Below are 55,511 nucleotides of genomic sequence, written 5' to 3' on the forward strand. Positions count from 1 at the left end.
ATGATCGACAGCGAACCGCCCTCCTCGATATTGCGCGCGGCGCCGAAGAAACGCTTCGGACGCTGCAGCGCGTTCGCGTCGACACCACCGGTCAGGACCTTGCCCGACGACGGCACGACGGTGTTGTAGGCACGACCCAGACGCGTGATCGAGTCGAGCAGGATCACGACGTCCTTCTTGTGCTCGACCAGACGCTTGGCCTTTTCGATCACCATTTCAGCGACTTGCACGTGGCGCTGCGCGGGTTCGTCGAAGGTCGAGCTGACCACCTCGCCCTTCACGCTGCGCTGCATGTCGGTGACTTCCTCGGGGCGCTCGTCGATCAGCAGGACGATCAGGAACACCTCGGGGTGGTTGTCGGTGATCGCCTTGGCCATGTTCTGCAACATGACGGTCTTGCCGACGCGCGGTGGCGCGACGATCAGCGTGCGCTGGCCCTTGCCCTGCGGCGAGACGATGTCGATCACGCGTGCCGACTTGTCCTTGACGGTCGGGTCGGCGGGATCGAGCGTCAGCTTGCTCTCGGGATAGAGCGGCGTGAGGTTGTCGAAATTGACGCGGTGGCGGACGACGTCGGGGTCGTCGAAATTGACCGCGGTGAGCTTCACCAGCGAGAAATAGCGTTCGCCATCCTTCGGCCCGCGGATCTCGCCCTCGACCGTGTCGCCGGTGCGCAGACCGAACTTCCGGACCTGGTTCGGCGAGATGTAGATGTCGTCCGGCCCCGCCAGATAGTTCGACTCCGGCGAGCGCAGGAAGCCGAAGCCGTCGGGCAGCACTTCGATCGTGCCGAGCCCCATGATCTGGTCGCCATTGTCCGCCTGGACCTTCAGGATCGCGAACAGCAGGTCCTGCTTGCGCAGCGTCGAGGCGCTCTCGACCCCCAGTTCCTCGGCCAGCTGGACCAGCTCGGCGGGTTTCTTTTTCTTCAGGTCTTTGAGATGCATGGGGATTTCCGGATAGCAATCAACGGGAGAACGCTCGGTCGGCGGTGCGCTTGGGAAGCGGAACTGGGCGAGACGAGTCTGGCAAGACACGACCGGGCAGGACGCCAGGAAGCCGTGTTGGGAGAAGGGGTTAGAATTGGGGCGCGGGTTAGTCAAGCGGAGACGGGAACTCCAATCCTCCCCCGCCAGGGGGAGGTGGCTGGCACTTGCCAGACGGAGGGGGAGGTAAGGGGTAACCTCTGCTCCGTGTCCTCCCCCTCCGTCACCTTCGGCGCCACCTCCCCCTGGCGGGGGAGGATCAGGAAGATCAGAACGGCTTAACGATCACCAGCACGACGATCAGCGTCACCGCCAGCGCAGGCACCTCGTTCAGCATCCGCAACTGCTTCCCCGCCAGCGTCGGCTTCCCCGCGGCGAGCTTCTTTGCATAGCCGACCGCCCAGCCGTGATATCCCGTCAGCAGGAACACCAGAGCGAGCTTCAGGTGCAGCCACCCCAGCCCCGGCGCACCATCCGCCAGCCCCAGGTTGAGCGCCAGCGCGATCCCCAGCACCCAGACGACGATCATCGCCGGCGTCAGGATGATGTGGCGGATCTTGCTCTCGCGCTCGACCCAGTTCGCCGCCTCGCTCGTGTTGCCCGCCGCCAGCGCCTCCTGATGATACACGAGGTAGCGCGGCAGCATGAACAACCCCGCCATCCAGAAGATCACGAAGATCAGATGCGCCGCCTTCACCCAGTCATACGCAGCGCCGAGAAATCCGCTCATGTCGTGCTCCTTACGCGGGCGATCAGCTGCTCGACATGCGCGATCGGCGTGTCGGGGAGGATGCCATGGCCGAGGTTGAAGACGTGCGGACGCTCGACGAACGCCGCGAGGATCCGGTCGATCGCCGCATCGAGATCCGCCCCGCCTGCGATTAACGCCAGCGGATCGAGATTGCCCTGCACCGGCATGTCCGCGGGCAACGACGCGTGCGCCCAAACCGGATCGACCGTCTCGTCCAGCCCGATCGCATCGACGCCGGTCTCACGCGCATAGGCGGGGAGCTTGCCCCCTGCCCCCTTCGGAAAGCCGATGATCGGCACGCCGGGGCAGCGCGCGTGGAGGCGCTCGACGATCGACGCGGTCGGCGTGATCACCCAGCGCTCGAATTGCGCGGGCGAGAGTGAGCCCGACCAGCTGTCGAACAGCTGCACCACGTCGACGCCCGCCTTGACCTGCCGCGCGAGATACTCGACGGTGTTGTCCGCGATCGCATCGATGATCGCACCGAACGCCTCGGGGTCGCGATACGCAAAGCGCCGCGTCTCGGACTGATCCTTCGAGCCCTTCCCCGCCACCATATAGGTCGCGACCGTCCAGGGAGACCCCGCAAAGCCCAGGAACGTCGTCTCGGGAGGCAAGGCAGCGGCGACCTTCGCGACGGTGCCGTAGACCGGCTCCAGCCGCCCCATCACCGGCTGCAACCGATCGAGCGCATGGTCGACCAGCGCCGGCTCGAGCCGAGGCCCCTCGCCGACCCCGAAGCTCAGATCCTGCCCGAGTGCCCACGGGATCATCAGGATGTCCGAGAACAGGATCGATCCGTCGAACCCGAACCGGCGGATCGGCTGAAGCGTGACTTCGGCCGCCGCGTCGGGATCGGTGGCGAGCGCGAGGAACCCGCCCTTCTCGGCGCGGAGTTCGCGGTATTCGGGGAGATACCGCCCCGCCTGCCGCATGAGCCACAGCGGCGGCACGGCCTGACGCTCCCCGCGAAGGGTCGCCAGGAGGGGCTTGAAGGCAGGCGTATTGGGGGTCGGATCGGTCAGCGGAGCACCCTTCTTCTACTATAAGAAGATTCAAGAAATAGGTTGTTGCAGTGGTTGGGCGGTTGAACCCGGGACTTATGCGGTGATCCCGGAATTGCCAACAGCTTGACCCCTCGGCACGCCCACAAACGCGCTGATTCGATTCAAGGCTCCCCGTTACCCACAGCCTGTGGATAAAATCTGGCCCTGTGTGCGGCGATGTGGATAGAATTGGTGTTATCCACGGCGAACCCGTCGCTTGGCGAGGCGGACGAGTTACGCTAGCCGTTCTCCCCATGTTATCCACAGATTCACGCCCACAGGTCCGCCCGCTGGGGATAAAACGCCGATGATGCGGCTCCACCTACATTTGTTGTCGGATTCGACCGGCGAGACGCTGGAGAACATCGCGAAGGCGGCGCTAGCGCAATATGACGACGTCGAGACGGTCCGCCATTTCTGGCCGATGGTCCGCACCGAAGCGCATCTCGAGCGCATCCTCCAGGAGATCGCGCAGAACCCGGGGCTGGTAGTTTTCACGCTGGTGAACCCCGCGACCCGGCGGATTCTTGAGCAGAGGTGCCTGGCGCTAGGACTGCCCGCGGTAGCCCCGCTCGACCCCGTGAACGACGCACTTTCCGGGTTGCTCGGGCAGCAGGCGAAGGCACGGCCGGGGCGCCAGCACGTCCTCGACGCGGCGTATTTCGCGCGCGTCGATGCGATCCAGTGGACGATCGCCCACGACGACGGGATCGCATCGGAAGAATGGGAGGAGGCCGATATTGTCCTGGCGGGCGTGTCGCGTTCGTCGAAGACGCCGACCTCGATCTACCTCGCCAATCGTGGCTACAAGACCGCCAACATTCCGATCGTCGTGGAAAGCCCACCACCGCTGAACCTCTACAAGCTTACCAACCCGCTGATCGTCGGTCTGACGACCAGTGCGGATCGGCTGATCCAGGTCCGCCGCAACCGCCTGCTGTCGCTCAATCAGCAGCCCGACACGTCCTATGTCGAGGAGGAAGCGGTGATGCGCGAGCTCGCCTTTGCGCGCCGCATGTTCGCCGACAATGGCTGGCCGGTGATCGACGTGACGCGCCGCTCGATCGAAGAAACCGCGGCGGCGATCATCGCCTTGTGCAACCAGCGCCGCGCCGACGCCGCTCCGAAGGTCGAGTCATGAGCCTGATCCTCGCCTCGCAAAGCGCCTCGCGTCGCGCGATGCTGACCGCTGCGGGCGTACCGTTCGAGGCGACCTTTGCCGGCGTCGACGAGGATGCGGCGAAGGCGGCGCTGCGCGACCTGTCCCCGCGCGATCTTGCGGACGCGTTGGCCGAACTGAAGGCCCTCAAGGTTTCGGCGAGAATGCCCGGCTATCTCGTCCTCGGCAGTGACTCGCTGGTTGCACTGGAAGACGGCAGTATCCTCGACAAGCCCGTCGACCGCGCCGACGCAGCGGCTCATCTGCGGCTGATGTCGGGCAAGCGCCACGACCTGTGGAGCGCCGCGGTCATCGCCGAAAACGGCCAAGCGATCTGGCGCCACGTCGAGCGCGCGAAGATGCACGTCCGCCCGCTGTCCGACGCGTTTATCGAGACGTACCTCGATGCGGAATGGCCGGCGATCGCGGGCTGCGTCGGCTGCTACCGCATCGAGGGCCCCGGCGCGCAGCTGTTCGCGAAAATTGAGGGGAGCCAGTTCACGGTACTCGGCATGCCGCTGCTGAACGTCCTCGATTTCCTCCGCGTGCGTGGCGAGCTGCCGGCCTGACCCGAAACTTCTGATCCTCCCCCGCCAGGGGGAGGTGGCTGGCCCTTGCCAGACGGAGGGGGAGGCAGGCGAAACTTCGATTCCGCCTGCCTCCCCCTCCGTCACCTTCGGCGACACCTCCCCCTTGCGGGGGAGGATTAAGTAGGTGCTGCACATGGCAGTTCACCCACGCTAGACTAAATCTCGTTCACCCGCGAAGGCGGGTGCCCAGACTGGATCCCCGCCTCCGCGGGGAAACACGGAGCCTTTAATGACCCGTTCCTATGCAGAAGTGATCGGCGATCCGATCGCACAGTCGAAATCGCCGCTAATCCACGGCTTCTGGCTCGACGCGCTCGGGATCGATGCGGAGTACCGCCACAAGCTCGTCACCCCGGACGCCCTCCCCGCCTACTTCGTCGAACGCAAAGCCGACCCCGCATGGCGCGGGTGCAACATCACGATGCCGCACAAGCTCGCCGCGCTCGACCACGTCTCCGACCCCGGGAATGTCCGCGGGACGATCGGCGCTATCAACACCGTGTTCCGCAACCAGGCGGGCGACTGCATTGGCACCAACACCGATGCCGCCGGTTTCTGGGCCCCGATCGACGACCTCGACATCGCCGGCCAACCCGTCACAGTAATCGGTGCCGGTGGTGCAGCCCGCGCGATCCTGTTCGCCCTGTCGCGAATGGGTGTCGGCCCCGTCACCATCCTCAACCGCAATCCGCTCAAGGGTGCGGCTCTGCTATCCACGTTCAAGCTCAAGGGCCAGGCGCTCCCGATCGGCCCCGCCGCCCCGCCCTCGCGACTGCTCGTCAACGCCAGCGTACTCGGCATGGCCGGCCAGCCACCGCTCGATATCGATCTCGGTGCGCTCGATCCGGACTCGCTGGTCTACGACATCGTCTATTCCCCACTCGAAACCGGTCTCCTGAAAGCGGCGCGCGCGCGCGATCTGGAAACCGTTGACGGCCTGGAGATGCTGATCGGCCAAGCCGCCGTCGCGTTCGAGATATTGTTCCACGTGGAACCACCGCGCGATCGCGACGACGAACTCCGCGCGTTGTTGATCAAATGATCATCGGCCTCACTGGCTCGATTGGCATGGGCAAATCCGCCGTTGCCGCGATGTTTGCCGACGAGGCCGTCCCCGTGTTCGACGCTGACGCCACCGTCCACCGAATGCAAGGCGTCGGCGGGCGACTGGTCCCCGCGATCGAAACCGCGTTCCCCGGCACCACCGCCAACGGCGCGGTCGACCGCGCGAAACTCGGCGCGGCGGTGTTCGGCGAGGACGCCGCGATCAAGCGGCTCGAAGCGATCGTCCACCCCGCCGTCGGCGAAGAACGCGCCGCCTTCCTCGCCCACCACGCCGGCCAGCGAGTCGTCTTCGACGTCCCCCTGCTGTTCGAGACCGGCGGCGACCGAAACGTCGACCTGATCGTCGTCGTCTCCGCCGCCCCCGACGTCCAACGCGCCCGCGTCCTCGCCCGCCCCGGCATGACCGCGGAGAAGTTCGCCGCGATCCTCGCCCGCCAGACCCCCGACGCCGAAAAACGCGCCCGCGCGGATCACGTCATCCATACCGACACCAGCTTTGACGCAACACGCGCGCAAGTCCGGGCGGTGCTTGCATCCTTGGAAATCTGAGCCGATACCATCGGGATGCGTGAGATCGTCTTCGATACCGAAACCACCGGGCTCAGTTTTTCCGGCGGCGACCGCATGGTCGAAATCGGCTGCGTCGAGATGCTCAACCGGGTCGAGACCGGCCGCACCTTCCACGCCTATTACCAGCCCGAGCGCGACATGCCGGTCGAGGCGTTCAACGTCCACGGGCTGAGCGCGCAGTTCCTTTCCGACAAGCCGAAGTTCGCCGACGCGGTCGAGGACCTGCTCGAATTCGTCGGCGACGCACCGATGATCGCGCACAATGCCGGCTTCGACTTCTCGTTCCTCAACGGCGAACTGACCAAGTGCGGCCGCCAGATCGTCCACATGAAGCGGATGGTCGACACGCTGCAGATCGCGCGCAGCCGTCACCCCGGCGCCAAGCATTCGCTCGACGCGCTCTGTTCGCGCTTCGGCATCGATCGCAGCCACCGCGTGCTGCACGGCGCGCTGCTCGACGCGCAGTTGCTCGCGCAGGTCTATGTCGAGCTGATGGGCGGCCGCCAGATCGGCCTCGGCCTGCTCGGCGATACGGGCAGCACCGCGTCGACTCCGATCGTCGCACAGGCGCCTCGGGTCGTTCGCCCTGCCCGCGTTTTCGCGGTCAGCGAGGGAGACCTTGCGGCCCATGCTGCGTTTATGAAGGGGATCAAGGATCCGATCTGGGGGGCCGTGGCGTCCGGATGACGCTGGCAGGGTGGAGCCAATAGGACCGCCCGAAGACTGTAACGCCGACAAGGAGACGACAATGGATATCCGGATTTCTGGTCATCAGGTTGACACTGGCGAAGCACTTAACAGCCACGTGGAAGACCGACTCCAGGGTATCGCCGACAAGTATTTCTCGCGCGCCATCTCGGCCGAGGTCACGTTCGGCAAGGGCCCGCACGACGCCGGCTTCAAATGCGACATCGTCTCGCACGTGATGAAGGGCCTCGTGATCAAGGGGCACGGCGACGCCTATGACGCGCGCGCCGCGTTCGATGCCGCCGCCGCCAAGATCGAGACCCAGCTCCGCCGCTACATGCGCCGCCTGAAGGATCGCCATGCCGGCGAAGCGGTCGCGATCGCTGAGAGCAACGGCTACGACAATGCCGGCTACACGCTGTTCCAGGAAAGCATCGAAGAAGACGATGTCGCGGACGCACCGCTGATCATCGCCGAAACGCGTGTCGATATCCCGGAGGCCAGCGTATCCGACGCCGTGATGATGCTCGATCTGCGCAACACGGCCGCGTTGCTGTTCATGAATGCGGGCACGGGCGCGCACAACATGGTCTATCGTCGCGGCGATGGCACGATCGGTTGGGTCGAGCCACAGCGAGCAGCGGCCACCCCGGCCCAATAAAGAAGGGTCCATAAAGGCGCGGGTCTCAAGGCCGCGCCTTTACGCCCCCGCGCAACCCGCTAAGGCGGACGCGCGCGGGGGCGCTTGAGACATTGAACACAATGACCGATTTTAGTGATATGCTGCGTCCCGACGCAGTGCAGACGGGCGTGATCGCCAAAAACAAGAAGGCAGTGTTCCAGCATCTCGCCACGGTTGCGTCTGAGATACTCGATGCAGACCCCAAGATGATCGCCGATCGGCTGGCTGCGCGCGAGAAACTCGGCTCGACCGGGTTCGGCGGCGGCGTCGCGATTCCGCACGCCAAGCTCGAAGGGCTCGCGCAGGTAACGGGCGTGTTCGCGCGGCTGGCAGAGCCGGTCGACTTCCAGGCGGTCGACGATCTTCCCGTCGATCTCGTCTTCATGCTGCTCTCCCCCACCGATGCCGGCGCGGTCCACCTGAAGGCCCTCGCCCGTGTCTCGCGACGCCTGCGCGACAAGGCATTCCTCGAGAAACTGCGCGGCGGCGGTTCGCCCGACGCGGTCTACGCGCTGTTCACCGCCGACGAGGTTCGCGATGCCGCGTGAGGCCCACCCCGTGTCCGTCCCAGCCCCCGTCATCCTGACGAAAGTCAGGATCCAGAGTACCCAATCGATGCCATTCTTGGCTCTGGATCCTGACTTTCGTCAGGATGACGGAGCGCATTTGGTCGGGCTACGTCTGCATGTCTGACACCCCGAACACAGCAGGCGCAGATGCGCATTTCCGCGCGCTGGAGTCCCTCTACGCGCAAGCGCCGATCAATCGCTTCTTCGACTCCTCGCTGGAAATCCCCGAAGCCGGCGTCGCCCGCATCCATTTCACGATCGACGAGCGTCACTACCACGCCGGCGGCGCCGCGCACGGCACGAGCTATTTCAAGATGCTCGACGATGCCGCCTTTTACGCCTGCAACAGCCTGGTCACCGATCGTTTCCTGCTCACCACCGCGTTCAACCTGCTGCTCACACGCCCGCTGAAGATCGGCCCGGTGATCGCCGAGGGACGATGGATCAGCGGTAAGCGGCGCGTGTTCGTCGCGGACGCGCGGCTGATCGACGCCGACGGTGAAGAAGCGGCAAGAGGCACCGGCACGTTCATGCGCTCCCGGATCGCGCTCGCCGGCCTCCCAGGATACCGCAGCGCAGCATGAGCGGGCGTCTCCCCAGCGGAGTTCTCGTCAGCGCCCTGCTGCGGCGCGTCAACGACGCCGGCGGCTTCGGTGCGGTAATGGCGAAAGGCGACCCCCAAGGCGGGGCGATCCTGGTCATCGCGGTCGACAAGGGCGCCCCTCCCCGCCTGCTCGAACGCGGCATCGGACCCGACGGACGGACCGCGCTAATCGACTCCACCCCACTCGAAGACCTCGACGGATATTGGCGTCGCCGCCGCGCAAGCGACCCGGATCTCTGGGTAATCGAGGTGGACATCGCAGCGGCGGAACGGTTCGCCGCTGAAACGATCCTCGACGATTGACTCGAAAGCCCCCCCAATAGAGGGGAATTGCAACATTGATTGGCGTTGTGCTGGGACGGGTGCGATCCGGATCAGTTACGCAGTCGGGGGGATGCCTGGACGATCGGCTCGTACGATTGCTTCCGCGGTCCAACCGCATCTGAATAAGTTTGAATGACGATTCTTCAGCGGGCCGCAACGATCGCGGTCATGACCTTCTCTCTCGCCGGCTTGCTCGGCAACAGCGCTCCCGGTCAGGCAACCGGTATCGATCGCTCGACCACCAATCTCACTGCTCTCGCCAATCTAAACGCGCTCTCGCCGCAGAATGTTCCGCAGATCGCTCCAGTTGCCACTACCGTCGCACCTGTCGAGACGAACGCCGAGAACACTGCAGTCAGCCCTGCCGTCGCAGAAGCCGAAGAATTCGACACGCTCGCCCAAGCCGTTGCCGCGCAGGATAGCGCCGCCGCCGACGAAGCGCTCCAGTGCCTTGCCGGCGCGATCTACTTCGAATCCAAGGGTGAGCCGCTGACCGGCCAGCTCGCCGTCGCCGAAGTCATTATCAATCGTGCCAAGTCGGGTCGTTTCCCCGCCAACGTCTGTGCCGTCGTCAAGCAGCGCGGCCAGTTCAGCTTCGTCCGGGGTGGCCAGATCCCTAACATCAACGCCGGCACCGCCTACCGCACCGCGATCGCAGTCGCCAAGGTCGCCCTCGCCGACGCGTGGAACAGCCCCGCCGACAAGGCGCTCTACTTCAACACCCCCGATCGCCGCCCCAGCGTCCGCGCGATCAAGGTCGCCTCGATCGGCAACCACATCTTCTATCGCTGATATCTCCCGGATATCGCTGAAGTCCGACCCCGTCCCGCACCCAGCGGGGCGGGGTTTTTCATATCCGCCGACGCCCTAGTCTGACGTCTCGGCTATCGCAGCACTCGCGCCGCCAATCCCGCGCAATCCGCGTCGCTGGCCGTCGGGCCCTGCTTGCCGGTGATCGCACGCCCGATCGCCTTGAAGATATTCCCCACCGATTTCACCTCCGGCGGGATCGTCACGTGCGGCTGCTGGATCGTCCCGGTCATGTACGCCGATCCCGGCAACTGCAGCAGCGCATGTTGCTTCGGCGCGCCGCTCAGACGAATGTCGACCGCCTCGGCGGGAAACACCACGCTCCCCTGCCCGTGCAGCTGGCTGGCGGTGGTATCGACGATCATCGGATCGACCCGCCCTCGCCCCTGCGTCACGGCGAGTTTCACCACCACACAGCGCAGCCCCGCGCGCTCGCCATCTTTCGCCAGCAACGCCCGCGCCGCATCGAACCCCAGAGCCGCGGCGATCCCCTGCGGCAACTCCCCGTCCCGCGCGACGAACCCGATGCTGCCATCTGCGTTCCCGACCGCAGCCCGGATCGTCTCGCCCGGCCCCTTCAGCCGCACCCGCGCGCTCACGTTACCGCTGAAATTGCCGCGCCCGCCTGCCAGCGCCTGTACGCTGCTACCCCGCAACCGCAGGTCGATCGCGACGGTCGGCGTCTTGCGATCGCCTCGCTGGTCGACCGTGACCTTGCCGGTAACGGTCCCCTGCGGCAGCCTCGCGACGAGCTGGTCCAGCGTCAGCAGCTGGTGATCGATCGCGATCGTACCCTTGGCGGACACGATCGGCGACTTCCCCTTCGCGGCGACGATATGCTGGATGCGGAACCCGAACTCGGCATCGGTGCTGTCGATCTTGCCGATGTCGATCCGCGTATTCGGCACCAGTCTCGGCCCGATCGCCCGCTCCAGCGCCGCGCCCTTCGCCTGCGCCTCGTCCGACGACAGGTCCGCAAAGTCGAACTGGCGCGACACGATATCGCCGTTCACCTTGCTCCGTCCGTCCCGCTTGTCGACCGTGACATGACCCGCAAAGTCCGACCGCCCGACCACGCCCTTCAGCTGCGTGATCGCCCATTTCGGCGCATCGTGGCGGACGTGCGCGCTGAACGACACCGGCTGCGTCCGGAACAGCCCCGCCTCGATCACCGCGTCGATCAGCTTCAGGTCGGTCGCACGCGCCGTCACGTCGAGCGTCATCGCATCGGTATCGAGCGGCCGGTCCATCACGCCCTTCGCCGAGATCGACAGCTTGTCCCCGTCGATCGACGCGGTGAACGGCCACGGCTTGCCCTGCGATTGCTCGATCGACGGCCCCGAGACCGCGATCCGCACCGCCGCACCACGCACGGTGCCGGTGCCGTTCGCACGGATGCCCGTAACCGGATCGGAGGAGAATTGCGCGGTGACCTGCCGCCCCTGCTTGGCGTCGCGGTACGAGATCACGCTGTCGCGAATGACCAGCCCCTGCAGGTCGTTCGAACTGCCGCCGCTCTTGGCCTTGCCCGGCCGATCCCAATTGGTCCGCCCCTGCTTGTCACGGACCAGCGCCAGGTACAGCCCGGACGCCTTCACGTCGCGCGGCCCGAACCCGCCCTTCAACAGCGACAGCGCGGAGAAGGTCGCCTCCGCCTCGCGCAACCGGACGAAATCGCCGCTCCCGGCCCAGGCTGCCTGCGGAATACGTACCTGCGTGATGCGGATCGTCGGCGAGAAACCGAACCCGTCGACGCGCTCGATCCCGCCGATCGTTACCGGCCGCCCGAAGCGCGCGGTCAGCTGCCGCTCGATCACGCCTTTCAGCGATCCCCAGGGGAACACGGCGAGCCCGATTATGACCGTGGCCATCACGGCCACGACGACGATGCCGGTGACTTTCACCCAGCGCTTGGCGACCCATCTTCTCATCTACTGCGGCGACGCGTCGAAACGGGAAACGTTCCGCAAGCGTCAGGACCGCTGCCGCAGAATGACCGCGGCGCGTCTGGCTCGCTAGACCCGCACGCTCTTCGGCGCCAACCGGCGGATATCGAGGACATCGACCTGCGCGAGCATCACCGCGCCCAGCGCCTTGTCCCCGGTCTCGACCAATATCCCCTCATGCGTCGCGCGCACCGTCCGCCACGATACCTCGCGCACCGTCAGCGTCTTGCCGATCCGCTTTACCGCAGCGACACGCCCGTCATCCGCGATCGCCAGCGCGCCCTGCCCGTCCGCTCCAACCACGGCACCCGCTACCGCAAACCCGCGAAGCTGTGCCTGCGCCGCGTCCGCCGCCTCTTCCGGAGTCTCGATCTTCACGACCCGCCGCATCCGCATGACCACCCAGGCCAGGCCCGCGAGCAACAGCACAACGACGGCCACGATGCCGCCGACGATGGCAGGCGTCATCGCGGCCCTGCGAGCGCGTCCAGCATCGGTCGGATTCCGCGCAGGTCGTACCCGGCGTCCTCGGCCTGCGCGAGCAGCAGGTTCGGGTTCCGCCCCGCCTTCGCCGCCGCCAACGCCCACAAATTGCAGCTCCGCGTCCCCGATCGGCAATAGGCCAGCACAGGCCCGTCCGAGTCCGTCAGCGCCTGCGTCATCGCGTCGATCTGCGGATGCGAGAACCCCGCATGCGTCACCGGGATCGAGACGTATTCCAGCCCGGCCGCTTCCGCCGCCGCGCGGATCGCGTCACCCGAAGGCTGCCCCGCATCCTCGTCGTCCGGTCGGTTGTTGACGATCGTCTTGAACCCCGCCGCAGCGATTTCCGCGACTTGCTCGACCGCGATCTGTGGCGCGACCGAAATACTTTCGTTTATTTGCCGTATCATGCGGACTCGCGGATGACCTGGAGGAAGGCATCCCCATAGGCGTCGAGCTTGCGCGCGCCAATGCCTGATAACAGGCTCAACTCGGCACGCGACGCCGGCCGCTGCCGCGCAATGTCACGCAACACCGAATCGTGGAAGATCACATACGGTGGAACGCCCGCTTCCTTCGCCAGATCGCGCCGCCGCACGCGCAACGCCTCGAACAGCGGATCGTCGACCGGGTTCGGCACAGCGCCCACCGCACCCTTGCGCCGCCGCTCCCGCTTCGGCGGCACGACGATCGACACCGCCGCCTCGCCCTTGAGGATAGCCTTCGCCGCCGGCCCGAACTCGAGGCCCCCATGAGGATTGGTGCGCAACGCATCCTTCAGCATCAGCGCCCGCGACACAGGCTTCAGCAACGCCACCTCGTCGCCCTCGACGATCCCGTACACCGACAACGCCTCGTGCCCGTTCATCAGGCTCCGCTCCGACGAAACCCCCGTCAAAATGCCCTCGATGTACCCCACACCGTACATCTGCCCGGTCCGGAACACCGCCGACAGGAATTTACGCGCCGTCTCCGTCGCATCCACCGCATCGACGTTACCGAGGCAATTGTCGCAGTTGCCGCAATCCTCCAGCCGCTCCTCGCCGAAATGCTTGAGCAGAATCCGCCGCCGACACCCGGCCGTCTCGACCAGTCCACCCATCGCGGTCAGCCGCTGCCGCTCGCCTGCCTGCCGCTCGGGCTCGACCTCGCCGATCCGCTGCCGAGCGCGCGCGAAATCCTCCGCGCCCCAGAACAGATGCGCGATCGCCGGATCGCCATCACGCCCCGCGCGACCGGTTTCCTGATAGTAAGCCTCGATCGACTTCGGCAGCCCGGCATGCGCCACGAAACGCACGTCGGGCTTGTCGATCCCCATCCCGAACGCGACCGTCGCGCAGATCACCATGTCCTCGCTCGCGACGAAATCCGCCTGGTTCTTCGCGCGCACCTGCGGATCGAGCCCCGCATGATACGCCCGCGTCGGTCGCCCGCTCCGCCCGAGAGCCTCCGCCAGCTTCTCGGTCGCGGCCCGCGTCTGCGCGTATACGATCCCCGGCCCCGGGATCTTCTCCAGGATATCCGCGATCTGCCGGTTGACGTTGTCACGCCCTGAAATCGCATAGCGGATGTTCGGCCGGTCGAACCCCGACACGATCAGCCCCTCCTGCGAGATTCCCAACTGCTCGAGAATATCCGCCCGCGTATGCGCGTCGGCAGTCGCCGTCAGCGCCAGCCGAGGCACATCCGGAAAACTGTCGAGCAAAGGCCGCAACAATCGGTAATCCGGCCGAAAATCATGCCCCCACTCACTGACGCAATGTGCCTCGTCGATCGCAAAGAGCGACAGCTTGGCCTGGCTGAGCAGGTTGCGAAAACTCTCGTTCGAAGCCCGTTCCGGCGCCACGTATAGCAGGTCCAGATCGCCCGCCCGAAACCGCGCGATCGTCTCCTCACGGTTCGTATCGACGCTCGTCAAAGTCGCCGCCTTGATCCCGACAGCAGTCGCCGCCCGCAACTGGTCATGCATCAGCGCGATCAGCGGCGACACGACCACGCACGTCCCCTCCAGCATCGTCGCCGGCAACTGGTAGCAGAGCGACTTCCCCGCACCCGTCGGCATGACCGCCAGCGTCCGCTGCCCCGCGAGCACCCGGTCGACGACATCGCGCTGCACGCCACGAAAATCAGGAAAGCCGAAGACGCGCTGGAGATCGGGAAGGGGGTCGAGTGCCATTGCCATGCGATCTAGGCGTCGCGCAGTCGCCCGTCGAGGGGCCAGCCCGCATTGGTTATCCAATCATTACCGATTATAAATTCGTTGCGAATACGATATGACGCGGCAAGATCGCGGCGCCTGACGCCGGAGACCTCACGATGATCGCCGATATCCTGAAAACCAGCGTGGCGGCATCGGTGCTCGTGAGCAGCGTCGCGCTAGCCGGCGACACGGCCCCGGCCACCCGCGACGTACCGGTCGGCGGGATGATCGCCGCAACGATCGACGGCAAGCCCGTCATCCTGCGTGTCGATCCCGCCGCGCCCGGCCTGATCTTCGTCACGACCGCGGTCGCCGAGCGACTTGCGCTGAGGGGCGGTGCGCTAGGCCTGGGCTATTCGGTCGGTGGACAAGGCGCGATGCAGGCGACGACGGTCCGCCCGATGACGTTCGGGACCAATGCGGTGAAGCGGCGGATCGGCTTTCCGGGCCGCAAGCACGAGACCAAAGGGAAGGCTGCCGACCCCCGCTGGGTCGGGCGGCCCTATGCCGATGTCGGCGACGGCAGCATCGGCCCGGCGTCGCTGCCCGAACCCGTCGTGCGCATCTTCCTGAACGCGCCGCGGGCTGGCGAGCGGACCGTCGCGTTGCCGATGGTCGACGGCGGCGGCCTGCTGGGCAAGCTCTCCGGGACCTTCGCGCAGATCACGATCGGCAGCCAGCCGATCCGGGTCCGCTTCGATCCCTATCATCCACGCACGACCGTCACCGCCAACGCCGCCACGCTGATCGCGCAGGCGCAGCGCGGCACGCTGGCCGGCCTCACCGCACCGGTCGAGATCGCCTTCGGTATCGCCCGACCCGTCCGCACGATGACGCTCGCCACCCCGCTCCTCGTCGGGCCGCTCGCGCTATCGTCGCTCGGCGTCCGCACCACCGACGTCGGCAGCGCCGCCGCGATCCCCGATGCCGACGCGCCACCACCCGACCCCGACGAGATCGTCGTCGTCGCCAAGGGCAAGCGCGACGCCAACCGTGACCGCCTGACGATCGGCGCCGACCTGCTCGACCGCTGCTCCAGCATCGTCTTCGACAAACCCGCCAAGCAGATCCGCCTCACCTGCGGGTAGACTCGGTCGATATCCGGCCAGTCTGTCGCGGCCCTGTCGTAGACCGCGACCCTCCGTGCCTGCATTCTCGCCCGTTCAATCCGGGGGGAGGCGCGCATGGAACTGAACATCAGGCTGGCCGAGCTGCAGAAGCGCACGATCGAACATCGCGAGGTGTTGCTGACCGAGGAGGCGGCGAAGACCGCGCTCGTCATGCCGTTCCTCCAGTCGCTCGGCTACGACGTCTTCAACCCGTCCGAGGTCGTTCCCGAATTCACCGCGGACGTCGGCACCAAGAAGGGCGAGAAGGTCGACTATGCGATCTGCGCCGACGGGAAGGTGTCGATCCTGATCGAGTGCAAGCCCTCGTCGGTCCAGCTCAACGTCAACCATGCCGGCCAGCTGTTCCGCTATTTCAGCGTCACCGACGCACGGCTAGCGGTGCTCACCAACGGCGTCGTCTACCAATTCTATTCGGACATCGAGCGTCCGAACAAGATGGACGACAAGCCGTTCTTCACCTTCACGATGGACGCGATCAAGCCCGCCGACATCCGCACGCTCGAGAAATTCACCAAGGCCGCGTTCGACATCGACAAGATCGTCCAGGAGGCCGGCAACCTCAAGACGCAGTCGCTGATCCGCCTCGAACTCGAAAAGGAGTTCGCCGAGCCGTCCGACGAGTTCGTCCGGATGATGGCGCAGCGCGTCCACGGCGGGCGCCTGACGCCCGCGATCAAGGACGGGTTCGCGAAATTGCTCGCCCCAGCGATCGCCGCGCTGATCCGCGATTTCGTCAACGAACGCCTGTCGTCCGCGCTGAAGGCGTCGAGCCCGGTCGAGGACCTGCCGCTAGGCGCCGACGACGACCCCTCCGACGGCGACGGCATCGTCACTACGCAGGAGGAGATTTCTGGCTTCCACATCATCCAGGCGATCGCCTCGCGCTTGGTCGACCCGAAACGCGTGATCGTCCGCGATGCGAAGTCGTATTGCGCGATCCTGCTCGACGACAACAATCGGAAAACGGTCGCGCGGATGCACTTCAACGGCATCACGACTAAGTATCTCGGGATGTTCGCCGGCAAGGACGAGACGCGGCATCTGCTGTCCGACCTGACGCACATCTACCAATATTCGGACGTGATCGAGGCGAGGTTGCGCGAGTTGGATCTCTCGATTCCGGCGTAGCGAGCGCTCCCGATCGTTCCCCCGCATCTAAAGACCTACCACCCCGGCGAAGGCCGGGGCCCAATTGGAAAGGTAGGAGTAACGGAGCGCAGTCGCCGTCAGTAACGTCCCCCAATTGGGCCCCGGCCTCCGCCGGGGTGGTGGATTGGGTGGACTCACACTCTTCACTTCCGTGTTTCCCCGCGAAGGCGGGGACCCAGACTGGGCTTCCGCCTTCGCGGGAGAACAAGGAAGAGAGGCTGCCGTTCGAATGCGGCCGCCGTATTTGCTTTACGGGATGAGAGCGGTCCCGACGCAGCGGGAGCGGGAGCGGCGGCGTGGGCGCGCTTATAACCGACGGCTACCCATGGCTACCCGCATCCCTACTCCGCCGCCAGCGCCCCATCGTCATCGCCAGCCCGCTCCTGCGCCTGCCGGTTCCACATCTCCGCATACACGCCGCCCTGCCGCAGCAGGTCAGCATGCGTCCCCTTCTCGACGATCCGCCCCGCCTCCAGCACGACGATCTGGTCCGCATGCACCACCGTGGACAGCCGGTGCGCGATCACGATCGTCGTCCGCCCACGCTCGATCGCCTCCAGCGTATCGAGGATTTCCGCCTCGGTCCGGCTGTCCAGCGCCGACGTCGCCTCGTCCAGAATCAAGATCGGCGGGTTCTTCAGCAACGTCCGCGCAATCGCCACACGCTGCTTCTCGCCGCCCGACAGCTTCAACCCACGCTCGCCCACGCGCGTCTCATACCCGAGAGGCTGGCGCTCGATGAACCCGGCGATCGCCGCGCCCTTCGCCGCCATCTCGACCTCAGGCATCTCGGCCCCCTCGCGGCCATACGCGATATTGTACCCGATCGTGTCGTTGAACAGCACCGTATCCTGCGGCACGATCCCGATCGCGGCGCGCAAAGACGCCTGCCGCACCCCAGAAATATCCTGCCCATCGACGGTAATCCGCCCGCCGGTCAGGTCATAAAACCGGTACAGCAACCGCGCGAGCGTCGATTTCCCCGCCCCCGACGGCCCAACGACAGCCAAAGTGGACCCGGCAGGCACGTCCAGCTCCAGGTCGCGAAGAATCGGCCGCCCGGCATCATAGCCGAACGACACCCCCTCGAACCGGACATGCCCCGCGCTCACCGCCAGCGCAGGCGCACCCGGCGCATCCACCACGGTCGCCGGCGTATCGATCAGGTCGAACATCGCCGCCATGTCGAGCGCCCCCTGCCGGATCGTGCGATACACCATCCCCAGCAGGTCGAGCGGCCGGAACAGCTGCGCCAGCAGCGTCGATACGAACACCACGTCGCCCGCCGACGCCTCGCCGCGGCTCCACCGCCACACGACGAAGCCCATGCCGCCCGCCAGCATCACGTTGGTGATCAGCGCCTGGCCCAGGTTCAGCCACGCGAGCGAATTCTCGCTCTTCACCGCCGCCTCGGAATACGCCGTGATCGCACTGTCGTAGCGCCGCGCCTCGCGCTCCTCCGCGCCGAAATACTTCACCGTCTCGAAGTTCAGCAGCGAATCCACCGCATGCGCGACCGCACCGGTATCGAGGTCGTTCATCCGCGCGCGCAAGGCATTGCGCCAGTCGGTCACCATCCGCGTGAAGAGGATATAGCCGACCACCATCACCACCGTCGCGACCACCAGCGGCCAGCCGAACTTGGTCCAGAACAGCCCGAGCACCAAGACGAGCTCGAACACCGTCGGCGCGATGTTGAACAGCAGGAAATACAGCATCGTGTCGATGCTCTTCGTCCCGCGCTCGACAACCTTGGTCACCGCGCCCGTCCGCCGCGACAGGTGAAAATCGAGGCTCAGCGCATGCAGGTGGCGAAACACCTGCGCCGCCAGCCGCCGCGACGCATCCTGCCCGACGCGCTCGAACACCGCGTTGCGCAGATTGTCGAACAGCGTCGTCCCGAACCGCGACGCCGCGTACCCGACCACCAGCAGCACGACCAAAGTCAGCGCCCCGCGATCGTTCCCCGCCATCCGGTCGACCGCGTATTTCAGCGTGAACGCCGCGCCGAACACCTGGATCAGCTTCGACGCGATCACGAGCAGCATCGCGACGACGATCCGCGCCTTCAGCCTGGGCTGCCCCGCCGGCCACAGGAACGGCAGGAAGCGGCGGAGCGTCGGCAGCAACGGCTGGCCCGCGCGGGTGGAGGTGTACGTATCGGGTGGCATGGATCGATGCGATGTAGGCGCAGTCAAGCCCCGGCGAAAGCAGTTGGGGGAACAATCCTGCCACTTCGTCGCTTTTGTTATCGTGTCCGATGTCGGCCACGTCGCCTGCCACCGCGATCCACTGGAGAATGAAATGGAACCGCTGTTCTACGTCATGGCCATCATGGGCTGCGGTGACGGCAATGTGAACTGCACCGAGGCGCGGGTCATCCCGGCGCGTTACGAAACCATGGCGCAGTGCCGTGCGGCGTTGCCCGATCAGCTGGCGCAGAACACCGACGTTCCGTATCCGATGATTGGTGCCAATTGCCGTGCACACGGCCAGTTGATGGCGAAGACCGGCAAGGCGAAGCCACAGGGCTAGAGTGTTTCCCCGCAAAGGCGGGGACCCAGACTGGACTCCCGCCTTCGCGGGAGAACAAGCTAGACGCCGGTAGTCAGCGAGGCCGCGTCCACAACCGAGTATCGCGCACTGTCCGCGGATACAGCGTATCCCGCCGAGCCGCCTCCCGAGCCGCCGTCACGATAAACCCCAGCTTCTGCATCCCCGACGTCGTTACCCGGTGATCCCATGCATGCTCACCCCGAGCCGCCACGGTCCGCCCGATCGCCCCATAGATCCCCGCCGCCGACAGCACCGCCCAAGCCGAACGGAACGACAGTGCTGGCGTCCCCTCCCGCGCGCTAGCCTCGAACGCCGCCGCCCGATCCGCCATCCGCTTCGTCAACACCGCGAGGCGAGATCGGAACGGCGGCTTCATGTGCTGCCCCGGCGGAAAGTCCATCTCGACCAGCCACTCCTCGGGCAGATAACACCGCCCGACCCGATCATCCTCCTCGACGTCGCGCGCGATATTGGCGAGCTGGAACGCCATTCCCAGGTCGCACGCGCGATCGAGCGTATTCTCGTCGTCGGGATCGACGCCCATGGCCACGGCCATCATGCACCCGACGACGCCCGCGACATGGTAGCAATATTTGTAGAGGTCGTTCTCCGACCGCGGCCGCCACTCCCGCGCATCGAGCGCGAATCCCTCGATCAGGTCGCGCGCGAACCGCTTCGGCAGCCGGGTTTCAGCCGCAAAGATCCGCAGCGCATCGAACGCCGGCTCGCCAACCACGTCGCCCGCCAACGCCTGCTCGGTCATCGCCGACAGCGCCACAAGCCGCGCCGGCGCGTCGTCGACCACGGTCATCCCGTGCCCATGATCCTGCCCATCGGCGATATCGTCGCACCGCCGGCACCACGCGTACAGCAGCCAAGCCCGCTCGCGCGTAGGTTTGTCGAACAGCAAGCTCGCCGCCGCAAAACTCTTCGACCCCCGCGAGATAGACTCATGCGCGGTAGCAACGATCGCTTCGCGCGAGGGGAGGGGGTGGTTCACGTCATCACCTCGCACGGCACCACCGTTACATGCACCACCCCGGCGAAGGCCGGGGCCCAGTTGGGGGACATCAATTGGCTGGCGCTGCGCGTCGTTACTGCAACCTTCCCAGCTGGGCCCCGGCCTTCGCCGGGGTGGCGGCGAACGTTGGGATGGCGGCAGGTGATGGAGTGAGCCGTCAACCTCACAAATCCGACGCGTTCATCCGCACGATCGGCTGCGTCGGCACGTGGCGCCCCATCCGGTCGAGCAGCACCTCCAGCGTATCCGCCACGATCAGCAGATCCCGGTGCTGCGGCCGCAAAAACCCAACCTCGCCCATCTTCGCCCAGAACGCGATCAGGTGATCGTAATAGCCCGCCGTATTCAGCAACCCAACCGGATCCGCATGATAGCCAAGCTGCGCCCAGCTCAGCGCCTCCCACAGCTCGTCCATCGTCCCCGTCCCACCCGGGATCGTCACGAACCCGTCGGAGAGATCGGTGAACATCTGCTTGCGCTGATGCATGCCGCTGACGACGTGCAACTCGGTCAGCCCCCGATGCGCAACCTCCGCATCGACCAGCGCCTGAGGAATAACCCCGATAACCTCGCCACCACCCTCAAGCGCCCCATCCGCGATCGCCCCCATCAGCCCGGTCCGTCCGCCGCCATAAACGAGCCCAATCCCCCGCTCGGCAAAGGCGCGCCCAAGCGCCCGAGCGCCCTCGATATAGACAGGATCAGCCGGCGTAGCCGACCCGCAATACACAGCAAGTCTCTTCATCCCGCCTCGCTAGGGGAAGCGCGCGGGGTGCTGCAAGGGGAGAATGGGTTCACGCGAAGGCGCAAAGGCGCGAAGATGTCTTTCCCGCCGCAAAGCGACTTACACATCATAAGCTGCGAAAACGGCCAGTGCAGCATGGCGTCACGCCCTTCACGAAAATCTTAGCGCCTTCGCGCCTTCGCGTGAACAAAACCCCTTACTTCTCGCCTTCCAACATCAACCGAGCCGTAGCCTTCGCACTCCCGACGACCCCAGGAATCCCAGCACCCGGATGCGTTCCAGCCCCCACGAAGTACATATTCGGAATATGCTCGTCGCGGTTGTGCACCCGGAAATACGCGCTTTGCGTCAACACCGGCTCCAGCGAGAACGCGCTACCCAGATGCGCATTCAGATCCTCCGCGAAATCCTTCGGCGCGTACGAGAACTTCGTCACGATCCGCTCATGGATATCCGGGATCAACCGCCGCCCGATCTCGTCGAGGATGCGCTTCTCCAGGATCGGCGCGATCTCGTCCCAGTCGACCGGGAATTTCCCCAGATGCGGCACCGGCGCCAACGCGTAGAACGTCGAATGCCCCTGCGGCGCGAGCGAAGGATCGGTCACGGTCGGATGATGCAAATACAGCGAGAAGTCCTCGCTCAGCACGCCGTGGTCGTAGATGTCCTCGAGCAGGCCCTTATAGCGCGGCCCGAACAGGATCATGTGGTGCGGAATGCCAGGCCACGTGCCCTTGATCCCGAAATGCACCACGAACAGCGACGGCGAATATTTCTTCCGTTCGAGCGAGCCCGTCTTCCGCTTGGCACTCCGCGACGTCGCCAGCAGGTCGCGGTACGTGTGCATGATGTCGCTGTTCGCCGCGATCGCATCCGCCTGCGCGGACCAGCCGCTCGCCGTCGTCACACCGGTCGCGCGGTCGCCCAGCGTCTCGATCGACGTCACCGGATCGTCGAGCCGCAGCACGCCGCCCAGCCGCTCGAACTGCGTCACCAAAGCCGCGACCAGCCGATTGGTCCCGCCGCGCGCGAACCACACCCCGCCATCACGCTCCAGCTTGTGGATCAGCGCATAGATCGCGCTCGTCGTCATCGGATTGCCGCCGACCAGCAACGTGTGGAACGACAACGCCTCGCGCAGCTTCTCCGACTTCACGAAGCTCGACACGATCGAGTAGACCGAGCGCCACGCCTGGTATTTCGCCAGCGCCGGCGCCGCCTTGATCATCGACCCGAAGTCGAGGAACGCGACATGGCCGAGCTTCTCATAACCCTCGTGGAACACCCCCGCCGAATATTGCAGGAACTTCTCATACCCCGCCCAGTCGCCCGGATGCAGCTTCTCGATCTCGGCGCGCATCTGCACGTCGTCGTTGGTGTAGTCGAAATTCGTCCCGTCGGGCCAGTTGAGGCGATAGAACGGCAGCACCGGATCGAGCGTCACGTCCTCGCTCATGTCGCGCCCGGTCAGCGCCCACAATTCGCGCAGGCAATCCGGATCGGTGATGACGGTCGGCCCCGCATCGAACGTGAATCCGTCGCGTTCCCAGAAATACCCACGCCCACCCGGCTTGTCGCGGCTTTCGACGATCGTCGTCTGCACGCCCGCGGATTGCAGCCGGATCGCGAGCGCCAGCCCGCCGAAACCTGCGCCGATGACTATTGCGGTCTTCATGATGACATACTGCCTGCGATGGCGCGGACGGCGCGCACGATGGGGACGGGGGGCTTGCCGGTCAGAACGCGCGCCTTGTCGGAAAGCGTCGAGCGTCCGGCGTAGAAACGGCCGATGAGCGATGGGGAGAGGCGGTAGAAGCGCTCGAGGATGCGGTAGCGTTCCTCCGGCTCGGCGGCGCGGAACAACATCGTGTCGAGCATCCGGTAGAACCCGCGCGACTTCCACGTCGCCCGCGCCATCGCATGCGTCGCATCGTGGAGTTTCGCGCCCGAAAAATCGCCGAGGCCCGCGAGCATAGAAGCGATCCGCACCGCGTCGGGCAGCGAGTACCCCGTGGTCGGGTGGAACATCCCCGCGCGCATGCCGGCCTTGGCCACCCGAGCACCGCCCGACCGCCAATACGCCTCGAAATCGCCCCCCATCGCGACCGGCAACACGCCCGACTCCTCGCGAACGACGCTCTCTACGTCCCAGCCGCGCCCGGCGACATACTCGTCGATCCGCGCGCCCAGCACCGGAATATCGAGATCGGGCGTGTCGCTGTAATAGGTGTCCTCGACGAACATCCGCTTGGCCGAGAACGGCAAACAATAGACGAACCGATACCCGTCGATCTGCGGAATGGTCGCGTCCATCACCATCGGCCGCGGGCTTTCGTGCGGCACGCTCAACGCCAGTTCGCGCCCGAGAAACTTCTGCCAAGCGAGGTCAAGCAGCGACAGATCGCCCGCCCCCCGCGCGTCGATCACGCCGGTCGCCTCGATCCGGTCGCCATCGGCCAGCACCACCGCGGTCGCACTAGCCCCCGACACTTTCCGCCCGAGCATCAGCGCATGCGGCGGCAGTACGCGGCGAACCTCGCGGTCGAGCCGCGTGCTCTCGATCGAATAATAGGTCGCGTCGATCGTCCGTTCATGCGCCGGAAACCGCACGTCGTACCCCCGCCACGCATGCACCACGAGCGGCGCGACGATCCAGCGATTGCCTTGCGCCACGTCGCTGCCGAAGAACGACCAGAGATGATTGCCGCCGACGACTGGCGCAGCATCGATCAGGCGCACGTCGAGCGCCGGATGCTTTGCTTTCAGCGCCAGCGCGATCATTCCGCCGGCCAAACCCGCGCCAACGATCGCAACGTCGCAGGAGATCGTCGATGCCATGCCTCCGACTAGCGCAAAGCGGGGGACACGAAAACAACCTTTCCGAACCAATCGCCCGCGAAGACAACCTGCGTTGCCGGGGGTGGGGCAGGGCTCACGTCCAATCCTCCCCCGCCAGGGGGAGGTGGCTGGCCCTAGCCAGACGGAGGGGGAGGAAAGGGAAACCTCCGTTCCGCATCCTCCCCCTCCGTCACCTTCGGCGACACCTCCCCCTGGCGGGGGAGGATCGAGCATCGCGACGCGCGAACCGTGCAAATCGTACGAAGAGGAAAAGCCCAACCTGCTCCCCTCCCTGGAAGGGAGGGGCTGGGGGTGGGTGGGCCTCAGCAAGTTCGAACGCTTGCGACTAAGGGGGGTAGGGGGACTGGCCTCCGCAAACCGGAACGTCAGTGGCTCAAGCGGGCCAACCCACCCCCAACCCCTCCCTTCCAGGGAGGGGAGAGTGCGCGGCAACGGATATCCCTCTATCCAAATCCGCCTTAGTCAGTACGAATGCCCACATCCGCCCCCAAACTCACCACCGCTCGCCTCACCCTAACCGCCCACGCCGCCACCGACCTCGAAGACTGCGCCGCGATGTGGACCGACCCGCGCGTCTACACGATGATCGGCGGCCAGCCGCGCACCCGAGAGGACGTCTGGATCCGCCTCCTCCGCTCGATCGGCCAATGGACGCTGTTCGGCTACGGCAGCTGGATCGCCAGAGAAACTGCCACAGGCAACCTCATCGGCGAACTCGGCCTGATCGAAGCCCGCAGAGCCATCGACCCCTCGATCGACGCAACTCCAGAAACAGGCTGGACGCTGACCGGCGATGCGCAAGGAAAAGGCTACGCCTCCGAAGCGCTCGCGGCGATCCTCGCTTGGACCGACGCGCGCATCCCCGCGACGACCTGCATCATAGACTCCGCCAACGCCCCCTCGATCCGTCTCGCGGAACGGCTAGGCTACCGCCTGCGCACCACGGGGACCTACCGAGACGCCCCGATCCTGATCCTCGACCGAGCCGCGGCGTCGTAGAGCCCAGCGCTATTTCTGCGCAGTAACCACCGGAGTCTGCACCGACGCGATCGGCATGGGATCGCCCGCCCGATCGTAGAACGCCATCAACACCAGCCCCAACGCCAATATACTCCCCGCGATCACATAGATCAGGCTCTTATGATCCCTGCCGGAATTGGCGCTGGTATTCGTGCCGGTATCCCCGCGCGCGGCGTTTTGATGTGCCATGCATCTCTCTCCGTATTGGCAGGTCGTCCTGCTCTGGAGAGGGAGGCTATCAGGTTTCGCCGCACTGCATAGAGGCTAATGCAAGCGCATCGGACGTGCGGAAATACACCGCCCGACCTACGCCAATCCCGGCGCGATCGGCCAGTAGGTCGCATACCGTTCATGTGCGACGCGGAAATACGGCACCATCCGCACCGGCTGCCGGTCCGCCGCGAGGATCGTGAACTCCAGCGGCTGGTCCCCCGCGCGCATCTTCTCCGCAATCGTATCGGGATCGCCCGCCAGCGTCGGCGGCGTGAACGGCGCGGCATTATATTCGCCATATTTGCGCTCGTTGACGATGATGTCCGATCCCGGCGCCAGCCCCTCGCGCCCGAAGCTCCCCGCCATCACCAGCGGCCCATAGGTGAACGCGACGATATCCGGCGCCGCCGGCGATCGCTCGACTCCGGCGCGCATATCCAGCCGCATCTCCACCGTATCGCCGTCGCGCCACCCCCGCGCCAATTCCAGATACCGCCCAGGACTGGTCGACCGCACCGCCTCGACCCCGTTCACCAGCACCACCGCGGTCCGGCTCCACCCCGGATGGCGCAGCTTCAGCGTCAGCTCGGCCGGACGCTTCAACGTCCAGCGCAGCGTCGCCGCCGCGGTGTCGGGGAACGCCGTCACCTGCGTCAGCACCGCGTCCTTGTCCTTCCACCGCACCGCGGAGGGCACGAACAAATTCACGTACAGCGCGCGGTCATCATGGAAATAGATCGAGTCGCGGTATTTGACGTGGTTTTCCATCCCCGTGCCGGTGCAGCACCAGAACGAGTTCTCGGGCGTGTGATACAGCTTCATGTAGCCCGGCCGCGCACCCTGGAAGTACGTCGCCATGCCGCTGTCCGGGTCCTGCGACGCGAGAATCCCGTTATACAGCGTCCGCTCGTAATAATCGGCATAGCCCGCCTGCGGATCGTGCAGGAACAGCGCCCGCGTCAGCTTCAGCATGTTGTGCTGGCAACACGTCTCCGATCCCTTCGCCGACAGGACATGCTCGGCGAAATCGGCGACCGGAAAGAAATGCTCGTTGTCGCCGTGCCCGCCGGTCGCGAACGACCGCGTCAGCGCCACCGTCTTCCAGAAGAATTCGGACGCATCGCGGTACTCGGGCTTCCCCGTCACCTCCCACACCCGCTGGAAGCCGATGATCTTCGGCACCTGCGTATTGGCATGCAGCCCGTCGAGATGGTCGCGGCTCTTGGCCAGCGGCGCGAGGATCGCCTTGTGCGAGAACCGCTCCGCCATCGTCCGATACTCGGCGGTCCCGGTCATCGTGTAGAGATCGGCGAACACCTCGTTCATGCCGCCATGCTCGGTATCCAGCATGGTCTCGAACTGCGCATCGCTCAGCGGCCGGCTCGCGACCACCGCCCAGTCGGCCAGCCGCAGCAGCACCGCGCGCGCCGTGTCGCTGTCCGCCAGCAATGTCGCATCGCGCAGGCCTGCATACACCTTGTGCAGCGTGTACCAGGGTACGCCGGTGATCGGATCGCCGCGCAGATGCGCCGCCACCAGCGCCGGCCCGTCCGGGAACGCGCAGACAAGCCCGGTCCCCGACGCCGCCTGGCACGCTGCCAGTTCGCGCGCGATGTGATCGATCCGCGCCTTGAACCGCCGGTCGCCGGTCGATCGATAGGCCAGCGCACACGCGGACAGATAATGTCCCAGCGTATGCCCGTGGCAGTTGATGTCCGCCCACAGCGGATCCGATTCCCAGCCGCCATAGACCGGTGCCTTCGGTGCCAGCCCGGCATTGACCCGGAAATTGTGGAGCATCCGGTCGGGTTGCAGCGCGAGCAGATACGCCTCGGTCTTGCGCTGCGCATGCAGGAACGGCCCCTCGCCAAGCGTGACGTCGGCCAAATCGAACGCCTGCAACTTTGCGGTCGGCACCGTCGCCGGCACCGCACTCTCCGGCACGAACGCAAACGCCTGAGGACCGATCGACAGGGAACCCACGGTCAGCGCCCCGGTCGCGACACCCGTCAGGAATTTCCGGCGGGATTGGCCCCCGCGGCACAGTTCGACCATAACGACACCCTCTCGTGCTCTCATTATTTGTCTGAGTAGCAGGCGTGTCGTGCTGGCGAAAGAGGCTGGGGACGCTCACCGCCTTCACGGCACACAATGCGCGCCGGCGAACCGGGGCAAGACCATTGGCGACGTCTCGCGGCCCCTCTGGCCCCTGGTCGAGGCGACCCGATCGAGCCGATCACCGGCGCTGTGGTAATTCCGCTACGGGTGCGGTTGATTCCGATCAACATCGGCGCGCCGGGTCTGGTACTGACGATCACGACGGTTATGGGGTAACCATCGCATGAGGTGGGGAGGTTTTCCCCCGGTTCATGTGGCGGGGCGCATGGGGCGGCTGGCTGATCACGGCGAGCCATCATCGGCGACATCACGAACGACACGGGTGCAACTATGGCCTCTATTTCCGCTTTTGGGATCGGCTCTGCGGCACCGACAAGCAACGCGGCGATCTTGCCGGCGCGCATGCGAAAGCGGCTGTTCGTCGTGGCGGCAGCAACGACGTGGGCGATGCTGTCGGCGGCGGCGCCCGTCACGCGGCTCGACGTCCAGGTCGACAATCTCCGCTCGTCGAAGGGGATGATCCGGATCTGCCTCACCGCGGACCCCGATAATTTTCCGGCTTGCGTCGACGATGCCAAGGCACTGACGCGGACGCTGCCCGCCAGCATCCACGCCACCAGCTTTTCGGGCCTGCCGCAGCGAGGCTATGCGCTCGCGATCATCCATGACGAGAACAGCAATGCGAAGCTCGATACGATCGCGGGCATCCCGCGCGAGGGCTATGGGTTCTCGCGCAATGCCGCCGTCCGCTTCGGCCCGCCGCGTTTCGATGCCGCCCGGTTCATGCTTGCCGGTGATGCCGAAATGCAACAGGTAAAAATGCGTTACATCTTCTGACCGATCGCAGCGGACCGAAAACGGTTTTACCGCGTTGCGACGTGGAACCTTTTTCTCCGGAGCATTTCCTTGCGCGCATTCACCCTTCTCATGTCTGCCGCAATCGCGGTGCTGGCAACCGCCACCCCGGCGCTCGCCCAGACCGATCCGAACCCGTCGCCAACGATCACCGACCCTCGCGACAACAACCGTATCACCATAGCGGTCGGTGCGGTGTCGATGCCCGATTACGAGGGTGCGGACAGCAATTCCTTCACCCCCGCCGGCGCCATCGTCGGCACGGTGCGCGGGCATGACTTCTTCCTCCGCGGCACGCAGCTCTATTTCAACCTGATCCCGAACACGGGCGAAGTCGGCATCAACTACGAAGTCGGCGTCATCGGCGGCATCCGCCGCGATCGCACCGGCGACATCGACAACCGCCAGGTCCGCGCACTAGGCAAGATCGATACCGCGTATGAGCTGGGCGGCTATGTCGGCATCGGCAAGACCGGCGTCATCACCAGCGACTACGACACGATCACCGCGCGCGTCGCGTATGTCCACGACGTCTCGGGCACCTATGACAGCTACGTCATCACCCCGCAGGTGAACTACACCACGCCGCTGTCGGTTCGTACGCTCGTCTCGCTCGGCGTGTCGGCGGATTATGCCGGCAAGGGCTTCGGCCGCACCTACGCGGCCGTGACGCCGATCGGCTCGCTGAACAGCGGCCTGCGTACCTACGACATCAACGACAGTGGCTTCCGTCGCGCGAACGCCTCGCTGTTCGTCGTGCAGAGCCTCTCGGGCGATCTGCGCCACGGCTTCGGCGTCGGCGCGGGCGTCCTCTACGGTCGCATGCTCGGCAAGTATAAGAACACGCCGATCGTCGCCGACGTCGGCGATGCGGACCAGTGGCTCTACGCCCTCGGCCTGACCTACACGTTCTAAGCTATCGATTTCGGCGGATCCGGCTCGGCCCGATCCGCCGAACGCGTTACCTCTGCTCCCTTTACCGTAGGGAGAGAGAAGGGGCCTGCCGGGCGTTTTCCGGAGGACCAGGGAAAGGTGAAGCCGGCATCCAGCCGCCACCAAAACCCCAATCATCGCAAGCAGGTAAGCCTCTCTGCCGGGTCGTGAAATTTATTTCATCGCACCCCCTTGAAGCGTGCATCCATTCTTCATCCGCGTACGTTCCTCGCCACGGACGGCTTTTTTTATGTCCGTAATTGAGCGCGTTACGAGCGGGATTCGAGCAATCGGCCTGATCGGGGCATGCCCCGTTGCGCGACTGCCGCAGAGCATTTCGACGTCCGCAACAGCAAGGGGAGGACCCTGATATGACCGAGAGCGTGCACCTGATCGAAGCCCTCGATGCGCGAGTGGAACGCCGCAGCGAGCGACGTGAATTCTTCAAGACCGCGCTGGGCGCCGCTGCGATGACCGCAGCCGGTGCGACCGCGCTGTCCTTCTCCACGTCGGCGTCGGCACAGACCATCACCGATGCGGACGTCCTGAACTTCGCACTCAACCTCGAATATCTCGAGGCGCAGTTCTATTCCTACGCCGCCTACGGCACCGGCCTCGACAACAGCCTGCTTAGCGGTACCAGCACGCAGGGTGCGGTTCGTGGCGGTCGTCAGGTCAACTTCAGCGATCCGATCGTGCGCCAGTACGCGCGTGAGATCGCGCAGGACGAGATCGCCCACGTCAAGTTCCTCCGCACCGCACTCGGCTCCGCCGCCGTCGCACAGCCGGTGATCGACGTCAGCGTCTCGCCGACCAGCGCGTTCTCGCTCGCGGCACAGGCTGCCGGCCTCGTCCCCGCCGGCACCGCGTTCGATCCGTACGCTTCGGACGAAGCGTTCCTGCTCGGTGCGTTCATCTTCGAAGACGTCGGCGTGACCGCATACAAGGGCGCTGCCCCGCTGCTCACCAGCAAGGCCTATCTCGAAGCCGCTGCCGGCCTGCTCGCGGTCGAGGCGTATCACGCCGCGATCGTCCGCACGACGCTGTACGGCAAGGGCATCGCGACCCCGTCGCTGCGCCAGTCGGCGGACGCGATCTCGAACGCCCGCGACAGCCTCGACGGTACGACCGATCTCGATCAGGGCATCTCGCCCATCTCGCAGACGCCGATCAACCTGAGCACGACGCAGGCCGCGGTCACCGCGTCGAACATCGTTCCGCTCGATGCGAACGGCGTCGCCTTCAGCCGCTCGGCCAGCCAGGTGCTCAACATTGTGTACCTCAACAAGGGTGCGGCGTCGGCAGGCGGGTTCTACCCGAACGGCATGAACGGCAACATCAAGACGAGCATCGCGGCAAGCTGATCGGTCGTCCGATCACCCGCTCTTCTTCGATATTCAGGGGATTAACCCAATGACCGATCTCAATACCAAGCTGGAAATATTCGACGCGATCGCCAGCCGTCGCAACGAACGTCGTAACTTCCTGCGCTTCGCCGGCGGTTCCGCACTCGCCATCGGCGGCGCTACGCTGCTCTCGGCATGCGGCAGCGACGATTCCGATCTCGCACCGACCCCGACTCCGGGACCGGCGCCGGTTGCGGCACTCAACGACGCCGACGTGCTCAACGTCGCACTGAACCTCGAATATCTCGAAGCGCAGTTCTACGCGTTCGCGGCATTCGGTGTCGGCCTCAACGCCAACATGCTGACCGGCATCGGTACGCAGGGTGCCGTCACCGGCGGTGCACAGGTGCCGTTCCAGGACACCGTCGTCCGTGAATACGCGCGCGAAATCGCGATCGACGAAGTCGCACACGTCGCCTTCCTGCGCTCGGCGCTCGGCAGCGCCGCCGTCGCCCAGCCTGCGATCGACATCTCGGTCGGCACGGCAGCCGCTCCGGGTGCGTTCACCGCGGCCGCACGTGCGGCTGGCGTCATCGGTGCGACGGGTGTGTTCAACCCCTATGCCGACGACAACAGCTTCCTGCTCGGCGCGTATATCTTCGAAGACGTCGGTGTGTCGGCCTACAAGGGCGCAGCACCGCTGATCGCCAACAAGACCTATCTCGAGGCGGCCGCCGGCATCCTCGCGGCAGAGGCGTATCACGCAGGCCTGATCCGCACGATCCTGTATCGCAAGGGTCTGCAGACTCCGAACCCGATCCCGTCGCTCATCACTGCCGCGAACCAGATCAGCGACGCGCGCGACAGCCTCGACGGCTCGAGCGATATCGATCAGGGCATCACCGGTACCGATGCGACGATCTCGAACATCGTGCCCACCGACGCCAACGGCCTCGCCTACAGCCGCTCGGTCGCGCAGGTGCACAACATCGTCTACCTGACCAACACCGCAAAGATCGGCGGGGGCTTCTTCCCCAACGGCACGAACAACCGTCTCGATTCGCTGCGTACCAGCGGCGCGAACGCGTGATCGCGACGATCGTCTGAAACATAAACCTGGGGTCGCGGCGCATGGGAGCACCGCGACCCTTGTTTGGGGAACGACCATGAAAAACCTAACGAAGCTCACCATGCTCGCCGGTCTCGCCGCCGCGGGCATTTTTGCCGTTCCGGCCGCCGCGCAGGACATGACCACCGACAGCAATCCGTTCTCGGGCGTCTACATCGGCGCGGCCGGCGGCTATGACGTCCAGCCCAATGACGTCGGCTCGTCGATCCTGTTCGATCGCAACAACGACGGCAATTTCAGCGACAGCGTCAACACCATCACCGGCGCCAACGCCTTCTCGCCGGGCTTCTGCAACGGCTCCGCCCGCACCGCGGTGCCAGCCTATGGTTGCCGCAACGACGATGACGGCTGGTCGTATTACGGCCGCGCAGGCTTCGACGTGCAGCGCGGTGCGTTCGTGGTCGGCATCGTCGGCGAATTCGGCAAGTCCGAGATCACCGACAGCGTCGCCGCCTTCTCGACCACGCCCGCCAGCTACACGATGGCGCGCAAGCTGAAGTGGGAAGGCTCGGCCCGCCTCCGCGCCGGTCTCGCCGCGCGCAACACGCTGTTCTACGCCACTGGCGGCGCCGGCTATGCCAAGATCGACAACCTGTTCTTCACCACCAACACTGCCAACGCGTTCGCAGCCACCGGTTCGGACAAGAAGTGGGGCTATGTCGGTGGCGGCGGCATCGAGCAGAAGCTGACCAAGAACATCTCGATCGGCATGGAATACACCTACCACCAGTACAAGGACGACGACGCCCGCGTCCTCGTCACGGCTGGCAGCGCGATCACCGGCAGCCCGGTCCTGCTCGCGAACAACCCGTTCGTCCTCGCCCCCAACACCGCCGGCACCACCTTCCGCCGCAGCGACGAGAACTTCCGCTGGCACTCGCTGCGCGGCACGGTGAACTTCCGGTTTTAAGCGCAGGGCGGCTTGCGCCGACCAGGCGCAAGACTCGCCCAAGCCCGGCCAGCGCAGCAAAGCTCGCCACAAGGCGTAGCTTTGCTGCGACTGACGGCGCGCGGAGTCAGATGAAAGGCCGTTGCCCCAACCAGGGCAGCGGCCTTTTCTCGGTTCAGCAAGCGTGCGCTCGCCGTCAAAAAACCAACATCCACATTGCCACCACCCCGGCGAAGGCCGGGGCCCAATTGGAAAGGTGGATATAACGAAGCACATCGCGTCGTTATCGCCGTCCCCCAATTGGGCCCCGGCCTCCGCCGGGGCGGAGCCTTATCGAGCGTTGCGATGATCATTGAACTTCGCACACCCAGCACCCAAGCCCCCAATTCCCCATTGCACCCCACCCCCAGCCCCCTATGCTCACCCCACCCCGGGGGAGCGCTTATCCGCGCTTGAGAGGAAGGCAGGAGCCTTCGACCCGCTGAACCTGATCCGGTTGATACCGGCGGAGGGAGGGAGCGGTCGCCACAGAACCGCAATCCTTGCTCCGAGACCCGTAGGAGCAAGCGCATGGCCATCGATACGCAATCCAAGACCGCAGACATCGGCGTAACCACCGGCCCGATCCGAGGCTCCCGCAAAATCCACGTCGCGGTCCCCTCCAGCCCAGACGTCCGCGTAGCGATGCGCGAGATCGTCCTAGACCCATCCTGCAGCGAGCCCCCGTTACGCGTCTACGACACCAGCGGCCCCTACACCGACCCCCGCGCGAAAATCGACATTAATGCCGGCCTCCCCCAACTCCGCCGCGCCTGGATCGAAGCCCGAGGCGACGTGGAATCCTACGAAGCCCGAGAACTCCGCCCCGAAGACAACGGCCAACTCGGCCCCGACCGTTCCGGCGGCGTCCCCCAGTTCCCCGCCACCATCAAGCGCCCCCTCCGCGCGCGCGCCGGCGCCAACGTCAGCCAGATGCACTACGCGCGACGTGGGATAATCACCCCGGAGATGGAATACGTCGCCACCCGCGAAAACCTCGGCCGCGCCATGCTGAAAGACTACGCGAGAGACGGCGAATCCTTCGGCGCAAGCATCCCCGACTTCGTAACGCCCGAGTTCGTCCGCGACGAGATCGCCCGCGGCCGCGCGATCATCCCCAACAACATCAACCACCCCGAATCCGAACCGATGGCGATCGGCCGCAACTTCCTCGTCAAGATCAACGCCAACATCGGCAACTCCGCGGTCGCCAGCAACGTCGCCGCCGAAGTAGACAAGCTCGTCTGGTCGATCCGCTGGGGCGCGGACACGGTGATGGACCTCAGCACCGGCCGCAACATCCACGACACCCGCGAATGGATCCTCCGCAACTCGCCGGTCCCGATCGGTACCGTCCCCATCTACCAGGCGCTCGAAAAGGTCGGCGGCGTCGCCGAGGACCTCACCTGGGAGATCTTCCGCGACACGCTGATCGAGCAGGCCGAGCAGGGCGTCGATTACTTCACGATCCACGCCGGCGTCCGCCTCGCCTACATCCCGATGACCGCGAAACGCGTCACCGGCATCGTCTCGCGCGGCGGCTCGATCATGGCGAAATGGTGCCTCAGCCACCACAAGGAGAGCTTCCTCTACGAGCGCTTCGACGAGATCACCGAGATCATGAAGGCGTACGACATCGCCTACAGCCTGGGCGACGGCCTGCGCCCCGGCAGCATCGCCGACGCCAACGACGAAGCGCAGTTCAGCGAACTCTACACGCTAGGCGAACTCACCCACCGCGCGTGGAAGAGCGACGTCCAGGTCATGATCGAAGGCCCCGGCCACGTGCCGATGCACAAGATCAAGGAGAACATGGACAAGCAACTCGAAGTCTGCGGCGAAGCACCCTTCTACACGCTGGGGCCGCTCACCACGGACATAGCCCCCGGCTACGACCACATCACCAGCGGCATCGGCGCCGCGATGATCGGCTGGTACGGCACCGCGATGCTCTGCTACGTCACGCCCAAGGAGCATCTAGGCCTCCCCGACCGCGACGACGTCAAGGTCGGCGTAGTAACCTACAAACTAGCCGCCCACGCCGCCGACCTCGCCAAAGGCCACCCCGCCGCCCAGATGCGCGACGACGCCCTCAGCCGCGCGCGCTTCGAGTTCCGCTGGAGAGACCAGTTCAACCTCTCCCTCGACCCCGACACCGCCGAACAATACCACGACCAGACGCTACCGGCTGAGGGTGCCAAGACCGCCCACTTCTGCTCGATGTGCGGCCCGAAGTTCTGCTCGATGAAGATCACGCAGGAAGTGCGCGACTTCGCGGCGAAGCAGAACGCTCCGGCGGATACGTTCCTAGCGGCCGACGTCGATCAAACCGACACCGACCGAGCGATCTTCGCCAAGGGCTCCCATGCCGACGCCGAAAAGGGCATGGCTGACATGAGCGAAAAATTCCGCGAAAAGGGCAGCGAGATATATCTGCCGGCGGAGTGAGATTTTGAGAATATCACAAAAAGCCTTGGATGAATGCGAGCCCTTGTTCCAAGGTTTTTTGGAGCACCGAGACATTATATCGATTTTTAGAAGCGATCTGTTTGATGCTGTTGGTGAGGATCGCGATCTATATTCTGAAACTGTACGCGTTCACCGCCTATCAATTTGATCTAGCGCTAGGAGCATACTGTCTATTAGTGAACGGGCTGGTGTGGGACTCGGAGATCGTGCTCCGTTCGTTTTATGAAACCGTCGTGAAGTTCTTCTTTTTGTCGACCGCTTCAACCGAAATTCGTGGCGGATTACTAAAAGAATTTTGGGAGGTGCTGCTTGCCATTTACGATGCCAAGGGCGCCGAAAAAGCAAAGTCGCCGGAAAAGCTTGCCCGCTCCCAAGGGCGCATCGATGATGCCCGTATTTTTGAGTTCTTGCAGCGCCCGGAAAACTTTTCAATTGAAGGGCCGGGTAACAGGCAATTCAGGAAGAGCGTTGAGCAAAAATGGTCGTTTTCTAAGATCGTTGATGTATTGAATAGGGGTGGTGATGGCCATCAGAAAATATCACGGATCGATGCGATGTTTCATAATTATGGGATGGCCAGTCATCTATCTCACGCAAGCCCGAAGGTGTTCGATCTTCTAGAAGATCGTGCAACCCGAGGCGAGGATCTCGGTCTCTTGGAGGTCGCCCATGTGGGGCGAATGCTTTCCGATATTGTGTCGCTGACAGTTTTTTCTTTGCATCAAGTTCGGGTTTCGCTGTTGGGGATCATGCCAATGGCGGATATCCTGGTTAAGGCTTATTCTAGAATGTCGGATCTGACCAAGCCGTACCAAGAGGCCTTCCAGCGCTCACAAGATGATTTATATCGTGACCCGTCTCAGTAGGTCGCAATCTAAGCGGAGCTCTTTTGCAAGCGAATGCGCGAGTTACCGTTTTGGTAATTCCAGCGTTATTCGGGCCACATGCACGACCCGTACGATATCCACGCTGGCGCGCTCGACCCGATACAACACGAGGTAGTTGCCAACCGTAATGCTTCTTGCGCCAGCCCCGATCTCAGGCCGAGCCGGACCACTTTCGGGATAGTCAGCCAGCCGAGCCATACTCGACGCAAGTCGCTCGACCAGTCGCGTTGCCGCATCGGGATCGTGCCGTGCGATATACAGCCATATGTCGTCGACATCGCGTATCGCCTGCGGGAGGCGACGGATCTTCATCCGTGCTTGCGAACCGCCTCACCAGACCGGCCACTGCGGCGTGCGATATCTGCGGCATTGAAATTGCCGTCGACGGGAGGGCCACTGCCGATACCCTGAGCCCAGGACCGGCGCAGGGCACCAAGCGTATCGTCGTCGCGATCTCGGCGCGCAGTCATGTCCGCCATCGAGTCGTCAGCCGGTTTCGATGCAAGGCCGTCCTCGATCGCAGCATTCGACGGCGCTAGTTTCCTAGCATCATCCATGTTGCGCGTAACAAGATCAGCGACATAGGCGTCAAGACTATCATAGCGACCTTCGGCGACTTGCCGCTCGGCCCAAGCCATCAGCTCGTCAGGAAGGTCTACACTATTCTGTGCCATGTCCGATCCTATGCATTTGCGGGGTACGCGACAAGCACATCAATAATGATACCTGCACTGCGCGACCTGCAACGTCTGCGCATCGCCGCTTCCCGTCACGCGGTACACGAGTCGGTGCTCGTGGCTGATCCTGCGCGACCACCAGCCCGACAGATTGCCGCCGAGCGGTTCGGGTTTGCCCGTACCTTTGAAGGGATGGCGTCGGCATTCCTCGATCAGCACGTGCAACTTGTCGACCAGTTTCGCGTCATGATCCTGCCAGTGACGATAGTCCTCCCAAGCCGTAGGCCAGAAGGCTACGTTCACGGAAAAGGAACTGCTTCTGCATCGTTAGTCTCGAACCCACGGACCGCTTCCAGCAACCGTTCGGCGTTCTTGGGCGAGCGCAACAGATAGAGCGTCTCCTCCATCCCGGCCCATTCGCTCGCCGAGATCAGCACGACATTCTCGCCGCGTTGCCGCGTAATCATCACGGGGGCCCGGTCCGCCGCGACCTTGTCGATCACGGACTTCAGGTTCTCGCGCGCTTCGGAATAGGTCACCGTCTGCATGAATGAAATATGGACAATATTTTGTCCAATGTCAACCATGCGCGGCTGTCGTGAAGGATGCCCCCGCGCCACACCCTCTCCACAAAAAGTCCAACAGCCCGGGCAAACGCTGTCCTACACGCCGCCCGCCTGATCCGCTCCGACCATGACCAAACCCACGCGCACGCGCGCTCGCCGCGATGTCATGCCCGACATCGCCCCCGCTATCGAACCGGCCACTCCCGAGCCAACCGCACAGACCACCGCGATGACCATCATCGAGGCGGAGCACCTCCCGACGGTCGAGGACTTCGACCTCGCCGAGTATGACTGGGTGCCGGTCCGGCGGAAGGTGCGGCACGATGGCTGGACGGTCGCGACGCAGCAGGCGTTCATCGGCGTGCTCGTGGATACCGGCTCGGTCACGCAGGCCGCGCGCGAGGTGAACATGTCGGCGACCTCTTGCTACCGCCTGCGCCGCGCGGCCGATGGCGCGGCGTTCGCAGCGGCGTGGGATGCGGCGGTGCAGACCGCGTCGCTGCGGCTGGTCGATCTCGCCTTCGACCGCGCGATCAACGGATCGCCCGAGCCGGTGTTCGACCGCGACGGCAACCGCGTTGGCCAGCGCGTCCGTTACAACGATCGCCTGCTGATGTTCCTCCTGCGGGCGCACCACCCTGATCGTTATCGCACCCCCGGCCAGTCGCCTGCGCCGGCGCCCATCCCGGTACCGCCGGTCGAGGCCACGCTCGCCGCGCTCGCGCCGCCGATGCCCGCCGAACCGCACCGCCTGATGGCTCCCGAGGCGCTGGTGATGGCGCTCGAAGTCGCCGATATCCGCGCCGAACCCATCGCCCAGCGCCGTCCCGCGTCAACCGGTTCCGCACCGTCCGTCCAGACGTTCGAGGCGCAACTCGCCGCCGCGAAGGCGACGATCCCGCCCAAATATCCCGAGAGGGTTCGCGTCCAGGAGGGTGAGGATGACCATGAAGGTCCCGGCCGGCGCCGTTTCCGAGCGTAACTTTATCGTGACCTTTGGCGCCGCCCATCTCCCAACCTACCGCTTCCGAACGAACTCCGCGCGCAGCACCAGCCCCTTGATCCCTTCGTACCGGCAGTCGATTTCCTGCGCGTCGCCGGTCAGCCGGATCGACTTGATCAACGTCCCGCGCTTCAACGTCTGCCCCGCGCCCTTCACGGTCAGGTCCTTGATCAGCGTCACCTGGTCGCCGTCCGCCAGCACGTTGCCAACCGAATCCCGCACCACGACCACGCCGTCGTCCGCCGCCACCGCGGTCGCAGCACCGCCCGCAACCCACTCGCCGGTCGCTTCGTCGTAAGTGTATTCGTCGCTCATCGGTCGGTCTCCGGCAGCGCCCAGTCGATCGGAGCACGCCCATGGGTTTCGAGAAAATCATTGGCCCTGCTGAACGGCCGCGATCCGAAGAACCCGGTCCGCGCGGCCAGCGGCGAAGGATGCGCCGACTGGATCACCAGATGCCGCCCGCCCTTCGCCACATCATCGACGAACGCCGCCTTCTTCTGCGCATACGCCCCCCACAGCAGGAACACGACCGGTTTGTCCTGCGCGTTCACCGCCGCGATGACCGCATCGGTAAACCGCTCCCACCCGCGCTTCTGGTGCGACGCCGCCTCGCCCATCCGCACGCTCAGCACCGCGTTGAGCAACAGCACGCCCTGCGCCGCCCAATGATCGAGCATGCCATGGCGGGCCCGCGGGATTCCGAGATCCGCCTCCAGCTCCTTGTAGATATTCACTAGGCTAGGCGGCGTCCGCACCCCCTCCCGCACCGAGAAGCTCAGCCCATGCGCCTGCCCCTCGCCGTGATACGGATCCTGCCCAAGTATCACGACCCGCACCTGATCGAGCGGCGTCAGCTCCAGCGCCCGAAACCGGTCCGCATCCTCCGGAAACACCCGAGCCCCCGCCGCTCGCTCGCCCTCCAGAAACGCATCGAGCGCGCGCATGTACGGCGCCTCGAACTCGGCAGCGAGTGCCTGCCAGCTTGCGGGGAGAGGATGATCGATCATCCCCGCCGCATGTCGGACAGGGCAGGGGAATGTCAATCGCCCCTCCTGTTGTTCCCCCGCGAAGGCGGGGGCCCAGGATCTCGCAGGACAACGCCCGTAACCCGGGACCCCCGCCTCCGCGGGGGAACCGGATCACCAAAGGCTCGCACAACCCGAACCGCTCTCTTATATGCGCCGCCATGACCGAGATCACCGTCGCCGCGCTGCAGCTGGGCTTCACGCCCAACATCGACCGCAACATCGCCAACGTGTCGCGCCTCGTCCACGAGGCCGCCGCGAAAGGCGCGCAGGTGATCCTGCCCCCCGAGCTGTTCGAAGGCGAGTATTTTTGCCGCGTCGAGGACGAGGGCCTGTTCGCCAACGCCGCCCCGGTAGGCGAGCACAAGGCAGTACTCGCGATGCAGGCGCTCGCCGAAGCGCTCAAGGTCACCATCCCGACCAGCTTCTTCGAGACGGACGGCCCGCACCACTATAACAGCTTGGCCATGATCGGCCCCGACGGCAACGTGCAGGGCGTCTACCGCAAGAGCCATATCCCCGACGGCCCCGGCTATGAGGAAAAGTTCTACTTCCGCCCCGGCAACACCGGCTTCAAGGTCTGGCCGCACCCTGCCGGGAAGCTAGGCGTCGGCGTCTGCTGGGACCAGTGGTATCCGGAGACAGCCCGCGCGATGATGCTGATGGGTGCCGAAGTGTTGTTCTACCCGACCGCGATAGGCAGCGAGCCGCATGATACCTCGCTCGACACCGCCCGGCTCTGGCGTCGCGCCATGGTCGGCCACGCGGTCAGCAACGTCGTGCCTATCGTCGCCGCCAACCGCGTCGGCGTCGAGCACGGCCAGACCTTCTACGGCACCAGCTTCATCGCCGACGAGCGCGGCGACATCCTCGCCGAACTCGGCCGCGACGACGAGGGCGTGATCACCGCGACGATCGACCTCGACATCGTCAAGCGCCACCGCGCCGCCTTCGGCTTCTTCCGCGACCGTCGGCCGGATCTGTACGGCCGTCTGGTCCAGGACATCTGACCCGTCGATCCTCCCCCGCCAGGGGGAGGTGGCGCGAAGCGACGGAGGGGGAGGACACGAAACAGATGTTTCTCCTTACCTCCCCCTCCGTCTGGCAAGTGCCAGCCACCTCCCCCTGGCGGGGGAGGATCGAGGGATCAGAACCAGGCCAGCCCAGCCAACACCGCCCCCACCAGCGCAGCCGCCCCCGCGACCCAAAGCAACCACCGCCGCCCGGTAAGCGCCGTGATCGACGCCAGCGCGATCGCCACCTGGATCGCGGTCACCGCCAGCGCCAGCTTCGTATGGGGCCGCAGCGCCTCGTCCGACTCGCCATCCGCCGCCGCCGAGCGCCGATCGAGTGTCTCCGCTTCCCGCTTCAACGCCGTCCCCCGCGCCTTGTACCGCGCGATATTCGCCCGGTGCGTCGCCATCTGAGTCGCACCGAACCCCGGCGGCGCGAGATCGACCTCCATCTGCGCGATGTGCCGCTTCAAATCCTCCGCCTGGTAATAGCCCCACGCATCCGACGCCTGCGCCTTGATCAGCACCGCCTCGTTCTTGTGCAGAAGCGCCTCGTTCTGCGTATGCCCGCCGAGGAAGCTGGTCACCGCCGCCAGCGTCGCCAGGATCGCGGTGAACAATGCGATCCGCTGGTCGAACGCTTCCCCGCCGGCCGCGCGTTCCTCCGATAGCTGCTCATGCAACCCGCGCACTTCGAAATCATCGTCCATACTCGTCGCTCTGGCCCTCCGCGCGTGACTGGACCCTGATGATCGAGTGACATATTCGTCAGCGCGCCATGATCCGCCCTCGCTCGATACTGCTCGCGCTCACGCTTCTCGCCGGTTGCGCGACGCCGTCGACAAAGACCTTTCCGCTGAGCAATCACTTCGACGGCGAACGCTTCTTCAACCCCGACGGCGTGCAGGGCAGCACCGGCGAGCAGAAGCAGGGCCCGGTCGCGCTGCTCCGCAATCTGGTGAAGCCACCCTACCGCACCTGGCCCCAAGTCCCCGTCACCCCGACGCGCCCGCCCGCCCGGGTCGAAGGCCAACCGATGCGCGTCACCTGGATCGGCCATTCGACCGTGCTGGTGCAGACCCAGGGACTCAACATCCTGACCGATCCGATGTGGCTCGAGCGCTCGTCCCCGGTCCAGTTCGTCGGCGTCAAGCGCGTTCGCGAACCCGGCGTGCGTCTCGCGGACCTGCCGAAGATCGACCTCATCCTGCTCAGCCACGACCACCGCGATCATCTCGACATAACCGCGATGCGACGGCTCTGGCACCGCGACAAGCCGCTGATAGTGACCGGCCTCGGCAACGACCAGATCCTAGCGCGCAGCGGCATCCATGCGGTCGCGCGCGACTGGGGCGGCCGGGTGACGCTACGTCCCGGCATCGACGTGATCGTCGACCGCGCGCACCACTGGAGCGAATACGACCCCGGCGACCGCGACAAGACGCTCTGGGCTGGCTTCACCGTGACGCTGCCCGGCGGCAACCTCTATTTCGCAGGCGACACCGGCCCCGGCGACATGCGCTGGGCAACCGAAGCGCGCGCAGCCGGCCCGGTCCGCCTCGCGATTCTCCCGGTCGGCGCCTATCATTTCGCAGGCCACGAAACCGACAACCACATCGGCCCGGACCAGGCGGTGACCGCGTTCGAACAACTCGGCGCGGCCTATGCGATCGGCGTCCACTGGGGAACGTTCGAGCTGACGTCCGAGGGGATCAACGAACCCCCCGACCGCCTCCGCGCGGCGCTGCTACGCGAACACATTCCCATCAGCCGCTTCCGCACGCCCGTCGCCGGCGAGGCTTGGGTGATCGAGTAGCTTCCAATCCCGGAGTTACACAGGAGCCCGCCGTTCACACCTCCCCGGCGGAGGCCGGCGCCTAGCTGGGAAACGCCTGTCGTGAGCGCGGGACGATGGCGGGCACGAGCCCGGTCGACCACAGGGTTGCCGATACGGGATGCTGGTCGTCGGTCGAGGTCACGATGCATCCTCATCGAAGGGCAGGGTCCGTGCCGACCGTTTCGCGAACGGCGCCTGCACGGTCCTGGCAGCGGGCCCTCCCGTTCGATCAGCCGGTCTTCAGCCACTGGCGGAGCAGTGCGGTGACTTCGCCGGGACGCTCCATCGGTGCGAGGTGGCCGCAGGAGCGCAGCATGTGGAACCGCGAGCCCTCGATCCGTGCACTCAGCGCGCGTGCGTCGTCGGGGGTGCAGATCAGGTCGCGGTCGCCGACGGCCACCAGTGTGGGAACGTGGATCGCGGCGATCGCCTCGCTGATGTCGGGGCGAGCCAACAGCGCGCGTTGCTGGCGTTCGAAGACGGTCTGGCCGACGCGTTCCGCCATCGCCTGTGCGGGGCCGGCGACGATCGCGGTCAGGCGCGGGTCGGCGTGCGGCGCGGTGGCGAGCAGGCCCTGGCCGACGACGGTGCGCGGGCGGACCTCCATCGACGCGCGCGTGCCGAACAGCGCGATCCGCTCGATACGGTCGGGGGCTTGCCGCACCATCTCCATCGCGACGTAGCCGCCGAGGCTGACGCCCGCGACCGCGAACCGCGGCGGCGCGCTGGCGAGAACGCGCGCGGCCATTTCGGACAGCGTATCGTCCTGCGACAGGTCGCCGAAATCGACCTGTGCGACGGCGGCGAGGTCGACGATCTGGCGCGCCCAGAGCTGCCCGTCGCAGCCCATCGCGGGGAGCAGCATCAACGGTGTACGCGGTCGGATCATGCGGAAGCTCCGGTAGCGGCGGGTTGCGGGGATGCTCACCTCAGGCGACGAACGGGAAGGCGAGCGCGATCATGCCTACGATCGTCATCACGACGCAGACCGCGATCGCGGGCACGAGCGTGAAGCGCTGGTGATCGGCGAGGTCGATCCCGACCAGGCTGACGAGCAGATAGGTCGACGGCACCAGCGGGCTGAGCAGGTGGACCGGCTGGCCCATCAGCGACGCACGCGCGATCGCCTCGGGCGCGACGCCGTAATGCGCGCCGGCCTCGGCGAGGATCGGCAGCATCCCGAAATAGAACGCGTCGTTCGAGATGAAGAAGGTGAACGGCATGCTCAGCACCGCGGTGATCGGCGCCATGTACGGCCCGAGCGCGGGCGGGATCACGCCGACCACCGCCTTGCTCATCGCCTCGACCATGCCGGTGCCACCGAGAATGCCGGTGAAGATGCCCGCCGCGAAGATCAGCGAGACGACCGCGAGCACGTTGCCGGCATGCGCGGAAATGCGCTCCTTCTGATCGGCGACGCCGGGATAGTTGACGATCATCGCGATCGCGAACGCCAGCATCATCAGCACCGACAACGGCAGGATGCCCCACACCAGCAACGTGAGCAGCGTGATGACTAGCGCGGCGTTGAACCAGATCAGCTTCGGGCGACGTGCCTCGGGATATTGCGAGACGGCCATGCCGGTGAACTCGGTGTCCGCGGTTACCCCCGCTTGACCCATCCGGACGCGCTCCTTGCGCCCGAAATACACGGCGAGCCCGATCAGGAAGGCGAGGCCGGCGATCATGCCGGGGATCAGCGGGAGGAACAGCGTCGCGGGATCGAGCTTCAGCGCGCTTGCGGCGCGCGCGGTCGGACCGCCCCACGGCGTCAGGTTCATGATCCCGCTCGTCGTCATCAGCAGGCAGACGAGGTACAACCGGTTCATGTTGAAGCGCTTGTAGAGTGGCAGCAGCGCGGCGATCGTGATGATGTAGGTGGTCGACCCGTCGCCATCGAGGCTGACGAGCGCGCACAGCACGACCGTCCCGATCAGGATCCGCATCGGATCGCCGTGGACCATCCGGATCAGCCGCCCGACCAGCGGATCGAACAGGCCGGTGTCGGTCATCGTCGAGAAGAACAGGATCGCGAACAGCAGCATGACGCCGGTCGGCGCGAGGTTCTTGATGCCGTCGATCATCATCGGGCCGAGACCCGCGGCCTCACCCGCGAACACGCCGAAGATCGACGGGATCACGATGAGCGCGACGAGCGGCGTCATCTTCTTGGTCATGATCAACGTCATGAACGTGGCGACCATCAGGAAGCCGAGCAGGGCAAGGTTCATCGCTTCGTCCTAGAAAAGGGCGTGAATAGGGGGGGTGGCTGCAACACCACCGTCATCCTGACGAAAGTCAGGATCCAGGGTTACTGAGCGTGGTCCCTCGCGGCTCTGGATCCTGACTTTCGTCAGGATGACGCGACGCGGGAGGCTGATTGCAGCACCAAAGACAGGACAGACGCTATGCATCAGAACGTGACGCCAACGCGGGCGCTGAGCGTCTGGCCGCTGTCGTTGCCGACATAGTCGCCGGCGCGGTTGTCGGTGTTCCACTGGATCGCGTTCACCTGGAAGCGGGTGAACGAGTTGAGGTACCAGTTGACGCCTACAGTCGCCGCCCAGCCGTCGCCACCGGTCAGCAGATTGTCGAAATCGAGGCTTTCGTAGCGCGCGGTGAGTTCGATCGCGCCGACTCCGCCGTCGAACGTCGGCTTCAACACCTTGGGCTGGCCAAAGCTGCCGAGCCGCGGGTTGTATGGCGGCAGGTCGCCGGTCAGGAACAGACCGCCCGAGACGCTCCATGCCTTGCTGACGAAATCGGGACGTCCGCCGTCGAGCCGCGCGTTGCGGCGGCCCGCTTCGCCCATCACCCACAACGGCCCGCGATAGCCGCCGAGCTCGACGCCGTAGCCGGTCGTGCCGGTACCGCCGATCAGCGGCCCGGTCGACACGCGCAGCGCGCCGTTGAAGCGGCCGCCGATCACCGTGTTGCGCGTCAGCGTGCCCGCGACCGACGATAGCGATTCGTCGAATCCCCAGACACCGAGATGGAGCACGCCGGTGTCGGACTTGATCGGGTTCCAGTGCGCGCGGCCCAGCACCGTGCGGCTGTCGCCGACCGTCTGCGTGCCGTCGATCCGGTCGCCGGTGATCGTTACCGAGGCATGGCCGGTCTTCCAGAAGATGCGCGGCATTACGCCGATACCGTAGAAACCACGCTGCGGGATGATCGCGGTGGCCACCGTGGTGCGCTCCAGGAACGGGGTCGAGTCCGAGCCGGTCGAGCCTTCGAAGCCGCGATCGTTGAACAGATGACCGGCGCGAACGTCGTAGTCGAGGCCCGGCTTGATCTTGTTGCGCCAGCCGACGAACGCGGTGACGACGTCGACCTCGTTCTCCGAGAAGTCGCTCTCGAACTGGTAGAAGAAATGCGTGCCGACGCCCCCTTCGAGGCCGAGGCGCAGCGCGCGCATGCCCGTCGTGGTGATGTTGCGGCCGTCATATTTCGAGCCGAAGCTCGAGCTGACGTCGGTCAGGATGCGGCCGCGCGGCTTGAACGTGTAGACGCCGTCCGCCGAGTGGAAGACGGGCAGGCCGGCGCCCCATTCGGTGGTCACGCCCGATGGATTGTCGCGCGCGGCGACCGCCTGCGCGACGCTGCGGTCGGCGGGGCCGGGAGGGGCGAGCTGCGGCGCGAACGGCACGGTGCGACGCGGCTCGGTGTTCTGCGCGACTGCCTGCGGTGCGATTTGCACGGGCGGTACCGGAGCGGACGCCTGCGCGACGGCGGCGTTGCTCTCCAGCCGGTCGAGCCGCGACTTCAGCGCCGCGATCTCGGCGGCCTGCGCACGCACCAGCGCGGTAAGGTCGGCGTCGGTCGGCGCCTGGGCCAGCGCCGGCGTCGCGGCGATCAGCGCGAGTGCGGCGCACCCGGTACGGAAAAGAGTCATTGTTGGGCTCCGGTGGCGAGAATCGCGGTCCAGTCGCGCAGGAAACGCTGGCGCTTGACGCGGTCGAGGTTGACGAGAAGTTGCGGGCCCACGCGGATCGGTCGCGCCTGGCTTGAAGGAAGACGGCGTGCCGAAACGTCGGTGCGGACCGGCCACAGGCTGCGCTTGGCGAGCAGCGACTGGCCCTCGCGCGACAGCAGGAAATCGAGGAACAGCTTGGCCGCCGCCGGGTGCGCGGCCTCGCGCGCGATGAACGCGATCCGCGAGGTGACGATCGTGTAGTCTTGGAGGAACGCGACCCCGATGCGGGGGTCGGTCCGCGCACGTTCCAGGGCGTAAGAGCCGATGACGTTGTACGCGATCGCCTGCCGCCCCTCGGCGACGCCGCGCAACATCGGCTCGCTGGTCCGCGACAACACCGGCCTGGTCGCCGCGATCGCCTCCAGCAGCGACCGAGTGTCGCGCGTGATCGCGAGGTCTTCCGACAGGTATAGATAACCGACATTGGAGCGCGCCGGGTCGAACGTCGTGACGCGACCGGTCAGCGCGCGGGCATTCTTCCGCAGCCATGTCTCCAGCGCGGCGTGCGTGCGCGGCACCTGTCCGGCGGGCACGAGGCGCTTGTTGTAGACGATCCCGATCGGCTCCGCGGTGACGCCGAAGCCCATGTTCTTCCACACCGACACCGACGGCAGCGCAGGCTTTTCCGGGCTCGCATAGCCTTGCGCGAAGCCGTCGTTGATCAGCTTCACCTGGAGGTCCATCGCCGACGACCAGACGAGATCGGCGGACATGCGCCGCGCACGCGTCTCGGTGACGAAGCGGCGGTACATCTCGGTCGAGCCGATGTCCGCATACAGCACGGTGATCCCGGGATAGCGCTTCCGGAACGCGGCGACGACGGGCAGCAGTTCGGCGCGATCAGCATTGCCGTAGATCCGCACCTGCCGCTCGGCGCGCGCGTCGGAGATGAGCTGGTCGTAGGAGCGCGGATAGTTGGCAGGGCGCTGCGCCACGACGGCGGTCGCGGTGAAGCTCGTAGCCAGCAGTGCGATCTTCAGAAAAATTCGTGCCATCGTCACTCTCCTCGCCTTCCGTCTCTGTGTTCGGATAGACTGCAACGGTGGAGTACGAACCGAACCTGTCACCAACCTTTCATGGTTTTTCATGCGCATCCTGCTGATCGAGGACGACGCGGCATTGGCGCGCAGCATCGCGGCGTTGCTGCGCGCGGGCGGTAATGCGGTCGATCACGTCGCGACCGGGGAGGACGCGCTGTCGGTGGTGGCGGGGGAGCCGTATGCGCTGGTGATCCTCGACGTCGGGTTGCCCGGTATCGACGGGTTCACTGTGTTGGAGACGCTGCGGCGGCGCGGCGAACGCGTGCCGGTGTTGATGCTGACCGCGCGCGATGCGCTCGACGACCGGGTGCGCGGGCTCGACCTCGGCGCTGACGATTACCTGCGGAAGCCGTTCGAGCCCGAGGAACTGGAGGCGCGTGTCCGAGCGCTGGGGCGGCGGCGCGGGGGCGATCCGCTGCCGGTGCTGAGCGTCGGTACGCTGACGATCAACCGCTCGACTGGTGACGCGGACATCGCCGGTCGTGCGCTCGACCTGCGTCGGCGGGAGCGTGCGGTGCTGGAGGCACTTGCAACCCGCGCCGGACGGGTCGTCCCCCGAGCGTTGCTGATCGGCGAGGTGTTCGGGTTCGACGAGCCAGTCGGCGACAACGCGATCGAGGTCCATGTCACGCGCCTCCGCGGCAAGCTAGCGCCCGATGGCCCCGGTATCCGCACCGTCCGCGGGGTCGGCTATATGCTCGATGCCGGCTGAGACCCGCACGCCCGCACTGAGAACGCGTCTGCTGGTCGCGGTGCTCGGGCCGTTGCTGGCGGCGGCGATCCTGATCGGCGTGGTCGGTGCGACGCTGATCGCCGACGTCGTCCGCCGCACCAACGACCGCGTGCTCGGCGGTGCGCTCGGCGCGATCGCCGAGACGGTGCAGGTCGAACGCGGCGAGGTGACGCTCGACCTGCCGTCCGCCGCGTTCGGAATGCTGGAGAATACCGAACGCGACAACGTCTATTACCGCGTCGCCGTCGGCCCGGACCTGCTCACCGGCTACGCGGACCTGCCAGCTCCCGATCCCGCCACGCTCTCGATCGACGTCCCGCGCTATCGCTTCGCGCGCTACCGCGGCCAGCAGATCCGCATCGCCGAAGTCCGCCGCTCGCTCCCCCGGATCGACAAGCCCGTGATCGTCCAGATCGCCGAGACGCTCGATAACCGCGGCGCGCTCACTCGGCGCCTGATGCTGGCGTTGCTGATCGGCGAATGCGTTCTCGTCGGTGCCGCGGCGTTGCTCATCCGGCCTGCGTTAGGCTGGAGCCTCCGCCCGCTTGCCCGCCTGCGCGGCGCGGTTGAGGCACGTGACGGACGCGCCCGGCCCGATTTCTCGCCGCTGGACACAGGTCCGCTCCCGAGCGAACTCCGCCCGCTCGCCGGTGCGTTCGACCGCCTGCTGGCGCAGCTCGACACCGCCACCGTCGGCGTCCGCCGCTTCACCGCAGATGCCTCGCACCAGATGCGCACGCCGTTGTCGGTGCTGAAGGTCCAGGTCGCGCTCGCCCGCCGTGGCTCGGGTCCCGAACGCAGCGTCGCGCTCGACGAGATCGCCGACGCGGTGGTGCGTCTCGAACGCCTGGTGACGCAGTTGCTGGCGTTGGCGCGCGCCGAGGAGGCCGGCGTGTCCGCGCCACTCGAGGCGGTCGACCTGCGCGAAGTGGCGGTGGCGGTCATCACGCGACAGATCAACCGCGCGATCGAAGCCGGCATCGACCTGACGATCGAGGGTGACCCGGAGGTCAGCCACGTCGTTCCCGGCCACCGCACGCTGATCTTCGAGATCGTGTCGAACCTGATCGACAACGGCATCCGCTACAACCGGCGCGGCGGCACGGTGTCGGTCAGGCTCCAGACGACGCCGTCGGAGACGACGATCGCGGTGGTCGACGATGGGCCGGGGATACCGCATGACCAGCGCGAGATGGCGTTCGACCGGTTCGTCCGGCTCGGCGCGCCTGGGAGTCCGGAGGGAAGCGGCCTCGGCCTGGCGATCGTGCGGTCGGCGGCGACTCGCCTCAACGCGACCGTGGCGTTCGGCGAGGTGGCCAGTGGCACGAGCGTGATTCTGCGGTTCTTTCACGCGAACGAGTAACCTGCATCAACGCGGCTCAACACGCGGGCAGCGGCGCGTGCCTTTTCGTTAAGGTGTTCGTGTCACTCGGGAAAAAACGACCGAGCGACCATGCTACCCACTCTCTTCAATCTCCATTTCCAGCACTCCGGCTATCTGGTCGTCGTCGCGATCGGCATCTGCCTGACCGCGAGCTGGTCCGTCTCTCTCCTCACGACCGACATGGCCAATGCGGCGCAGCGCGAGCCGTTCGGCTGGCGTCACGGCGCGCTGGCACTGGCCGCCGGGCTCGGGGTGTGGGCGACGCACTTCATCGCCATCCTCGCATACCGGCCCGACCTGCTGCTGCGCTACGACCCGTTGGTGACGACGGTGTCGGCGCTGGTCGGGATCCTGACCGTCGGCGTGCCGATCGTCGCGATTACGCGGTTGCGGTCGCACAAGGGGCGGATCGTGGCGGCGGGTGCAGCGGGGGCGGGGATCTGGTGCATGCACGCGGTCGGCATCACCGGCATGACCGACTGTATCCACGTCTTTTCGTGGCCGACCAATGTCGCCGGGCTGATCATGGGGACGCTGCTGCTGTCGTCGTGGCAGATCAACCGCAGATGGTCGCGCTCGCGGCCGATCGGGTGCCTGGTGTTCGCGCTGTCGATCTGCGTCACGCATTTCCTGTCGCTGTCGGGCGACCTCGTCCTCGGCAGCATCAACGACGTGCCCGGCAGCGTGCTGTCGCCGGGGCTGGTCGCGGCCTGCATGACCTTCGCAGTGTCGGTCACGTGCCTCGGCAGCCTGCTGACCTTCGCGCGCTTCAAGACGACGCGCGAGGAAGAGGCGCAGACGCTGAAGTCGGTGATGGAGAGCATGTCCGACGGGCTGGTGTTCATCGACCGCGAAGGCCGCCTGCGTCATTTCAACCGGCGCTTCCTCGACCTGTTCAACACGCCGGTCGACGCGATCGGCCCAGGGCTGACGATCGACCAGTTCCTCGACGTCATCGCGACATGCCGCGGCTGGGCGGCGGAAAAGCGTACGCTGGTCGGGGGCGCGATGAAGCAGTGGGTGCAGCTCGACGACGACTTCGACCGCGAATGCGAGATGGAGGATGGCCGCACCTATCAGATGCAGTGCCGGTCGATCCCGCGACAGGGCATCGTGCTGACGTTCAACGACGTCAGCGCCGAACGCCGTGCGCTCGGTAACCTCACGCATCTCGCCTATCACGATCCGCTGACCGGACTGCGCAACCGCCGCGCGCTGCGCGAGGAGAAGGAAGCGCGGATCGGTCTCGGCGAGCCGTTCTCGCTGCTGTTGATCGACCTCGACGATTTCAAGCGGATCAACGATGCGTATGGCCATGCGGTCGGCGATACGCTGCTGATCCATGTCGCGGCCGAGCTGACGAGCCTGTTGCCCGACGACAGCTTCGTCGCGCGGATGGGCGGCGACGAGATCGCGATCATCGCCACGCAACTGGGCGACGCGGCGACCGCGCTGGCCGACACGATCGTCGTCCGGCTCAGCGCGCCGGTGATCATCGACGAACGCCGGTTGCTGCCCGGATGCAGCATCGGCATCGCCGGGTTCGCCAACGACCTGACGCCCGACGAACTGATGAAGCGCGCCGACATGGCGCTCTACGAGGCGAAACGACGCGGGCGCCGGCGTGCGCAACCCTATGTCTCGGGCCTTGCCGAGCGCCTGGTCGAACGGCAGCACATCACCGACGACCTGTACGAGGCGGTGCAGAACGGCGGCTTCTCGCTCGCGTTCCAGCCGGTGGTGGCGCTGTCGTCGGGCATCACGACGGGATACGAGGCGCTGATCCGCTGGAACCACCCGACGCGCGGCTGGATCTCGCCCGATACCTTCATCCCGATCGCCGAGGATTGCGGCCTGATCGAGGAAATCGGGCGGTGGGTGATCATGGAAGCGTGCCGCCAGCTGGCGGGCTGGTCGTCGCACCTGCATGTCGCGATCAACGTGTCGGCGGGACAGCTGAAGTCGGACGCGCTGCTGCACCACCTGACGCAGGCGATCATGGTCCACGGTGTCGCGGCGGAGCGGGTCGAGGTCGAGATCACCGAGACCGCGCTGATCGACGATGCCGCGCGCACCGCGGCGATGCTGGCGCGGATCCGCCGGACCGGGATCAAGGTCGCGCTCGACGACTTTGGCACCGGCCAGTCGTCGCTCGCGCATCTTCGCGATTTCCAGTTCGACCGGATCAAGATCGACCGGAGCTTCGTGATCGAGGCGGGCTCCGACGCGCGGTGCATGGCGGTGCTGCGCGCGACCGTCGCGATCGGCCAGGAACTCGGCGTCCTGACGCATGCGGAGGGAGTCGAGACGCGCGAACAGCTCGAATTGCTGCGCTCGATCGGGTGCGACGCGGTGCAGGGCTATCTGGTCGGGCGACCGGTCGTGCCATTCACCGATGCGGTCGACACACTCGTACCAGCGGCGGTGGGCATGGGTTCGACCCCGATCGGCGGAGAGGCGGCCGCCGTCGCGCGGATCGCCGCCTGACGGCGTATCGGTAGATGCGCGGCGCGATCGCGTCGCGTTCGCACGTTCTCCCGCCACGCACCCCGGCGGTCGAAATGCCTCGGCACAATGACGGTATGCTATTGTGGACGTGCCAGACTTTAGGCAGCAAATACCTGCTTGGAACAGAGTAAGAACCAGACGTCCTTGCGGGACGAGGATGCCGATCATACGCTGATCCTGGCGGCATTCGGCCGTTCGCTCGACGCGGCGGATCCTTTCGTGGTCGGGTTCAACGAAGCGATCCTGCCTATGGCGATCAGCGATCCGACGCTTCCCGACAACCCGATCATTCACCTGAACGCCGCGTTCGAGCGTCTGACCGGCTATGCCCGCGACGAGGTGGTGGGCCGGAATTGCCGGTTCCTGCAAGGGCCGGAGACGCGTCCCGAGGACGTGTCGCGGCTGCGGGATGCGATCGGGCGGTCCGAGCGGCTCGAGATCGACCTGCTCAACCACCGCAAGGACGGGACGCCGTTCTGGAACCGCCTGCTGGTCGCGCCGGTATTCGATCGCAGCCGGCATCTGCGCTATTACGTCGCGTCCCAGCACGACGTGACGCTCGAACGCGAAACGCTCGCGTTGCTGGAGGCCGAGCAGCGCGAACTCGAGGCGTCCGCCGCGGAGACGCAGGTTCGGCTCGCGGACAGCGCCGCGCGGCTGCAATTCGCGTTGAAGGCAGGGCGGCTGGGCGCGTGGACCTTCGATCCCGCCAGCCAGCATCTCGATGCGTCGGATGGCTGCAAGATCGTCTTCGGCTATGATCCGGGCGCGGCGTTCGGTTATCCCGAGTTCCTCGAAACGATCCATCCGGAGGATCGCGCGCGTGTCGTCGAGGCGATCCAGGAGACGATCGCGACGGGATGCGACTATGACATAGAATACCGCATCGTGACGCCAACGGCCGAGGTTCGCTGGGTCGCGATCCGCGGCGAATTGCTGACGCGCGCGGATGGCACGGCGCTGTCGATGACCGGGTTTTCGACCGACATCACCGAGCGCAAGCGGACCGAGGAACATCGCGCCCTGCTGGCGGGGGAGTTGACGCACCGGGTCAAGAACACGCTCGCGACGGTAAGCGCGATCGTCAACCAGACGTTGCGCGATGCAGCCTCGATGTCCGAGGCGCGCGACACGATCGGTGCGCGGATCGGATCGCTGGCGGTCGCGCACGACCTGTTGCTGCGCGACGAGGTCGAGGGTGCGACGATCGCGGATATCGTGACCGGGGTGATGGCGCCGTTCGACGATGGCGGCGGTCGCCTGTTCTCGGTCGAGGGGCCGCATGTCCGGCTCGAGCCGCGCGTGACGCTCGCCTTGTCGATGGCGCTGCACGAGCTGGCGACCAATGCCGCCAAATATGGCGCGCTTCACGTCGCGGGCGGGCATGTCACGATTTCATGGAGCGTTGGCATCGGTGAAGGCGGACGAAGGCTGGCCTTCATGTGGGAGGAGACCGGCGGCCCGGTGGTCACCACGCCGACGCGCACCGGCTTCGGATCGCGGATGATCGAACGCGTGCTCGCGCAGCATATGCGCGGCACCGCCCGGATCGAGTATCGCGACACCGGCGTCGTCTTCACGATCGACGCGCTGCTCTAGGCTCGCGGACGTCGATGTCGAAACCGCCCCCGCTGACGACCCCCGACGGACGCTATATCGTGGTGCGCGGACGGCTTTGGCGAACCGCGAACCCCGGCTTAACGGAAGACGAACGCGTGCGACTGGTTGCGGCGTTGATGGACGGCCGGCGAGGCGTGGCCGCGGCGAAGCGGGAGGGCGATAGCGCAGCGGAGGTGGCTGCGCGGGCTGCGGTCGATGCGGCGAAGCACGGTCTGGGCGAGCGCGGGCCGGTATGGTGGACCGATGGCGCGCCCGATCTCAACCGGCATATGGCGCGCACGACGCCCTATGCGGACTGGCTTGCGACAGTGGACAACGGTGAGACTACACCAAAACAAAGTTAAGTGATTTAACTTAATCTATGTGAAGACTGGGCCCGACTGGCATCCGGCGCGTTGAGGGACCCTGAGTTTACCGGGAAACCCAAATGTGCCACGTACTTGTGATCGAAGATGACTGGCTGATCGCGGACCATATCATCAGCCTGATTCAGCAAGCCGGCGCGACATCCTATGATCAGGCGGATTGCGAGACCGACGCGGTCGTCGCCGCAGGGGCACACATCCCGGACATGATCGTTTCCGACGTCCGACTTCGCGAGGGGACCGGGCCGCTGGCGGTACAAAGGATCATCGCTGCGCACGGCAACATACCCGTCATGTTCATCACCGGAACGCCCGAAGCCTGCGTGCCGTGCGATCCGCCCGCCGAAGTGCTCGACAAGCCGATCATGGAGGCCGTGGTCCTGGAAACGTTCCGAAGACTCGCCCCGCATTGATGAGTAGGAAGTACGGCGTGGTTAGCGCCGTACCTCGATCGGCTATCAGCCCTGGATATCGCTCGCGTCGAATTCCTTGAACGCGGCCTTCACCTCGGCGGCGCGGGTATCGTCCGCGATGTCGACGGAGACGACGATCTTGCCTTCAAGGGCGGCATCGTCGCGTGATTCCGGCGTCGGGTTCTTGCCTTCGGTATCCGAACCGGCCTTCTCGTCGCCGACGCTGTTGTCTGCGCCGTCGGTGGTGATGAAGATGTCGGTCCGCTCGATGCCCTGCTCCTGGACCAGGCGCTCGACGGTCATCTCGGCTTCGCGGCGGGTATCGAACTTCGCCTTGAGGGTGGTGGACATTGGTCGCTCCTAGTTGCGGGTCAAAAGGTCAGGCGGGACACAGATCGGGCGATGCGGCGTGTGCGCGATCGCTGGCGTCGATGTCTGCGAGGTGATCGAGGAAATTGGTCAGTTCGGTGCGGCGGCGCGCCTCGTCGGCGAACTCGCGGTCGACGCCGAGCGCCCATAGCAGCGAGCGGCGATCGGGATCGTGGTGCAGCGCATCGAGATGGTCCGCGCGGTGCTCGACGTCGCCGGTCGTCTCCGCGAGCCCGGCTTCGACGATATCCTCGGCTTGGCGACGCAACGCGACCGCGATCTCGCCGAGCGCGAGTTCGGGGTGATATTGCACGCCCCAGAAAATCCCGCCGTCGTGGCGGATCTCGGCGGCCTGGATCGTCGTGACGGCGTTGCTCGCGAGCAGGGTCGCGTCTGCGGGAAGCGTCTCGACCTCGTCGCCGTGGATCGCGGGGGCGTCCCAGCTGGCAGCGCGGCCGGCGAGCAGGGGGTGATCGCGGCCGGCGTCGGTCGGCGTGATGCGGCGGGCGATCCCGGCCTCCATCCGCTGCGGCATCTTGCGGACTGTCCCACCGGCGGCGGCGACCGCGAGCTGCAGCCCGGCACAGGATCCGAACGACGGCGTGCCCGATGCGAACACCGATCGCATGAAGGTCAACTGGCGTTGGACCTCCGGGCTGTCGTCATAGACGTGGAGTGGCGATCCGGTGATGAACACCGCGTCGAACAGGCCCAGCGCGTTGGTCTCATAGACCTGCGCATCGTCGTCGGCAGGTGCGACGATCGTGATCTCGGCATCGGGACGGAGTTGACGAAGCGTCGACGCATAGGTTTCGCCCGAGCTTTTGCCGGCGTGGCGACGACGCGCCTCGCGCTCGTCCGCGGTCTCGCTTTCGGCAACCAGAAAATGCGGCAAACCCGGTCCTCTCCCGTTTCGGTTCGAGCGACCTCAACGCGCTGGCACGCGTTTCGTCCGCCGCCACCGCAAAATTTGCGCGCTCACATCTCGAGCGCGCGCTCGTACCCGGTGAGTTCGAGATAGCCGCGACCGCCGCGGGTGCGGACCGCGCCCTCCCAATAGACCGGCAGGCCGCTGCGGCGGGCGTCGAGCTCCTGCGCGGCGAACATCGGTACCAGGCGCCAGCGCTGGATGCCGCCCGCGATGCGGAC

General features: G+C 65.8%; 58 protein-coding genes, 1 pseudogene and 1 riboswitch (2 of these 60 cut by a window edge). Of the genes and pseudogenes, 31 read left to right on the forward strand and 28 right to left on the reverse strand.

Annotation, left to right across the window (positions count from 1 at the left end; genetic code table 11):
* From rho to hemE, 3 genes are all read right to left on the reverse strand, one after another.
* Positions 1-947: the 5' portion of a transcription termination factor Rho gene (gene rho / locus C8J39_RS13100; RefSeq protein ID WP_031395107.1), read on the reverse strand. 310 nt of this gene lie to the left of the window's left edge; only the first 947 of its 1,257 coding nucleotides appear in the window; the start codon lies at positions 945-947; its stop codon lies beyond the left edge, outside the window.
* 307 nt (positions 948-1,254) lie between these two features.
* Positions 1,255-1,716 (reverse strand): CopD family protein, encoded by a 462-nt coding sequence (locus C8J39_RS13105; RefSeq protein WP_120300842.1) that lies wholly within the window; start codon positions 1,714-1,716, stop codon positions 1,255-1,257.
* Complete coding sequence (hemE, locus tag C8J39_RS13110) at positions 1,713-2,762, reverse strand: uroporphyrinogen decarboxylase (protein ID WP_120300843.1); 1,050 nt, start codon at positions 2,760-2,762, stop codon at positions 1,713-1,715. Before hemE ends, C8J39_RS13105 begins: the two co-directional genes overlap by 4 nt.
* Positions 2,763-3,090: 328 nt before the next feature.
* Between hemE and C8J39_RS13115 the strand changes: the two genes are divergently transcribed.
* The 10 genes from C8J39_RS13115 to C8J39_RS13160 all read left to right on the forward strand — a co-directional run bounded on the left by C8J39_RS13115 (position 3,091) and on the right by C8J39_RS13160 (position 9,825).
* Positions 3,091-3,924 carry a pyruvate, water dikinase regulatory protein gene (locus C8J39_RS13115; protein WP_120300844.1) on the forward strand — a complete coding sequence of 278 codons (834 nt, stop codon included), beginning with the start codon at positions 3,091-3,093 and terminating at the stop codon, positions 3,922-3,924.
* A complete protein-coding gene (locus tag C8J39_RS13120; RefSeq protein ID WP_120300845.1) occupies positions 3,921-4,511 on the forward strand; it encodes a nucleoside triphosphate pyrophosphatase in 591 nt (196 codons plus the stop codon). Before C8J39_RS13115 ends, C8J39_RS13120 begins: the two co-directional genes overlap by 4 nt.
* 250 nt (positions 4,512-4,761) lie before the next feature.
* Positions 4,762-5,574, forward strand: coding sequence for a shikimate dehydrogenase (locus C8J39_RS13125; protein ID WP_120300846.1), 813 nt, complete (start codon positions 4,762-4,764; stop codon positions 5,572-5,574).
* Positions 5,571-6,146: a dephospho-CoA kinase gene (coaE, locus tag C8J39_RS13130; RefSeq protein ID WP_120300847.1), complete on the forward strand. Its 576-nt coding sequence runs from the start codon at positions 5,571-5,573 to the stop codon at positions 6,144-6,146. The genes C8J39_RS13125 and coaE overlap by 4 nt, the downstream gene beginning before the upstream one ends.
* A gap of 15 nt (positions 6,147-6,161) precedes the next feature.
* Positions 6,162-6,854 (forward strand): DNA polymerase III subunit epsilon, encoded by a 693-nt coding sequence (dnaQ, locus tag C8J39_RS13135; protein WP_120300848.1) that lies wholly within the window; start codon positions 6,162-6,164, stop codon positions 6,852-6,854.
* Positions 6,855-6,915: 61 nt separating this feature from the next.
* A complete protein-coding gene (gene hpf / locus C8J39_RS13140; protein WP_056064359.1) occupies positions 6,916-7,515 on the forward strand; it encodes a ribosome hibernation-promoting factor, HPF/YfiA family in 600 nt (199 codons plus the stop codon).
* 101 nt (positions 7,516-7,616) lie between these two features.
* Complete coding sequence (locus C8J39_RS13145; protein WP_056064361.1) at positions 7,617-8,084, forward strand: PTS sugar transporter subunit IIA; 468 nt, start codon at positions 7,617-7,619, stop codon at positions 8,082-8,084.
* Positions 8,085-8,221: 137 nt separating this feature from the next.
* Complete coding sequence (locus C8J39_RS13150; protein WP_120300964.1) at positions 8,222-8,689, forward strand: PaaI family thioesterase; 468 nt, start codon at positions 8,222-8,224, stop codon at positions 8,687-8,689.
* A complete protein-coding gene (locus C8J39_RS13155; protein WP_056487629.1) occupies positions 8,686-9,012 on the forward strand; it encodes a DUF1491 family protein in 327 nt (108 codons plus the stop codon). Before C8J39_RS13150 ends, C8J39_RS13155 begins: the two co-directional genes overlap by 4 nt.
* Positions 9,013-9,201: 189 nt before the next feature.
* The gene (locus C8J39_RS13160) at positions 9,202-9,825 is read left to right on the forward strand and encodes a cell wall hydrolase (protein ID WP_259457546.1); all 624 of its coding nucleotides are present in this window, start codon (positions 9,202-9,204) and stop codon (positions 9,823-9,825) included.
* A gap of 92 nt (positions 9,826-9,917) precedes the next feature.
* On the opposite strand, the gene C8J39_RS13165 is transcribed toward C8J39_RS13160, so the two are convergent.
* From C8J39_RS13165 to recQ, 4 genes are all read right to left on the reverse strand, one after another.
* A complete protein-coding gene (locus C8J39_RS13165; protein ID WP_120300849.1) occupies positions 9,918-11,774 on the reverse strand; it encodes an AsmA family protein in 1,857 nt (618 codons plus the stop codon).
* 84 nt (positions 11,775-11,858) lie between these two features.
* Positions 11,859-12,257: a hypothetical protein gene (locus C8J39_RS13170; RefSeq protein WP_120300850.1), complete on the reverse strand. Its 399-nt coding sequence runs from the start codon at positions 12,255-12,257 to the stop codon at positions 11,859-11,861.
* Entirely contained in the window at positions 12,254-12,682 is a 429-nt protein-coding gene (locus tag C8J39_RS13175; RefSeq protein ID WP_120300851.1) for a TIGR01244 family sulfur transferase, read from the reverse strand. Before C8J39_RS13175 ends, C8J39_RS13170 begins: the two co-directional genes overlap by 4 nt.
* The gene (gene recQ / locus C8J39_RS13180; protein ID WP_120300852.1) at positions 12,679-14,448 is read right to left on the reverse strand and encodes a DNA helicase RecQ; all 1,770 of its coding nucleotides are present in this window, start codon (positions 14,446-14,448) and stop codon (positions 12,679-12,681) included. The genes C8J39_RS13175 and recQ overlap by 4 nt, the downstream gene beginning before the upstream one ends.
* A 140-nt stretch (positions 14,449-14,588) precedes the next feature.
* Between recQ and C8J39_RS13185 the strand changes: the two genes are divergently transcribed.
* Both C8J39_RS13185 and C8J39_RS13190 read left to right on the forward strand, forming a co-directional pair.
* Positions 14,589-15,560, forward strand: a complete 972-nt coding sequence (locus C8J39_RS13185; RefSeq protein WP_120300853.1) for a hypothetical protein — start codon at positions 14,589-14,591, stop codon at positions 15,558-15,560.
* Between the two features lie 96 nt (positions 15,561-15,656).
* Entirely contained in the window at positions 15,657-16,730 is a 1,074-nt protein-coding gene (locus C8J39_RS13190) for a type I restriction endonuclease (RefSeq protein WP_120300854.1), read from the forward strand.
* 362 nt (positions 16,731-17,092) lie between these two features.
* Here C8J39_RS13190 and C8J39_RS13195 read toward each other — a convergent pair whose 3' ends face one another.
* On the reverse strand, positions 17,093-18,922 hold the full coding sequence (locus tag C8J39_RS13195) for an ABC transporter ATP-binding protein/permease (protein ID WP_120300855.1): 1,830 nt from the start codon (positions 18,920-18,922) through the stop codon (positions 17,093-17,095).
* Here C8J39_RS13195 and C8J39_RS19105 point away from each other — a divergent pair.
* Positions 18,921-19,286 (forward strand): hypothetical protein, encoded by a 366-nt coding sequence (locus C8J39_RS19105; RefSeq protein ID WP_259457547.1) that lies wholly within the window; start codon positions 18,921-18,923, stop codon positions 19,284-19,286. The genes C8J39_RS13195 and C8J39_RS19105 overlap by 2 nt on opposite strands.
* A gap of 73 nt (positions 19,287-19,359) precedes the next feature.
* On the opposite strand, the gene C8J39_RS13205 is transcribed toward C8J39_RS19105, so the two are convergent.
* The 4 genes from C8J39_RS13205 to crtY all read right to left on the reverse strand — a co-directional run bounded on the left by C8J39_RS13205 (position 19,360) and on the right by crtY (position 23,911).
* Positions 19,360-20,307, reverse strand: a complete 948-nt coding sequence (locus C8J39_RS13205; protein ID WP_120300965.1) for a phytoene/squalene synthase family protein — start codon at positions 20,305-20,307, stop codon at positions 19,360-19,362.
* 184 nt (positions 20,308-20,491) lie between these two features.
* Positions 20,492-21,073: a TIGR00730 family Rossman fold protein gene (locus C8J39_RS13210; protein ID WP_120300857.1), complete on the reverse strand. Its 582-nt coding sequence runs from the start codon at positions 21,071-21,073 to the stop codon at positions 20,492-20,494.
* Positions 21,074-21,269: 196 nt separating this feature from the next.
* Positions 21,270-22,748 carry a phytoene desaturase gene (locus C8J39_RS13215; protein ID WP_120300858.1) on the reverse strand — a complete coding sequence of 493 codons (1,479 nt, stop codon included), beginning with the start codon at positions 22,746-22,748 and terminating at the stop codon, positions 21,270-21,272.
* Positions 22,745-23,911 (reverse strand): lycopene beta-cyclase CrtY, encoded by a 1,167-nt coding sequence (gene crtY / locus C8J39_RS13220; protein WP_120300859.1) that lies wholly within the window; start codon positions 23,909-23,911, stop codon positions 22,745-22,747. Before crtY ends, C8J39_RS13215 begins: the two co-directional genes overlap by 4 nt.
* Before the next feature lie 492 nt (positions 23,912-24,403).
* Between crtY and C8J39_RS13225 the strand changes: the two genes are divergently transcribed.
* Complete coding sequence (locus tag C8J39_RS13225; RefSeq protein ID WP_120300860.1) at positions 24,404-24,931, forward strand: GNAT family N-acetyltransferase; 528 nt, start codon at positions 24,404-24,406, stop codon at positions 24,929-24,931.
* A gap of 9 nt (positions 24,932-24,940) precedes the next feature.
* Here the strand turns inward: C8J39_RS13225 and C8J39_RS13230 are convergent, their stop codons facing one another.
* Positions 24,941-25,141: a hypothetical protein gene (locus tag C8J39_RS13230; RefSeq protein WP_056487663.1), complete on the reverse strand. Its 201-nt coding sequence runs from the start codon at positions 25,139-25,141 to the stop codon at positions 24,941-24,943.
* 117 nt (positions 25,142-25,258) lie between these two features.
* Positions 25,259-27,220, reverse strand: a complete 1,962-nt coding sequence (locus C8J39_RS13235; RefSeq protein WP_120300861.1) for a glycoside hydrolase family 127 protein — start codon at positions 27,218-27,220, stop codon at positions 25,259-25,261.
* 168 nt (positions 27,221-27,388) lie between these two features.
* On the opposite strand from C8J39_RS13235, the pseudogene C8J39_RS13240 reads away from it, so the two are divergent.
* The 8 genes and pseudogenes from C8J39_RS13240 to C8J39_RS13275 form a co-directional block, all read left to right on the forward strand.
* Positions 27,389-27,834 (forward strand): annotated as a pseudogene (locus tag C8J39_RS13240) (sterol desaturase family protein); the annotation flags it as partial.
* Positions 27,731-28,120, forward strand: a complete 390-nt coding sequence (locus C8J39_RS13245; RefSeq protein ID WP_120300966.1) for a DUF2141 domain-containing protein — start codon at positions 27,731-27,733, stop codon at positions 28,118-28,120. The pseudogene C8J39_RS13240 and the gene C8J39_RS13245, both read left to right, overlap by 104 nt.
* A 90-nt stretch (positions 28,121-28,210) precedes the next feature.
* Positions 28,211-29,053 (forward strand): MipA/OmpV family protein, encoded by an 843-nt coding sequence (locus C8J39_RS13250; RefSeq protein ID WP_107954165.1) that lies wholly within the window; start codon positions 28,211-28,213, stop codon positions 29,051-29,053.
* A gap of 389 nt (positions 29,054-29,442) precedes the next feature.
* Positions 29,443-30,435, forward strand: coding sequence for a ferritin-like domain-containing protein (locus C8J39_RS13255; RefSeq protein ID WP_120300862.1), 993 nt, complete (start codon positions 29,443-29,445; stop codon positions 30,433-30,435).
* Positions 30,436-30,484: 49 nt separating this feature from the next.
* Positions 30,485-31,507, forward strand: coding sequence for a ferritin-like domain-containing protein (locus C8J39_RS13260; RefSeq protein WP_120300863.1), 1,023 nt, complete (start codon positions 30,485-30,487; stop codon positions 31,505-31,507).
* A 76-nt stretch (positions 31,508-31,583) separates the two neighbouring features.
* A complete protein-coding gene (locus C8J39_RS13265; protein WP_243649965.1) occupies positions 31,584-32,456 on the forward strand; it encodes an outer membrane protein in 873 nt (290 codons plus the stop codon).
* Between the two features lie 400 nt (positions 32,457-32,856).
* A riboswitch (TPP riboswitch) is annotated at positions 32,857-32,966 on the forward strand.
* Positions 32,967-33,005: 39 nt separating this feature from the next.
* A complete protein-coding gene (gene thiC, locus C8J39_RS13270) occupies positions 33,006-34,922 on the forward strand; it encodes a phosphomethylpyrimidine synthase ThiC (RefSeq protein ID WP_120300864.1) in 1,917 nt (638 codons plus the stop codon).
* Positions 34,923-35,035: 113 nt separating this feature from the next.
* Positions 35,036-35,809 carry a DUF5677 domain-containing protein gene (locus C8J39_RS13275; RefSeq protein WP_132833436.1) on the forward strand — a complete coding sequence of 258 codons (774 nt, stop codon included), beginning with the start codon at positions 35,036-35,038 and terminating at the stop codon, positions 35,807-35,809.
* A 42-nt stretch (positions 35,810-35,851) separates the two neighbouring features.
* Here C8J39_RS13275 and C8J39_RS19320 read toward each other — a convergent pair whose 3' ends face one another.
* The 4 genes from C8J39_RS19320 to C8J39_RS13295 are packed head-to-tail and all read right to left on the reverse strand — an operon-like array spanning position 35,852 to position 37,055.
* Positions 35,852-36,142, reverse strand: coding sequence for a type II toxin-antitoxin system RelE/ParE family toxin (locus C8J39_RS19320; protein ID WP_120300866.1), 291 nt, complete (start codon positions 36,140-36,142; stop codon positions 35,852-35,854).
* Positions 36,139-36,504: a hypothetical protein gene (locus C8J39_RS13285; protein ID WP_120300867.1), complete on the reverse strand. Its 366-nt coding sequence runs from the start codon at positions 36,502-36,504 to the stop codon at positions 36,139-36,141. Before C8J39_RS13285 ends, C8J39_RS19320 begins: the two co-directional genes overlap by 4 nt.
* A 39-nt stretch (positions 36,505-36,543) precedes the next feature.
* Positions 36,544-36,810 (reverse strand): Txe/YoeB family addiction module toxin, encoded by a 267-nt coding sequence (locus C8J39_RS13290; protein WP_107954159.1) that lies wholly within the window; start codon positions 36,808-36,810, stop codon positions 36,544-36,546.
* Complete coding sequence (locus C8J39_RS13295) at positions 36,807-37,055, reverse strand: type II toxin-antitoxin system Phd/YefM family antitoxin (RefSeq protein ID WP_107954158.1); 249 nt, start codon at positions 37,053-37,055, stop codon at positions 36,807-36,809. Before C8J39_RS13295 ends, C8J39_RS13290 begins: the two co-directional genes overlap by 4 nt.
* A 145-nt stretch (positions 37,056-37,200) precedes the next feature.
* Between C8J39_RS13295 and C8J39_RS13300 the strand changes: the two genes are divergently transcribed.
* Positions 37,201-38,055 carry a hypothetical protein gene (locus tag C8J39_RS13300; protein WP_120300868.1) on the forward strand — a complete coding sequence of 285 codons (855 nt, stop codon included), beginning with the start codon at positions 37,201-37,203 and terminating at the stop codon, positions 38,053-38,055.
* A gap of 36 nt (positions 38,056-38,091) precedes the next feature.
* Here the strand turns inward: C8J39_RS13300 and C8J39_RS13305 are convergent, their stop codons facing one another.
* Both C8J39_RS13305 and ung read right to left on the reverse strand, forming a co-directional pair.
* Positions 38,092-38,391, reverse strand: a complete 300-nt coding sequence (locus C8J39_RS13305) for an alkylphosphonate utilization protein (RefSeq protein ID WP_120300869.1) — start codon at positions 38,389-38,391, stop codon at positions 38,092-38,094.
* Positions 38,388-39,086, reverse strand: a complete 699-nt coding sequence (gene ung / locus C8J39_RS13310) for a uracil-DNA glycosylase (RefSeq protein ID WP_120300870.1) — start codon at positions 39,084-39,086, stop codon at positions 38,388-38,390. The genes C8J39_RS13305 and ung overlap by 4 nt, the downstream gene beginning before the upstream one ends.
* A 179-nt stretch (positions 39,087-39,265) precedes the next feature.
* On the opposite strand from ung, the gene aguB reads away from it, so the two are divergent.
* On the forward strand, positions 39,266-40,114 hold the full coding sequence (gene aguB, locus C8J39_RS13315) for an N-carbamoylputrescine amidase (RefSeq protein WP_120300871.1): 849 nt from the start codon (positions 39,266-39,268) through the stop codon (positions 40,112-40,114).
* A gap of 137 nt (positions 40,115-40,251) precedes the next feature.
* Here the strand turns inward: aguB and C8J39_RS13320 are convergent, their stop codons facing one another.
* On the reverse strand, positions 40,252-40,827 hold the full coding sequence (locus C8J39_RS13320; protein ID WP_120300872.1) for a DUF4337 domain-containing protein: 576 nt from the start codon (positions 40,825-40,827) through the stop codon (positions 40,252-40,254).
* Between the two features lie 68 nt (positions 40,828-40,895).
* Between C8J39_RS13320 and C8J39_RS13325 the strand changes: the two genes are divergently transcribed.
* Complete coding sequence (locus tag C8J39_RS13325) at positions 40,896-41,933, forward strand: MBL fold metallo-hydrolase (RefSeq protein WP_120300873.1); 1,038 nt, start codon at positions 40,896-40,898, stop codon at positions 41,931-41,933.
* Between the two features lie 250 nt (positions 41,934-42,183).
* Here the strand turns inward: C8J39_RS13325 and C8J39_RS13330 are convergent, their stop codons facing one another.
* From C8J39_RS13330 to C8J39_RS13345, 4 genes are all read right to left on the reverse strand, one after another.
* Positions 42,184-42,843 (reverse strand): alpha/beta fold hydrolase, encoded by a 660-nt coding sequence (locus C8J39_RS13330; protein WP_132833435.1) that lies wholly within the window; start codon positions 42,841-42,843, stop codon positions 42,184-42,186.
* Between the two features lie 40 nt (positions 42,844-42,883).
* Positions 42,884-44,185, reverse strand: a complete 1,302-nt coding sequence (locus tag C8J39_RS13335) for a CitMHS family transporter (protein ID WP_120300875.1) — start codon at positions 44,183-44,185, stop codon at positions 42,884-42,886.
* A 182-nt stretch (positions 44,186-44,367) separates the two neighbouring features.
* The gene (locus C8J39_RS13340) at positions 44,368-45,849 is read right to left on the reverse strand and encodes an OprO/OprP family phosphate-selective porin (RefSeq protein ID WP_120300876.1); all 1,482 of its coding nucleotides are present in this window, start codon (positions 45,847-45,849) and stop codon (positions 44,368-44,370) included.
* Entirely contained in the window at positions 45,846-46,925 is a 1,080-nt protein-coding gene (locus C8J39_RS13345) for an ABC transporter substrate-binding protein (protein ID WP_120300877.1), read from the reverse strand. Before C8J39_RS13345 ends, C8J39_RS13340 begins: the two co-directional genes overlap by 4 nt.
* A 91-nt stretch (positions 46,926-47,016) precedes the next feature.
* On the opposite strand from C8J39_RS13345, the gene C8J39_RS13350 reads away from it, so the two are divergent.
* From C8J39_RS13350 to C8J39_RS13375, 6 genes are all read left to right on the forward strand, one after another.
* Positions 47,017-47,682 (forward strand): response regulator transcription factor, encoded by a 666-nt coding sequence (locus tag C8J39_RS13350; RefSeq protein WP_183037996.1) that lies wholly within the window; start codon positions 47,017-47,019, stop codon positions 47,680-47,682.
* Positions 47,672-49,066, forward strand: a complete 1,395-nt coding sequence (locus tag C8J39_RS13355) for a sensor histidine kinase (RefSeq protein ID WP_120300878.1) — start codon at positions 47,672-47,674, stop codon at positions 49,064-49,066. Before C8J39_RS13350 ends, C8J39_RS13355 begins: the two co-directional genes overlap by 11 nt.
* A 90-nt stretch (positions 49,067-49,156) precedes the next feature.
* Complete coding sequence (locus C8J39_RS13360) at positions 49,157-51,574, forward strand: EAL domain-containing protein (RefSeq protein ID WP_120300879.1); 2,418 nt, start codon at positions 49,157-49,159, stop codon at positions 51,572-51,574.
* Positions 51,575-51,739: 165 nt separating this feature from the next.
* Complete coding sequence (locus tag C8J39_RS13365; RefSeq protein WP_259457550.1) at positions 51,740-53,194, forward strand: PAS domain-containing protein; 1,455 nt, start codon at positions 51,740-51,742, stop codon at positions 53,192-53,194.
* Positions 53,195-53,208: 14 nt separating this feature from the next.
* Entirely contained in the window at positions 53,209-53,559 is a 351-nt protein-coding gene (locus C8J39_RS13370; RefSeq protein ID WP_120300880.1) for a hypothetical protein, read from the forward strand.
* An 83-nt stretch (positions 53,560-53,642) separates the two neighbouring features.
* On the forward strand, positions 53,643-53,993 hold the full coding sequence (locus C8J39_RS13375; RefSeq protein ID WP_056487531.1) for a response regulator: 351 nt from the start codon (positions 53,643-53,645) through the stop codon (positions 53,991-53,993).
* Positions 53,994-54,038: 45 nt separating this feature from the next.
* Here C8J39_RS13375 and C8J39_RS13380 read toward each other — a convergent pair whose 3' ends face one another.
* From C8J39_RS13380 to C8J39_RS13390, 3 genes are all read right to left on the reverse strand, one after another.
* Complete coding sequence (locus tag C8J39_RS13380; protein ID WP_120300881.1) at positions 54,039-54,344, reverse strand: hypothetical protein; 306 nt, start codon at positions 54,342-54,344, stop codon at positions 54,039-54,041.
* A 28-nt stretch (positions 54,345-54,372) separates the two neighbouring features.
* On the reverse strand, positions 54,373-55,257 hold the full coding sequence (locus C8J39_RS13385; RefSeq protein WP_120300882.1) for a type 1 glutamine amidotransferase: 885 nt from the start codon (positions 55,255-55,257) through the stop codon (positions 54,373-54,375).
* 83 nt (positions 55,258-55,340) lie between these two features.
* Positions 55,341-55,511, reverse strand: partial view of a lipocalin-like domain-containing protein gene (locus tag C8J39_RS13390; protein ID WP_120300883.1) — the 3' portion only. The gene runs 906 nt beyond the window's last position; the window shows 171 of its 1,077 coding nt (coding positions 907-1,077); its start codon lies off the right edge, out of view; it ends in the stop codon at positions 55,341-55,343.

This window comes from Sphingomonas sp. PP-CC-1A-547 (genome assembly GCF_003610375.1).
Lineage (GTDB): Bacteria > Pseudomonadota > Alphaproteobacteria > Sphingomonadales > Sphingomonadaceae > Sphingomonas.

What these genes read in the sequence shown, in the direction of transcription:
- C8J39_RS13105 (WP_120300842.1), bottom strand. Translation starts at nt 1,716, where the DNA reads ATGAGCGGATTTCTCGGCGCTGCGTATGACTGGGTGAAGGCGGCGCAT.
- C8J39_RS13115 (WP_120300844.1), top strand. Translation starts at nt 3,091, where the DNA reads ATGATGCGGCTCCACCTACATTTGTTGTCGGATTCGACCGGCGAGACG.
- C8J39_RS13120 (WP_120300845.1), top strand. Translation starts at nt 3,921, where the DNA reads ATGAGCCTGATCCTCGCCTCGCAAAGCGCCTCGCGTCGCGCGATGCTG.
- C8J39_RS13125 (WP_120300846.1), top strand. Translation starts at nt 4,762, where the DNA reads ATGACCCGTTCCTATGCAGAAGTGATCGGCGATCCGATCGCACAGTCG.
- coaE (WP_120300847.1), top strand. Translation starts at nt 5,571, where the DNA reads ATGATCATCGGCCTCACTGGCTCGATTGGCATGGGCAAATCCGCCGTT.
- dnaQ (WP_120300848.1), top strand. Translation starts at nt 6,162, where the DNA reads ATGCGTGAGATCGTCTTCGATACCGAAACCACCGGGCTCAGTTTTTCC.
- hpf (WP_056064359.1), top strand. Translation starts at nt 6,916, where the DNA reads ATGGATATCCGGATTTCTGGTCATCAGGTTGACACTGGCGAAGCACTT.
- C8J39_RS13145 (WP_056064361.1), top strand. Translation starts at nt 7,617, where the DNA reads ATGACCGATTTTAGTGATATGCTGCGTCCCGACGCAGTGCAGACGGGC.
- C8J39_RS13150 (WP_120300964.1), top strand. Translation starts at nt 8,222, where the DNA reads ATGTCTGACACCCCGAACACAGCAGGCGCAGATGCGCATTTCCGCGCG.
- C8J39_RS13155 (WP_056487629.1), top strand. Translation starts at nt 8,686, where the DNA reads ATGAGCGGGCGTCTCCCCAGCGGAGTTCTCGTCAGCGCCCTGCTGCGG.
- C8J39_RS13160 (WP_259457546.1), top strand. Translation starts at nt 9,202, where the DNA reads ATGACCTTCTCTCTCGCCGGCTTGCTCGGCAACAGCGCTCCCGGTCAG.
- C8J39_RS13165 (WP_120300849.1), bottom strand. Translation starts at nt 11,774, where the DNA reads ATGAGAAGATGGGTCGCCAAGCGCTGGGTGAAAGTCACCGGCATCGTC.
- C8J39_RS13170 (WP_120300850.1), bottom strand. Translation starts at nt 12,257, where the DNA reads ATGACGCCTGCCATCGTCGGCGGCATCGTGGCCGTCGTTGTGCTGTTG.
- C8J39_RS13175 (WP_120300851.1), bottom strand. Translation starts at nt 12,682, where the DNA reads ATGATACGGCAAATAAACGAAAGTATTTCGGTCGCGCCACAGATCGCG.
- recQ (WP_120300852.1), bottom strand. Translation starts at nt 14,448, where the DNA reads ATGGCACTCGACCCCCTTCCCGATCTCCAGCGCGTCTTCGGCTTTCCT.
- C8J39_RS13185 (WP_120300853.1), top strand. Translation starts at nt 14,589, where the DNA reads ATGATCGCCGATATCCTGAAAACCAGCGTGGCGGCATCGGTGCTCGTG.
- C8J39_RS13190 (WP_120300854.1), top strand. Translation starts at nt 15,657, where the DNA reads ATGGAACTGAACATCAGGCTGGCCGAGCTGCAGAAGCGCACGATCGAA.
- C8J39_RS19105 (WP_259457547.1), top strand. Translation starts at nt 18,921, where the DNA reads ATGGATCGATGCGATGTAGGCGCAGTCAAGCCCCGGCGAAAGCAGTTG.
- C8J39_RS13195 (WP_120300855.1), bottom strand. Translation starts at nt 18,922, where the DNA reads ATGCCACCCGATACGTACACCTCCACCCGCGCGGGCCAGCCGTTGCTG.
- C8J39_RS13210 (WP_120300857.1), bottom strand. Translation starts at nt 21,073, where the DNA reads ATGAAGAGACTTGCTGTGTATTGCGGGTCGGCTACGCCGGCTGATCCT.
- C8J39_RS13215 (WP_120300858.1), bottom strand. Translation starts at nt 22,748, where the DNA reads ATGAAGACCGCAATAGTCATCGGCGCAGGTTTCGGCGGGCTGGCGCTC.
- crtY (WP_120300859.1), bottom strand. Translation starts at nt 23,911, where the DNA reads ATGGCATCGACGATCTCCTGCGACGTTGCGATCGTTGGCGCGGGTTTG.
- C8J39_RS13225 (WP_120300860.1), top strand. Translation starts at nt 24,404, where the DNA reads ATGCCCACATCCGCCCCCAAACTCACCACCGCTCGCCTCACCCTAACC.
- C8J39_RS13230 (WP_056487663.1), bottom strand. Translation starts at nt 25,141, where the DNA reads ATGGCACATCAAAACGCCGCGCGCGGGGATACCGGCACGAATACCAGC.
- C8J39_RS13235 (WP_120300861.1), bottom strand. Translation starts at nt 27,220, where the DNA reads ATGGTCGAACTGTGCCGCGGGGGCCAATCCCGCCGGAAATTCCTGACG.
- C8J39_RS13245 (WP_120300966.1), top strand. Translation starts at nt 27,731, where the DNA reads ATGCTGTCGGCGGCGGCGCCCGTCACGCGGCTCGACGTCCAGGTCGAC.
- C8J39_RS13250 (WP_107954165.1), top strand. Translation starts at nt 28,211, where the DNA reads ATGTCTGCCGCAATCGCGGTGCTGGCAACCGCCACCCCGGCGCTCGCC.
- C8J39_RS13255 (WP_120300862.1), top strand. Translation starts at nt 29,443, where the DNA reads ATGACCGAGAGCGTGCACCTGATCGAAGCCCTCGATGCGCGAGTGGAA.
- C8J39_RS13260 (WP_120300863.1), top strand. Translation starts at nt 30,485, where the DNA reads ATGACCGATCTCAATACCAAGCTGGAAATATTCGACGCGATCGCCAGC.
- C8J39_RS13265 (WP_243649965.1), top strand. Translation starts at nt 31,584, where the DNA reads ATGAAAAACCTAACGAAGCTCACCATGCTCGCCGGTCTCGCCGCCGCG.
- thiC (WP_120300864.1), top strand. Translation starts at nt 33,006, where the DNA reads ATGGCCATCGATACGCAATCCAAGACCGCAGACATCGGCGTAACCACC.
- C8J39_RS19320 (WP_120300866.1), bottom strand. Translation starts at nt 36,142, where the DNA reads ATGAAGATCCGTCGCCTCCCGCAGGCGATACGCGATGTCGACGACATA.
- C8J39_RS13285 (WP_120300867.1), bottom strand. Translation starts at nt 36,504, where the DNA reads ATGGCACAGAATAGTGTAGACCTTCCTGACGAGCTGATGGCTTGGGCC.
- C8J39_RS13295 (WP_107954158.1), bottom strand. Translation starts at nt 37,055, where the DNA reads ATGCAGACGGTGACCTATTCCGAAGCGCGCGAGAACCTGAAGTCCGTG.
- C8J39_RS13300 (WP_120300868.1), top strand. Translation starts at nt 37,201, where the DNA reads ATGACCAAACCCACGCGCACGCGCGCTCGCCGCGATGTCATGCCCGAC.
- C8J39_RS13305 (WP_120300869.1), bottom strand. Translation starts at nt 38,391, where the DNA reads ATGAGCGACGAATACACTTACGACGAAGCGACCGGCGAGTGGGTTGCG.
- ung (WP_120300870.1), bottom strand. Translation starts at nt 39,086, where the DNA reads ATGATCGATCATCCTCTCCCCGCAAGCTGGCAGGCACTCGCTGCCGAG.
- aguB (WP_120300871.1), top strand. Translation starts at nt 39,266, where the DNA reads ATGACCGAGATCACCGTCGCCGCGCTGCAGCTGGGCTTCACGCCCAAC.
- C8J39_RS13320 (WP_120300872.1), bottom strand. Translation starts at nt 40,827, where the DNA reads ATGGACGATGATTTCGAAGTGCGCGGGTTGCATGAGCAGCTATCGGAG.
- C8J39_RS13325 (WP_120300873.1), top strand. Translation starts at nt 40,896, where the DNA reads ATGATCCGCCCTCGCTCGATACTGCTCGCGCTCACGCTTCTCGCCGGT.
- C8J39_RS13330 (WP_132833435.1), bottom strand. Translation starts at nt 42,843, where the DNA reads ATGATCCGACCGCGTACACCGTTGATGCTGCTCCCCGCGATGGGCTGC.
- C8J39_RS13335 (WP_120300875.1), bottom strand. Translation starts at nt 44,185, where the DNA reads ATGAACCTTGCCCTGCTCGGCTTCCTGATGGTCGCCACGTTCATGACG.
- C8J39_RS13340 (WP_120300876.1), bottom strand. Translation starts at nt 45,849, where the DNA reads ATGACTCTTTTCCGTACCGGGTGCGCCGCACTCGCGCTGATCGCCGCG.
- C8J39_RS13345 (WP_120300877.1), bottom strand. Translation starts at nt 46,925, where the DNA reads ATGGCACGAATTTTTCTGAAGATCGCACTGCTGGCTACGAGCTTCACC.
- C8J39_RS13350 (WP_183037996.1), top strand. Translation starts at nt 47,017, where the DNA reads ATGCGCATCCTGCTGATCGAGGACGACGCGGCATTGGCGCGCAGCATC.
- C8J39_RS13355 (WP_120300878.1), top strand. Translation starts at nt 47,672, where the DNA reads ATGCCGGCTGAGACCCGCACGCCCGCACTGAGAACGCGTCTGCTGGTC.
- C8J39_RS13360 (WP_120300879.1), top strand. Translation starts at nt 49,157, where the DNA reads ATGCTACCCACTCTCTTCAATCTCCATTTCCAGCACTCCGGCTATCTG.
- C8J39_RS13370 (WP_120300880.1), top strand. Translation starts at nt 53,209, where the DNA reads ATGTCGAAACCGCCCCCGCTGACGACCCCCGACGGACGCTATATCGTG.
- C8J39_RS13375 (WP_056487531.1), top strand. Translation starts at nt 53,643, where the DNA reads ATGTGCCACGTACTTGTGATCGAAGATGACTGGCTGATCGCGGACCAT.
- C8J39_RS13380 (WP_120300881.1), bottom strand. Translation starts at nt 54,344, where the DNA reads ATGTCCACCACCCTCAAGGCGAAGTTCGATACCCGCCGCGAAGCCGAG.